At 70.8% G+C, this 56,467-nt stretch carries 50 protein-coding genes and 4 pseudogenes (1 of these 54 cut by a window edge); 17 read left to right on the forward strand and 37 right to left on the reverse strand.

Annotation, left to right across the window (positions count from 1 at the left end):
- The first annotated feature begins 130 nt into the window (after positions 1–130).
- The 3 genes from ACIPEK_RS10775 to ACIPEK_RS10785 all read left to right on the forward strand — a co-directional run bounded on the left by ACIPEK_RS10775 (position 131) and on the right by ACIPEK_RS10785 (position 2,806).
- Positions 131–1,405: a hypothetical protein gene (locus ACIPEK_RS10775; RefSeq protein WP_401993490.1), complete on the forward strand. Its 1,275-nt coding sequence runs from the start codon at positions 131–133 to the stop codon at positions 1,403–1,405.
- Positions 1,406–1,448: 43 nt separating this feature from the next.
- Positions 1,449–2,042 carry a pyridoxamine 5'-phosphate oxidase family protein gene (locus tag ACIPEK_RS10780; protein ID WP_401993493.1) on the forward strand — a complete coding sequence of 198 codons (594 nt, stop codon included), beginning with the start codon at positions 1,449–1,451 and terminating at the stop codon, positions 2,040–2,042.
- A 62-nt stretch (positions 2,043–2,104) separates the two neighbouring features.
- Positions 2,105–2,806 carry a L,D-transpeptidase family protein gene (locus tag ACIPEK_RS10785; RefSeq protein WP_401993496.1) on the forward strand — a complete coding sequence of 234 codons (702 nt, stop codon included), beginning with the start codon at positions 2,105–2,107 and terminating at the stop codon, positions 2,804–2,806.
- Positions 2,807–2,829: 23 nt separating this feature from the next.
- Here ACIPEK_RS10785 and ACIPEK_RS10790 read toward each other — a convergent pair whose 3' ends face one another.
- The 7 genes from ACIPEK_RS10790 to ACIPEK_RS10820 all read right to left on the reverse strand — a co-directional run bounded on the left by ACIPEK_RS10790 (position 2,830) and on the right by ACIPEK_RS10820 (position 10,270).
- Positions 2,830–3,366 carry an arginine repressor gene (locus tag ACIPEK_RS10790; protein WP_327276208.1) on the reverse strand — a complete coding sequence of 179 codons (537 nt, stop codon included), beginning with the start codon at positions 3,364–3,366 and terminating at the stop codon, positions 2,830–2,832.
- Between the two features lie 10 nt (positions 3,367–3,376).
- Entirely contained in the window at positions 3,377–4,573 is a 1,197-nt protein-coding gene (locus tag ACIPEK_RS10795; RefSeq protein ID WP_401993499.1) for an acetylornithine transaminase, read from the reverse strand.
- Positions 4,570–5,472: an acetylglutamate kinase gene (gene argB / locus ACIPEK_RS10800; protein ID WP_401993502.1), complete on the reverse strand. Its 903-nt coding sequence runs from the start codon at positions 5,470–5,472 to the stop codon at positions 4,570–4,572. The genes ACIPEK_RS10795 and argB overlap by 4 nt, the downstream gene beginning before the upstream one ends.
- Positions 5,469–6,623: a bifunctional glutamate N-acetyltransferase/amino-acid acetyltransferase ArgJ gene (gene argJ, locus ACIPEK_RS10805; RefSeq protein ID WP_401993505.1), complete on the reverse strand. Its 1,155-nt coding sequence runs from the start codon at positions 6,621–6,623 to the stop codon at positions 5,469–5,471. The genes argB and argJ overlap by 4 nt, the downstream gene beginning before the upstream one ends.
- Positions 6,620–7,648, reverse strand: coding sequence for an N-acetyl-gamma-glutamyl-phosphate reductase (gene argC, locus ACIPEK_RS10810; RefSeq protein WP_401993508.1), 1,029 nt, complete (start codon positions 7,646–7,648; stop codon positions 6,620–6,622). Before argC ends, argJ begins: the two co-directional genes overlap by 4 nt.
- Before the next feature lie 172 nt (positions 7,649–7,820).
- The gene (locus ACIPEK_RS10815; RefSeq protein WP_401993511.1) at positions 7,821–8,342 is read right to left on the reverse strand and encodes an ATP-binding protein; all 522 of its coding nucleotides are present in this window, start codon (positions 8,340–8,342) and stop codon (positions 7,821–7,823) included.
- Positions 8,343–8,452: 110 nt separating this feature from the next.
- Entirely contained in the window at positions 8,453–10,270 is a 1,818-nt protein-coding gene (locus ACIPEK_RS10820) for a glycoside hydrolase family 15 protein (protein WP_383073864.1), read from the reverse strand.
- A 211-nt stretch (positions 10,271–10,481) separates the two neighbouring features.
- On the opposite strand from ACIPEK_RS10820, the gene ACIPEK_RS10825 reads away from it, so the two are divergent.
- The 3 genes from ACIPEK_RS10825 (at position 10,482) to ACIPEK_RS10835 (ending at position 12,441) form a co-directional block, all read left to right on the forward strand.
- Positions 10,482–10,979, forward strand: a complete 498-nt coding sequence (locus ACIPEK_RS10825) for a peptidylprolyl isomerase (protein WP_383073744.1) — start codon at positions 10,482–10,484, stop codon at positions 10,977–10,979.
- A 134-nt stretch (positions 10,980–11,113) separates the two neighbouring features.
- Positions 11,114–11,614: a hypothetical protein gene (locus tag ACIPEK_RS10830; RefSeq protein ID WP_401993514.1), complete on the forward strand. Its 501-nt coding sequence runs from the start codon at positions 11,114–11,116 to the stop codon at positions 11,612–11,614.
- Between the two features lie 83 nt (positions 11,615–11,697).
- Positions 11,698–12,441, forward strand: a complete 744-nt coding sequence (locus ACIPEK_RS10835) for a Clp protease N-terminal domain-containing protein (protein WP_401993517.1) — start codon at positions 11,698–11,700, stop codon at positions 12,439–12,441.
- Positions 12,442–12,486: 45 nt separating this feature from the next.
- Here the strand turns inward: ACIPEK_RS10835 and ACIPEK_RS10840 are convergent.
- The 4 genes and pseudogenes from ACIPEK_RS10840 to ACIPEK_RS10855 form a co-directional block, all read right to left on the reverse strand.
- Positions 12,487–13,181, reverse strand: a pseudogene (locus tag ACIPEK_RS10840) (serine hydrolase domain-containing protein).
- Between the two features lie 104 nt (positions 13,182–13,285).
- On the reverse strand, positions 13,286–13,861 hold the full coding sequence (locus tag ACIPEK_RS10845; protein WP_401993520.1) for a histidine phosphatase family protein: 576 nt from the start codon (positions 13,859–13,861) through the stop codon (positions 13,286–13,288).
- 59 nt (positions 13,862–13,920) lie between these two features.
- Positions 13,921–14,354: pseudogene (locus ACIPEK_RS10850) on the reverse strand (GNAT family N-acetyltransferase).
- A complete protein-coding gene (locus tag ACIPEK_RS10855; protein WP_401993523.1) occupies positions 14,351–15,820 on the reverse strand; it encodes a PLP-dependent aminotransferase family protein in 1,470 nt (489 codons plus the stop codon). The pseudogene ACIPEK_RS10850 and the gene ACIPEK_RS10855 overlap by 4 nt, the downstream one beginning before the upstream one ends.
- Here ACIPEK_RS10855 and ACIPEK_RS10860 point away from each other — a divergent pair.
- Both ACIPEK_RS10860 and ACIPEK_RS10865 read left to right on the forward strand, forming a co-directional pair.
- Positions 15,819–16,757: a DMT family transporter gene (locus ACIPEK_RS10860; protein WP_401993526.1), complete on the forward strand. Its 939-nt coding sequence runs from the start codon at positions 15,819–15,821 to the stop codon at positions 16,755–16,757. The two genes, ACIPEK_RS10855 and ACIPEK_RS10860, sit on opposite strands and share 2 nt — an antisense overlap.
- An 85-nt stretch (positions 16,758–16,842) precedes the next feature.
- Entirely contained in the window at positions 16,843–17,052 is a 210-nt protein-coding gene (locus tag ACIPEK_RS10865; RefSeq protein WP_401994046.1) for a DUF1918 domain-containing protein, read from the forward strand.
- A 107-nt stretch (positions 17,053–17,159) separates the two neighbouring features.
- Here ACIPEK_RS10865 and ACIPEK_RS10870 read toward each other — a convergent pair whose 3' ends face one another.
- Positions 17,160–18,452: a glycoside hydrolase family 10 protein gene (locus ACIPEK_RS10870; protein WP_401993529.1), complete on the reverse strand. Its 1,293-nt coding sequence runs from the start codon at positions 18,450–18,452 to the stop codon at positions 17,160–17,162.
- A 189-nt stretch (positions 18,453–18,641) separates the two neighbouring features.
- On the opposite strand from ACIPEK_RS10870, the gene ACIPEK_RS10875 reads away from it, so the two are divergent.
- Positions 18,642–19,502, forward strand: coding sequence for a 3-hydroxybutyryl-CoA dehydrogenase (locus ACIPEK_RS10875; protein ID WP_383073731.1), 861 nt, complete (start codon positions 18,642–18,644; stop codon positions 19,500–19,502).
- A gap of 95 nt (positions 19,503–19,597) precedes the next feature.
- On the opposite strand, the gene ACIPEK_RS10880 is transcribed toward ACIPEK_RS10875, so the two are convergent.
- The 9 genes from ACIPEK_RS10880 to ureA form a co-directional block, all read right to left on the reverse strand.
- The gene (locus ACIPEK_RS10880) at positions 19,598–20,128 is read right to left on the reverse strand and encodes an NUDIX domain-containing protein (RefSeq protein WP_383073729.1); all 531 of its coding nucleotides are present in this window, start codon (positions 20,126–20,128) and stop codon (positions 19,598–19,600) included.
- Between the two features lie 87 nt (positions 20,129–20,215).
- Positions 20,216–21,565, reverse strand: coding sequence for a transcriptional regulator (locus tag ACIPEK_RS10885; RefSeq protein WP_401993532.1), 1,350 nt, complete (start codon positions 21,563–21,565; stop codon positions 20,216–20,218).
- 349 nt (positions 21,566–21,914) lie between these two features.
- The gene (pheT, locus tag ACIPEK_RS10890) at positions 21,915–24,428 is read right to left on the reverse strand and encodes a phenylalanine--tRNA ligase subunit beta (protein ID WP_401993535.1); all 2,514 of its coding nucleotides are present in this window, start codon (positions 24,426–24,428) and stop codon (positions 21,915–21,917) included.
- Entirely contained in the window at positions 24,428–25,555 is a 1,128-nt protein-coding gene (gene pheS, locus ACIPEK_RS10895; RefSeq protein WP_401993538.1) for a phenylalanine--tRNA ligase subunit alpha, read from the reverse strand. The genes pheT and pheS overlap by 1 nt, the downstream gene beginning before the upstream one ends.
- Positions 25,556–25,701: 146 nt before the next feature.
- Positions 25,702–26,865: an ATP-binding protein gene (locus ACIPEK_RS10900; RefSeq protein ID WP_401993541.1), complete on the reverse strand. Its 1,164-nt coding sequence runs from the start codon at positions 26,863–26,865 to the stop codon at positions 25,702–25,704.
- Between the two features lie 138 nt (positions 26,866–27,003).
- A complete protein-coding gene (locus tag ACIPEK_RS10905) occupies positions 27,004–28,326 on the reverse strand; it encodes an MFS transporter (protein WP_401993544.1) in 1,323 nt (440 codons plus the stop codon).
- 270 nt (positions 28,327–28,596) lie between these two features.
- Positions 28,597–30,258, reverse strand: coding sequence for an amidohydrolase (locus tag ACIPEK_RS10910; protein WP_401993547.1), 1,662 nt, complete (start codon positions 30,256–30,258; stop codon positions 28,597–28,599).
- Positions 30,259–30,277: 19 nt separating this feature from the next.
- Positions 30,278–31,963 carry an urease subunit alpha gene (locus ACIPEK_RS10915; RefSeq protein WP_401993550.1) on the reverse strand — a complete coding sequence of 562 codons (1,686 nt, stop codon included), beginning with the start codon at positions 31,961–31,963 and terminating at the stop codon, positions 30,278–30,280.
- Positions 31,960–32,571 carry an urease subunit gamma gene (gene ureA, locus ACIPEK_RS10920; protein ID WP_401993553.1) on the reverse strand — a complete coding sequence of 204 codons (612 nt, stop codon included), beginning with the start codon at positions 32,569–32,571 and terminating at the stop codon, positions 31,960–31,962. The genes ACIPEK_RS10915 and ureA overlap by 4 nt, the downstream gene beginning before the upstream one ends.
- A gap of 121 nt (positions 32,572–32,692) precedes the next feature.
- Here ureA and ACIPEK_RS10925 point away from each other — a divergent pair, with 121 nt between their 5' ends.
- Positions 32,693–33,880 (forward strand): PucR family transcriptional regulator, encoded by a 1,188-nt coding sequence (locus ACIPEK_RS10925; protein WP_401993556.1) that lies wholly within the window; start codon positions 32,693–32,695, stop codon positions 33,878–33,880.
- Here ACIPEK_RS10925 and ACIPEK_RS10930 read toward each other — a convergent pair.
- The 4 genes from ACIPEK_RS10930 to infC all read right to left on the reverse strand — a co-directional run bounded on the left by ACIPEK_RS10930 (position 33,877) and on the right by infC (position 36,343).
- Positions 33,877–34,710, reverse strand: coding sequence for a TrmH family RNA methyltransferase (locus tag ACIPEK_RS10930; RefSeq protein WP_383073711.1), 834 nt, complete (start codon positions 34,708–34,710; stop codon positions 33,877–33,879). The two genes, ACIPEK_RS10925 and ACIPEK_RS10930, sit on opposite strands and share 4 nt — an antisense overlap.
- 125 nt (positions 34,711–34,835) lie before the next feature.
- A complete protein-coding gene (gene rplT / locus ACIPEK_RS10935) occupies positions 34,836–35,219 on the reverse strand; it encodes a 50S ribosomal protein L20 (RefSeq protein ID WP_072484442.1) in 384 nt (127 codons plus the stop codon).
- Positions 35,220–35,328: 109 nt separating this feature from the next.
- On the reverse strand, positions 35,329–35,523 hold the full coding sequence (gene rpmI / locus ACIPEK_RS10940; RefSeq protein ID WP_072484441.1) for a 50S ribosomal protein L35: 195 nt from the start codon (positions 35,521–35,523) through the stop codon (positions 35,329–35,331).
- Positions 35,524–35,644: 121 nt separating this feature from the next.
- Positions 35,645–36,343 carry a translation initiation factor IF-3 gene (gene infC / locus ACIPEK_RS10945; protein ID WP_383073710.1) on the reverse strand — a complete coding sequence of 233 codons (699 nt, stop codon included), beginning with the start codon at positions 36,341–36,343 and terminating at the stop codon, positions 35,645–35,647.
- Positions 36,344–36,685: 342 nt separating this feature from the next.
- Between infC and ACIPEK_RS10950 the strand changes: the two genes are divergently transcribed.
- Complete coding sequence (locus ACIPEK_RS10950) at positions 36,686–37,048, forward strand: DUF1844 domain-containing protein (protein WP_093896122.1); 363 nt, start codon at positions 36,686–36,688, stop codon at positions 37,046–37,048.
- A 175-nt stretch (positions 37,049–37,223) separates the two neighbouring features.
- On the opposite strand, the gene ACIPEK_RS10955 is transcribed toward ACIPEK_RS10950, so the two are convergent.
- Positions 37,224–37,952 (reverse strand): SseB family protein, encoded by a 729-nt coding sequence (locus tag ACIPEK_RS10955; protein WP_401993561.1) that lies wholly within the window; start codon positions 37,950–37,952, stop codon positions 37,224–37,226.
- Positions 37,953–38,158: 206 nt separating this feature from the next.
- On the opposite strand from ACIPEK_RS10955, the pseudogene ACIPEK_RS10960 reads away from it, so the two are divergent.
- Positions 38,159–38,359: pseudogene (locus ACIPEK_RS10960) on the forward strand (hypothetical protein); the annotation flags it as partial.
- 29 nt (positions 38,360–38,388) lie between these two features.
- Here ACIPEK_RS10960 and mycP read toward each other — a convergent pair.
- A complete protein-coding gene (gene mycP, locus ACIPEK_RS10965; protein ID WP_401993564.1) occupies positions 38,389–39,588 on the reverse strand; it encodes a type VII secretion-associated serine protease mycosin in 1,200 nt (399 codons plus the stop codon).
- Entirely contained in the window at positions 39,585–40,487 is a 903-nt protein-coding gene (locus ACIPEK_RS10970) for a hypothetical protein (RefSeq protein ID WP_383078517.1), read from the reverse strand. The genes mycP and ACIPEK_RS10970 overlap by 4 nt, the downstream gene beginning before the upstream one ends.
- A gap of 576 nt (positions 40,488–41,063) precedes the next feature.
- On the opposite strand from ACIPEK_RS10970, the gene ACIPEK_RS10975 reads away from it, so the two are divergent.
- Positions 41,064–42,266, forward strand: a complete 1,203-nt coding sequence (locus ACIPEK_RS10975) for an amino acid deaminase/aldolase (RefSeq protein WP_401993566.1) — start codon at positions 41,064–41,066, stop codon at positions 42,264–42,266.
- 352 nt (positions 42,267–42,618) lie between these two features.
- Here ACIPEK_RS10975 and ACIPEK_RS10980 read toward each other — a convergent pair.
- From ACIPEK_RS10980 to ACIPEK_RS10995, 4 genes and pseudogenes are all read right to left on the reverse strand, one after another.
- Positions 42,619–42,687, reverse strand: a pseudogene (locus ACIPEK_RS10980) (DUF2510 domain-containing protein); the annotation flags it as partial.
- 62 nt (positions 42,688–42,749) lie between these two features.
- A complete protein-coding gene (locus ACIPEK_RS10985; protein ID WP_401993569.1) occupies positions 42,750–43,541 on the reverse strand; it encodes a 3-oxoacyl-ACP reductase in 792 nt (263 codons plus the stop codon).
- A gap of 6 nt (positions 43,542–43,547) precedes the next feature.
- Positions 43,548–44,927, reverse strand: a complete 1,380-nt coding sequence (locus tag ACIPEK_RS10990) for an aldehyde dehydrogenase family protein (protein WP_401993572.1) — start codon at positions 44,925–44,927, stop codon at positions 43,548–43,550.
- A gap of 8 nt (positions 44,928–44,935) precedes the next feature.
- Positions 44,936–46,303 (reverse strand): glutamine synthetase family protein, encoded by a 1,368-nt coding sequence (locus tag ACIPEK_RS10995; RefSeq protein ID WP_401993574.1) that lies wholly within the window; start codon positions 46,301–46,303, stop codon positions 44,936–44,938.
- A gap of 108 nt (positions 46,304–46,411) precedes the next feature.
- Here ACIPEK_RS10995 and ACIPEK_RS11000 point away from each other — a divergent pair, with 108 nt between their 5' ends.
- Together ACIPEK_RS11000 and ACIPEK_RS11005 are read left to right on the forward strand one after the other, a co-directional pair.
- Positions 46,412–47,107 carry a FadR/GntR family transcriptional regulator gene (locus tag ACIPEK_RS11000; RefSeq protein WP_401994049.1) on the forward strand — a complete coding sequence of 232 codons (696 nt, stop codon included), beginning with the start codon at positions 46,412–46,414 and terminating at the stop codon, positions 47,105–47,107.
- Between the two features lie 120 nt (positions 47,108–47,227).
- Positions 47,228–48,004: a gamma-glutamyl-gamma-aminobutyrate hydrolase family protein gene (locus ACIPEK_RS11005; RefSeq protein WP_401993577.1), complete on the forward strand. Its 777-nt coding sequence runs from the start codon at positions 47,228–47,230 to the stop codon at positions 48,002–48,004.
- An 86-nt stretch (positions 48,005–48,090) separates the two neighbouring features.
- On the opposite strand, the gene ACIPEK_RS11010 is transcribed toward ACIPEK_RS11005, so the two are convergent.
- Complete coding sequence (locus ACIPEK_RS11010; RefSeq protein WP_401993580.1) at positions 48,091–49,014, reverse strand: LysR family transcriptional regulator; 924 nt, start codon at positions 49,012–49,014, stop codon at positions 48,091–48,093.
- Between the two features lie 70 nt (positions 49,015–49,084).
- Between ACIPEK_RS11010 and ACIPEK_RS11015 the strand changes: the two genes are divergently transcribed.
- Complete coding sequence (locus tag ACIPEK_RS11015) at positions 49,085–50,236, forward strand: TDT family transporter (protein WP_401993583.1); 1,152 nt, start codon at positions 49,085–49,087, stop codon at positions 50,234–50,236.
- Here ACIPEK_RS11015 and ACIPEK_RS11020 read toward each other — a convergent pair.
- From ACIPEK_RS11020 to ACIPEK_RS11035, 4 genes are all read right to left on the reverse strand, one after another.
- Positions 50,175–50,882: a helical backbone metal receptor gene (locus ACIPEK_RS11020; RefSeq protein WP_401993586.1), complete on the reverse strand. Its 708-nt coding sequence runs from the start codon at positions 50,880–50,882 to the stop codon at positions 50,175–50,177. The two genes, ACIPEK_RS11015 and ACIPEK_RS11020, sit on opposite strands and share 62 nt — an antisense overlap.
- A 15-nt stretch (positions 50,883–50,897) precedes the next feature.
- Positions 50,898–51,443, reverse strand: coding sequence for a helix-turn-helix domain-containing protein (locus tag ACIPEK_RS11025; protein WP_383078463.1), 546 nt, complete (start codon positions 51,441–51,443; stop codon positions 50,898–50,900).
- Positions 51,444–51,605: 162 nt separating this feature from the next.
- Positions 51,606–54,239 carry an ABC transporter permease/substrate binding protein gene (locus ACIPEK_RS11030; RefSeq protein WP_401993589.1) on the reverse strand — a complete coding sequence of 878 codons (2,634 nt, stop codon included), beginning with the start codon at positions 54,237–54,239 and terminating at the stop codon, positions 51,606–51,608.
- The gene (locus ACIPEK_RS11035) at positions 54,232–55,296 is read right to left on the reverse strand and encodes a glycine betaine/L-proline ABC transporter ATP-binding protein (protein ID WP_401993592.1); all 1,065 of its coding nucleotides are present in this window, start codon (positions 55,294–55,296) and stop codon (positions 54,232–54,234) included. The genes ACIPEK_RS11030 and ACIPEK_RS11035 overlap by 8 nt, the downstream gene beginning before the upstream one ends.
- 334 nt (positions 55,297–55,630) lie before the next feature.
- Here ACIPEK_RS11035 and ACIPEK_RS11040 point away from each other — a divergent pair, with 334 nt between their 5' ends.
- Positions 55,631–56,467, forward strand: the 5' portion of a protein-coding gene (locus ACIPEK_RS11040) for a 5'-3' exonuclease H3TH domain-containing protein (RefSeq protein ID WP_383078519.1). 72 nt of this gene lie beyond the right edge of the window; 837 of the gene's 909 nt are visible here — the first part of the coding sequence; it begins with the start codon at positions 55,631–55,633; the stop codon falls past the right edge of the window.

Genomic DNA, 56,467 nt, shown 5'->3' on the forward strand with positions numbered 1-56,467 from the left:
ATCCGCCGCTACATCATCTGGCGAAACCGCAATGCCGACAACCGGCACCTACGCGCCGTCGTGGACAGGGCAAACGTTGCCTGATCCGGCACTAGGCTCGGCCTCCGACCACATACCGGAGGCAAGGACGATGACCAGCGACTACGAAGCCGCGGAACGGCCGGCCCGGGGCATACCGCTCGGAGCGGCGCTGGGCACCTCATCGGCCGCGGCCTGGGTGGCGCTCGATCTCGATGTACGGCACCTCTCCCGCAGGGCGCCGGGACTGCCGCCCTGGCGCGGCGGGGCGGACGGCCGCCGGCTCCGCCGGGACCGGGACTGCCCGCTGCCGGCTGCCCGCCGGTCCCCCACCCTGTCGCACGAGTCCCGGCTCGCCTTCGCCCTGTGCCATCCCGACGGGCGCATCCGCGAAGCCGCACTGGAGCAGGTGCCGGGCATGTCCGCCCTGTTGCCCCTGCTGATCGTCCGGTGCGCGGACTGGGTCCGGCCGGTACGGGACCGGGCGCGCACCTTGCTGTCGGCCGTGCCGGGCCGTGAACTGATACCCCTGGCCGAGCTGGTGCTCCTGGTGGCCCGGCGCACCCAGGGCGCGTTCGCCCTCGAGGTGCTGGACCGGGCGGTACGGGAGGCTCCCCCCGCAGACATCGAGACGCTGCTCGCCTGCAAGGACCGCGCCACACGCCGCTTCGCTCATCGCATCGCCGTCGACCGCGGCCTTCTCTCCCCCGCGAGGCTGGCCCGTGTCGCGGCGGCCTCCGACGACCCGGCACTCCAGAACCTGTGTGCGGAGGCGGCGATCGCCGGGATGCGGGAGGAAGCCCGGGACGAGGTGCTGGGCCCGCTGCTCACGGCACGCGCGCCACGGGTGCGGTCCGCCGGGGTCACCGCGCTGCGCCGAGCCGGGCTGCACGGGGAGGCGCGGGCCTTCCTCGCCGACCGTTCCGGCGTCGTGCGGGCCTGTGCGCGCTACGTGCTCCGGCAGGACGGAGTCGATCCGCTTCCGCTCTACCGGTCGATGTGCGCGGATCTCCGCCGGTCGATGGACGACGGCCCCGGTCCGTTGATCGCTCCTGCTGCGCCCGCCGGGCTCGGCGAGTGCGGTTCACGTACGGACGCCGAGACGCTGTGGTCCTTGCTGGCCCACCCGCTGCCCGCCGTGCGGGTCCACTCCGTCGTCGGCCTGCGGGCCCTCGACGCCGTGGACCGCAAGCGGCTGACACCCCTCCTCGACGATCCGTCGTCCGCCGTGGTCCGTGCGGCCACCCGGGCGCTACTGCCGGACGCGGCCGGATTTCCCGAGGAGTGGCTGCGCATCCGCACGGCACAGGACCGGCCACGCGCGGTGCGTGTGGCGGCTCGGCGACTGCTGCGCGCGGCAGGCCTGCACCGGCGTTCCACCTGCTGAAATGGCCACGCCGTCCGCGAAGTCGGCGACGACAATGGCCGCCATGGGTAAATCGTACGAGCGTATCGACGGACGAATCAGGACCTTCATCGAAGAGCAGCACATCTTCTTCACGGCGACTGCGCCGCTGAACGGAGAGGGCATGGTCAACCTCTCCCCCAAGGGGGTCAGCGGCTCCTTCGCCGTCATCGACGAACTGACCGTGGCCTATCTGGACTTCGCGGGCAGCAATGCGGAGACCGTCGCCCACCTCCGCGAGAACGGGCGCATCACGCTGATGTGGTGCGCCTTCCAGGGGCCGCCGAACATCGTGCGGGTGCACGGTCGCGGTGAGCCGGTCTTCCGTGACGATCCGCGGTTCGGCGCGCTGCTCGCCCGTTTCCCCGCTGTGGACCCCGGCCCGCACGGGCTGCGCGCCATCATCGTGGTGAGGGCCGAGCTGATCCGGGACACCTGTGGATTTGCCGTGCCCTTCATGTCGTACGACGAGGACCGGCCACTGCACGCCCAGCGCTTCGCCCGCGAGGACGACGCGTCACTCAGTGTCTACTTCGAGAAGAAGGAGCACGTCGCGACGAGTATCGACGGGCTGCCGGGGCTGCCGCTCCCGCTGCCGGCCATGCCGCGCATGGAGTGAGAATGAGCCGTACGGAGCAGGTCCGGGAGTGACACGCCGCGGGACGGTCTAGCGTCCGGGACATGCGCAGATCTCTGGTGACCGGTTCGGTACTGCTCGCGCTGGCGGGCTCGGTCGCGGCCCGGCCCGCCGTGGAGCCGGCTCTCCCTGGGCGGATGGCGGACACCGGCGGTGGTACCCAGTTGATCACGGCCGAGGCCCCGGCCAAGGGTTCCACGACGGGCACCGTCACCTGGTGGAATCTGCGCCGGGGTACCTGGGTGAAGGGCGGGTCCGCACCGGCCCGGTTCGGTGCGAAGGGCCTGGCCGAGGGGACGTCGCGCAAGCAGGGCACCGACACCACACCCACCGGCCTGTACGACCTGCCGTACGCCTTCGGAATCAAGGCGGCACCGGCCGGTGCCGTATACCCGTACCGCCGGGTCTACAGCCGGTCGTGGTGGTGCGAGGACACCGAGGCGCGGGCCTACAACCGCTGGGTGGAACCGCGGCCCGCGGACTGCCGGGCGGGTGAGTCGGAGCACCTGGCCGCGTATCCGACGCAGTACGCCCGCGCGCTCGTCATCGGCTTCAACTACGAACGGCCGGTACGGGGACGTGGCGCCGGCATCTTCCTCCACGTCAACGGGCGTGGTGCGACCGCCGGTTGTATCTCCGTACCGGCGGCCGCGATGGACCGGATTCTCGACTGGGTGAACCCGGTCCGCAGTCCGCACATCGCGATCGGGACCCGTTCGGGCCCGACCGCGATCACGCGCTACTGACGGACGCGGGGTACCCCAGCCGTTCAGCGTTCGTTCTGGGCCAGTCGCAGCAGGTGGTCGGCGAGCGCCTGACCGCCCGCCGGGTCACGGCTGATCAGCATCAGTGTGTCGTCACCCGCGATGGTCCCGAGGATGTCCTGGAGTTCGGCCTGGTCGATGGCCGAGGCGAGGAACTGGGCCGCGCCCGGAGGCGTACGCAGCACCACGAGGTTGGCCGAGGCCTCTGCCGAGATGAGCAGTTCGGCGGACAGGCGCCGCATCCGCTCCTCCTTCGCGGACTCGCCCAGCGGTGCCTGCGGGGTGCGGAAACCGCCTTCGCTCGGCACCGCGTAGATCAGCTCGCCGCCGGTGTTGCGGATCTTCACCGCACCCAGCTCGTCCAGGTCGCGGGAGAGCGTCGCCTGGGTGACGCTCAGCCCGTCGTCGGCGAGGAGCTTGGCCAGCTGACTCTGCGAACGCACCGGCTGCCGGTTCAGGATGTCCACGATCCGGCGGTGGCGTGCGGTGCGGGTCTGCGGCACGGACGGCCCGCCGTGCTCGGTTTCCTGCGCCTCGGTCATCGTCGTCGCCTCATTCTCCGGATCGTCCGTCCCCTTTTGCCGCGTCGAGAGCGCCGGGCAGCGCCTGGAGGAACGCGTCCACCTCCGTGTCACCGATGATCAGCGGCGGCATGAGCCGCAGGACATCGGGGGCGGGTGCGTTCACCAGGATTCCGGCTCCCTGAGCCGCCTGTTGCACCTGTGGTGCGAGGGGCTCGGTGAGCACGATACCCAGCAGCAGCCCGGAGCCGCGGACATGGGAGACCAATGGGTGCCCGAGACCCTCCACACCGTCCCGGATCTTCTCGCCGAGCCGCTTCACCTGGTCCAGGGCACCATCGGCCGCCAGGGTGTCCAGAACGGCGAGACCCGCGGCGCAGGCGATCGGGTTGCCGCCGAATGTCGTGCCGTGCTGGCCCGGCTTCAGCAGATCGGCCGCCGGACCGAACGCGACGGTCGCGCCGATCGGCAGTCCGCCGCCCAGGCCCTTGGCGAGGGTGACGATGTCCGGCTCGACGCCCTGGTGGGCCTGGTGCTCGAACCAGTGGCCGCACCGGCCGATACCGGTCTGCACCTCGTCGAGGACGAGCAGGGTGCCGGTCGCCCGGGTGATCTCCCGGGCGGCCTCCAAGTAGCCCCTGGGCGGCACGACCACACCGTTCTCGCCCTGGATGGGCTCGATGATCACCAGCGCGGTGTCGGTGGTCACGACGGCCCGCAGCGCCTCGGCATCCCCGTACGGAACATGTGTGACATCGCCGGGCAACGGCTCGAAGGGCTCGCGCTTCTTGGGCTGACCGGTCAGCGCGAGTGCACCCATGGTCCGGCCGTGAAAGCCGCCGTCGGTGGCGACCATGTGGGGCCGTCCGGTCAGCCGGCCGATCTTGAAGGCGGCCTCGTTGGCCTCGGCACCCGAGTTGGCGAAGTAGACCCTGCCGCCCTGGCCGAAGAGCTGCAGCAGCCGTTCGGCCAGGGCGATGGGCGGCGGTGCGATGAAGAGGTTGGAGACATGGCCGAGGGAGGCGATCTGCGTGGAGACGGCCTCGACGACGGCGGGGTGGGCGTGGCCCAGGGCGTTCACGGCGATACCGCCGACGAAGTCGAGGTACTCGGTGCCGTCGGCGTCCCACACATGGGCGCCTTCGCCTCGGACGAGGGACAGCTGGGGGGTGCCGTAGTTGTCCATCAGCGCGTGGCTCCAGCGCTGCGAGAGCTCCTGGTTGCTCATGACTCCCCCTGTGCGTCGGGCACGACCATCGTGCCGATTCCCTCGTCGGTGAAGATCTCCAGCAGGATCGAGTGCTGGACCCGGCCGTCGATGACACGGGCGGTCTCGACACCGTTGCGTACGGCGTGCAGGCAGCCCTGCATCTTGGGGACCATGCCGCTGGACAGCTCGGGAAGCAGCTTCTCCAGCTCGGTGGCGGTGAGGCGGCTGATCACGTCGTCGCTGCCCGGCCAGTCCTCGTAGAGGCCCTCGACATCGGTGAGGACCATCAGCGTCTCGGCGTTCAGCGCGGCGGCGAGTGCGGCGGCCGCGGTGTCGGCGTTGACGTTGTAGACGTGGTTGTCGTCTGCGGAGCGTGCGATGGAGGAGACGACCGGGATCCGGCCGTCGTCCAGCAGCGCCTGGATCGCCCCGGTGTCGATCGCGGTGATCTCCCCGACCCGGCCGATGTCGACGAGCCGGCCGTCGATGGTGGGGCGGTGCTGGGTGGCGGTGATGGTGTGGGCGTCCTCGCCGGTCATGCCGACGGCGAGCGGGCCGTGCTGGTTGAGCAGGCCGACGAGCTCGCGCTGGACCTGTCCGGCCAGCACCATCCGTACGACGTCCATCGCTTCGGGCGTGGTGACGCGCAGACCGGCCTTGAACTCGCTGACCAGGCCCTGCTTGTCGAGCTGGGCGCTGATCTGCGGGCCGCCGCCGTGCACGACGACGGGCTTGAGGCCGGCCTGGCGCAGGAAGACGACGTCCTGGGCGAAGGCCGCCTTCAGCTCCTCGTCGATCATGGCGTTGCCGCCGAACTTGATGACGACGGTCTTGCCGCTGTGCCGGGTCAGCCAGGGCAGCGCCTCGATGAGAATCTGTGCCTTCGGGAGTGCGGTGTGCTTCCGCGCCGTGGTCATGAGCTGTACGCGCTGTTCTCGTGGACGTAGTCGGCAGTGAGGTCGTTGGCCCAGATGACGGCCGACTCGGTGCCGGTGGCCAGGTCGGCGGTGATCTTCACTTCCCGGTAGCGCATGTCGACCAGGTCGCGGTCCTCGCCGACGCCGCCGTTCTTGCAGACCCATACGCCGTTGATGGCGACATTCAGCTGGTCCGGTTCGAAGGCGGCCTTCGTCGTGCCGATCGCGGAGAGGACCCGGCCCCAGTTGGGGTCCTCGCCGTGGATGGCGCACTTGAGGAGGTTGTTACGGGCGATGGACCGGCCCACCTCGACGGCGTCGTCCTCGGTCGCGGCGTTGATGACCTCGATCCGGATGTCCTTGGAGGCGCCCTCGGCGTCACCGATGAGCTGCCGGGCGAGGTCGGCGCAGACGATCCGTACGGCCTCGGCGAACTCGTCCTGCTCCGGAGTGATCCCACTCGCGCCGGAGGCCAGCAGCAGCACGCTGTCGTTGGTCGACATGCAGCCGTCGGAGTCGACCCGGTCGAAGGTGGTGCGGGTGGCGGCGCGCAGCGCGGTGTCCAGCGCCGGCGCTTCCACGTCGGCGTCGGTGGTGAGGACGACCAGCATGGTGGCGAGACCCGGGGCGAGCATGCCCGCGCCCTTGGCCATACCGCCGACGGTCCATCCCTCGCCGCCCGCGACGGCGGTCTTGTGGACGGTGTCGGTGGTCTTGATCGCGATGGCGGCCTTCTCGCCGCCATGCTCGCTGAGGGCGGCTGCTGCCTTCTCGATGCCAGGCAGCAGCTTGTCCATCGGAAGCAGCGTGCCGATCAGCCCGGTCGATGCGACCGCGATCTCGCCCGCGCTGTGACCGGTGAGGACCTCGGCAGCCTTCTCTGCGGTGGCGTGGGTGTCCTGGAAGCCCTGCGGGCCCGTACAGGCGTTGGCACCACCGGAGTTGAGAACGACGGCACTGACCTCGCCGCCCTTGAGTACCTGCTCCGACCAGAGGACGGGGGCGGCCTTGACGCGGTTGGAGGTGAAGACGCCCGCGGCGGAGCGACGCGGACCGTTGTTGACCACGAGGGCCAGGTCCGGGTTACCGCTCTCCTTGATTCCCGCGGCGATGCCCGCCGCCGAGAAACCCTGTGCTGCCGTGACACTCACGGTGCGACTCCGATCGTGGAAAGACCTGTGTCCTCGGGAAGTCCGAGGGCGATGTTCATGCTCTGCAGGGCGCCGCCGGCGGTGCCCTTGGCAAGGTTGTCGATGGCGCTGATGACGACGATCCGGCCTGCCGCCTCGTCGTGAGCGACCTGGATCTGTACGGCGTTGGAACCGTGGACGGACGCTGTGGCGGGCCACTGCCCCTCGGGGAGCAGGTCGACGAACGGCTCCTCGGCGAACGCCTTCTCGTACACGTCACGTACGGTCTGGGCGCTCACGCCCGGCTTCGCCTTCGCGCTGCACGTCGCGAGGATGCCGCGGGGCATCGGCGCCAGGGTCGGCGTGAAGGAGACCGTGACCGGTTCACCGGCCGCGGCGCTGAGGTTCTGGATCATCTCGGGGGTGTGCCGGTGGACCCCGCCGACGCCGTACGGGGACATGTTGCCCATGACCTCGGAGCCGAGCAGATGCGGCTTGGCCGCCTTGCCCGCCCCGGATGTACCGGACGCGGCGACGATCACGGCCTCGGGCTCGGCCAGCTGGGCGGCGTACGCCGGGAAGAGCGCGAGAGAGACGGCGGTCGGATAGCAGCCGGGCACCGCGATGCGCTTGGACCCCGCCAACGCCGGGCGTCCTCCCGGCAGTTCGGGCAGACCGTAGGGCCAGGTCCCGGCGTGCGGCGAGCCGTAGAACTTCTCCCAGTCCGCCGCGTCCCTGAGCCGGAAGTCGGCACCCATGTCGACCACGAGCACCTCGTCGCCGAGCTGCTCGGCGACGGCGGCGGACTGCCCGTGCGGAAGGGCGAGGAAGACGACATCGTGCCCGGCGAGGACCTCGGGCGTGGTCGGCTGAAGCACGCGGTCGGCAAGCGGCCGCAGATGAGGCTGCAGCGCACCGAGCTTCTGCCCCGCGTTGGAATTGGCGGTGAGAGCCCCGATCTCGACCTCGGGGTGGACCAGCAGGAGACGGAGCAGCTCCCCACCGGCGTATCCGCTGGCCCCTGCCACTGCTGCACGTACCACCATCGAAATCCTCCTCGTCGATGGCATGACTATACGCAGCTATGCACTTTTATGCAAAGACCTACCGCTGTCCACGCGGCGAACGGTGCGACCGAGACTTTCAGGTCGCGCTGCTCGACACCGCAAGGTCTTTCCCTGTTGCCACCTCCGCCTGTTTTCGCGAGGCAGGCGGACCTCAGCTCTTGACGGCCTCTGCGATCTGCAGGGCGGCCTGGGCGGGCGTGAGGTGCGTGGTGTCGACGACCTCGGCCTCACCGTGCAGCCACGTGCGGGCCGCCTCGGCGTAGGGCTCGAGGTATTCGAGACGGAATGAGGAGGGGCCAAGAACGGTGTCCCCCTCGATGCGCCCGCGGAGGGTGTCCTGGTCGGCGTGGAGGACGAAGTGTCGTACCGGAATGGCATGTTGGGCGAGGCCCGTGCTGATCTCGCGCCAGTACTGCTCGACCAGGACAGTCATGGGGATCACCAGGGTGCCGCCGGTGTAGTCGAGTACGTGGCGGGCGGTCTCGACGACGAGCGGCCGCCACGGCGGCCAGTGCTGGAAGTTGCCCGTCCAGGGCAGTCCCGGCGTGATGTCCATGAGTGTCTCGCCGACCTTCTCGGCGTCGAACACCCGTGAATCAGGGATCAGCTGCTGCACGAGTGCACTGGTCGTCGTCTTGCCTGCGCCGTGGGTGCCGTTGAGCCATACGATCATGGGACCAACGCTAGCGCTTCGCGGGCCCCGCGTATGCCGCCTCGGACGCGGACGTCGTGAAGGCGACGGCAGCGACGATCGGGTTCTGCACGGGTGCCTGAACTCACGCCCTAGCCGAGCGCGCGGTCGAGACCGAAGGCCGCGCTGATCAGCGCCAGGTGGGTGAAGGCCTGAGGGAAGTTCCCGGTCTGCTCCCCGGTGTGGCCGATCTCCTCCGCGTACAGACCGAGGTGGTTGGCGTACGTGAGCATCTTCTCGAACGCGAGTCGGGCCTCGTCCAGGCGGCCGGCGCGGGCCAGCGCCTCGACGTACCAGAACGAGCAGATCGAGAACGTGCCCTCATCGCCCCGCAGTCCGTCCGGGCTGGCCTGCGGGTCGTAGCGGTAGACCAGCGAGTCGGACACCAGGTCCTCGCCCAGCGCGTCCAGCGTGGCGAGCCACTTCGGGTCGGTCGGGGAGACGAACTTCGCCAGCGGCATCATCAGCAGGGACGCGTCGAGGACGTGGCCGTCCTCGTACTGGACGAAGGCGTGCCGCTCGTCGGACCAGCCATGGCGCATGATCCGGCGATAGATCGCATCCCGGGCCCGCCCCCACCGCACGATGTCGACGGGCAGGCCGCGATGCTGGGCCAGCCGCATGGCGCGCTCGATGGCCACCCAGCACATCAAGCGCGAGTAGAGGAAGTTCTTGCGCCCGCTGCGCGCCTCCCAGATCCCCTGGTCGGGCTGGTCCCAGTGGTCGCACACCCAGTCGACCACCTCGCTGATGCTGTCCCAGTGCGCACTGGAGATGGGCTGCCCCCACTTGTTGTAGAGGTAGAGGGCGTCGATGAGCGCCCCGTAGATGTCCAACTGCAACTGGCCGACGGCATCATTGCCGACGCGCACGGGGGCCGAGCCCCGGTACCCCTCGAGATGGGTCAGCTCGCGCTCGGGCAGCTCACGGCGCCCGTCGATGCCGTACATGATCTGCAGCGGACCGGTCGTCCCGGTCACTTCGAGGGGGACATGCTCGGAAAGGAAACCCATGAAGGCCTCGGCCTCCTCGGTGAAGCCGAGCCTCAGCAGCGCATACACACAGAACGCTGCGTCACGGATCCAGACGTAGCGGTAGTCCCAGTTGCGCTCGCCCCCGATGCGTTCGGGCAGGCTGGTGGTCGGCGCGGCGATGATGGCACCGGTCGGGGCGTACGTGAGCAGCTTCAGGGTGAGGGCGGAGCGCTGCACCATCTCCCGCCAGCGACCGCGGTACCGCGACCGGGACAGCCACCGCCTCCAGTACCCGACGGTGGCGTTGAACTGCTGCTCCGCCTCGGACAGCGGGCAGAAGCGGGGGGCGACATCGCCGCCGACCCGGTCGAGGGCGAAGACCGCGGACTCGCCCTCGTGCAGCTTGAACAGCGACCATACGTCCTGGCCGGCGACCTCGAGCGGCACGCTCGAGGTCAGCGCGAGAGTGAGTGAGGGTGATTCGAAGACCGCCTGGCCATGCTGTACGCGCACGGTGTGCGGCTGCGCCCCGTACTCGAAACGGGGGGCCACACGGGCGCGGAACGGCAGCGATCCGCGTACGCACACCACGCGGCGGATCAGACGGTGCCGGTCGGCCTCGCGCGAATCGTCGAGTACCGGCATGAAGTCCTGGACCTCGCCGACCCCGTCCTCCGCGAAGAAGCGGGTGATCAGCACATTGGTGTCGGGGAAGTAGAACTGCTTGGTTCGCGTCGGGGCATCCGCCGCGAGCTCGAAATACCCGCCACGGTCGGCGTCGAGGATCGAGGCGAAGACACTGGGTGCGTCGAAGCGCGGGCAGCAGTACCAGTCGATGGTGCCGTTGGTGCCCACCAGCGCCGCGCTGCGCAGATCGCCGATCAGGCCGTGCTCGGCAACCGGCAGATAGCGGGGCGCGCCGACACCCGGGGACACGTCGAAACCGCTGAACGTCCCGGCGCTCGCGTTGGCCTCCACAGTCACAACGGACCTCCCTGAGCCTGCGCACCCCCTCTTCAGGCTAACCAGTCGTCGACGTACAGGACAGCGGGAGTAAGCACCGCGGTGCCACTCCCACTGCCACGTCGGCGGGCCCGGCACCGTGCCCGCCCGTCGGCGCCGAGCGCATCGATGTCAGGATGGTTCCATGACGAGCAAGGTTTACTTCGACATCACCATCAATGACGAGCCCGCTGGGCGGATCACGTTCAAACTGTTCGACGACGTCGTTCCCAAGACCGCGGAGAACTTCCGCGCGCTGGCGACCGGCGAGAAGGGCTTCGGCTACAAGGGATCGTCCTTCCACCGGATCATCCCCGACTTCATGCTGCAGGGCGGCGACTTCACCCAGGGCAACGGCACGGGTGGCAAGAGCATCTACGGGGCGAAGTTCCCGGACGAGAACTTCAAGCTCGCGCACACCAAGCCGGGCCTGCTCTCCATGGCCAACAGCGGCCCCGACTCCAACGGCTCCCAGTTCTTCATCACGACCATCGTGACGTCGTGGCTGGACGGCAAGCACGTGGTGTTCGGCGAGGTCGACAACCAGGAGAGCATGGACCTGGTCAAGAAGATCGAGGCCCTCGGCTCGCAGAGCGGCCGGCCCCAGGGGAAGGTCACCATCGCGGACAGCGGCGTCCTCTGACCCGCATACGGAACCTCTGAACGAGCGCGCCGTCCGACGGACTCCGTCGGACGGCGCGCTCCGTCGTATCCGGCCGGAGAGGACGGCCACGGCCGACCGGCCGGCCGCGCGATTCCGCTCGGTACGGTGTTCGGATGGGGAACGTCTTTCATGGCGGGGGCCGCAGTCTGTCCATGTCCAACGGGGGCACGGACGTCTTCGTCGATGTGCTCGTGCTGGCCGTGTCCGACCTCGCCGACAGCACCTGGGAGCACCGCTTCGCCACCCTGCTGACCTTGCAGGACCAGAGCGTCATGGGGCGCGGGGCGGTCGGGTTCGACCTGGAGGACGTCGACTGGGGCCACTCCCCGCGCGAGCGGGCCGCGGCGAAGGACTTCGTCCTGCGGGTGCTCGATCTCGCCCTGCGCAGGCACCGGTGGGACGAACTGGACTACGAGCCGCCCTTCGCCGAGGACTGCCTGCGGCAGTACCGGGAGATGGTCGAGGCATTCGATCCGGCCGACGTGGAGCGGCCGAGCGGCGGCTTCCCCTTTCCCGGCCCGGAGGAAGCCGCCATGGCCTCGTGCGTACGGCACCGCGTCCTGTGCGCGCCGGCCCATGGGGAGGCGTGCGTCTTCTGTACGGCGCTCCGGTGATCCCGCATCGGTGGCACGGGTTCCACAGCCTTCACTGTCAACCGACGGTTGACAGTGAAGGCGCGTCAACCTACAGTTGACACATGGTGAAACCTGTACGCCCAACCAACCCCGTACGCCTCGACGACCTGATCGAGGCCATCAAGAAGGTCCACACCGACGCCCTCGACCAGCTCTCCGACGCGGTCATCGCCGCGGACCACCTCGGCGATGTGGCCGACCATCTGATCGGGCACTTCGTGGACCAGGCCCGGCGCTCGGGCGCTTCCTGGACGGAGATCGGGAAGAGCATGGGGGTGACCAGGCAGGCGGCCCAGAAGCGGTTCGTCTCCAAGAAACCCGGCGAGCCCTCGGACCTGGACCCCAGCCAAGGGTTCGGCCGCTTCACCGAGCGGGCCAGGAACGTCGTGATGACCGCACAGAACGAGGCCCGCGCCGCCGGCAACAACGAGGTGCGCACCGAGCACCTGGTGCTGGGACTGCTCGCCGAGCCGGAGGCACTGGGCCCCGCGTTCATCAAGTCCCAGGGCGTGGCGCCGGAGGCCGTCCGTCAGGCCGCGACCGAGGCCCTGCCGGCCGCGGTCGACGAGCTGCCGGACCTCATCCCGTTCGACCCCGGGGCCCGCAAGGCACTGGAGCTGACGTTCCGGGAGGCCTTGCGGATGGGCCACAACTACGTCGGCACCGAGCACATCCTGCTCGCCCTGCTGGAGCAGGAGGACGGCGCGGGCGTGCTGACGGACCTCGGCATCGACAAGGCGACCGCCGAGACGGGCATCGCCGAGGCCCTCACGCTCATCGCCACCGCCTCGGACAAGAAGGCCTGACCGAAGCAGCCCGTCCGGGGGATGCGCGGCGGAGGCCGGTGCCGGTCATCCGGTGCCGGCCTTCGCGCGTCGGCCGGTCACAGTGCCCCGTACATTGCCTCGATCAGGGCCGTCCCGCGCGGATCGTCGGAGATCCGGGGGCCCATCCGGTTCGGAGAGAATCCGCCGGTCGCCCGACCTGGTCACCTCCTGCTGGAGGAACTCACCCGACAGCAGCCCGGTGATCCGCCGGACCATCTCGCCGACCAGGAGGCCGTACGTGAGGGCGTGACAGCCGGACCGTGTGCCGGGCTCCCACCAGGGCTCGGTCGCCGCAAGCCGGGCGGTGGTCACGTCCCAGTCGTAGAGCTCGGCCAGGGTGTGCGGCTCGCGCAGCCCGGCCGGCCCCGCGCGGTGCGGGAGCAGATGGCGTACGAGCACGGCCTCCTTGCCCGCCGCGGCGAATTCCGGCCAGTACGCGGCGACCGGGGCGTCGAGGTCGAGCAGGCCCCGGTCGGCGAGGATGTGGGCGCAGAGGGGCGGTCGGGCCCTTGGCCGTGGACCAGACGTTGACCAGGGTGTTCCGCTCCCAGGGGCGGGTGCGGGCGGCGTCGGCCCAGCCGCCCCAGGCCGGCCACCGGCTCTCCTCCGATCAGCACGGTCACGGCCGCGCCCAGTTCGTCGCGCTCCTGCAAGTTCGCTTCGAACGCGGTGCGTACCGCGGAGAACCGGTCGTCGCAGTGGCCGTGGATCTGCGGCACAGTGGCCTCCCTCGCCCGGGATGCCTGTGGGACTCGATGGATACGCAACGTACCGACCGGTCGGACCGGCGGGACGACGTGATGCGCCCACGAGAGGCGGCCGTTCAGCGGGCTCCCGCTTCGAGCCTGAGGCTCCAGCGGCCCGGCATACCGGTGAGCGTGACCGTGGACAGCGGTCGGACGTCGACGTTCCAGTACGCCGACGGCGGGGCCTTGAGCGCGTAGACGAGGGCGGCCCGGACGACTGCCGGTTCGGCGACGGCGACGATGGCGCCGTCGCACGCGGGGCGGGTGTCCAGCCAGCCCCCTATCCGTGAGATGAAGGCGAGCAGCGGTTCACCGCCGTGCGGGGCAAAGCGCGGGTCCGCGAGCCAGGCGTCGACGGCCGCGGGTTCACATGCCGTGACATCGGCGAGGGTGCAGCCGCGCCAGCGGCCCATGTCGCAGTCGCGCAGGGCGGGCTGGACGAGCGGGGCGTAACCGAGCGCCTCGCCGGTGGCGCGGCTGCGTGGGGTCGGTGAGCAGTAGCGCAGTTCGGCGGCGCCCAGGGGAACCAGGGCGTGTGCGGCGAGCTGCACCTCGTGCCAGCCGGCGTGGTCGAGCGGCCGGTCGTCGTCGAAGCGCTCGGCAAGCAGTGCGGAGCCGCGCGCCGCGGCGACGAGCGAGACTCGAACATTCATGGCGGAGATCGTGGATCCCAACGCCACGCGGGTCAAGGGCCTTCGCAAACGCTTCCGGCTCAGCCGAGCAGGATGTACATCCACTTGCGCGGGTCCTTCAGTGGCTTGAAGCCGACCTTCTCGTAGACCCCGTGGGCGTCCTCGGTGGCGAGAGTGAACCTGCGGATACCGGTGGGGGTCAGATGGTCGCGCGCGGCGGTGACCATCTGTGTGGCGACGCCATGACCGCGGGCCGAGCGGTCGACGTACATATCGCAGAGCCAGGCGAAGATGGCGAGGTCGGTCACCACCGGGCGAAGCCGGCCTGATCACCCGAGTTGACGTCGTAGGCGCCGAAGTCGAGCGATCCGGCGATGGCACGGTCCTGGTGCTCGCGGGTACACCCGAGGGCCCAGTGGGCGTCGGTGCAGAGCCAGTGGTGGATACGGGCCGCGTCCGGACGGGACGGGTCGGACGAGATCTCGTAACGCTGCTGGGGCATGTCGCCGTTCATGGCCGGAGGTCATCCTCCAAGCCGGTCAGGACTTCTCCGCAGGCGGTGCGCAGGCGTCGGACCCCCTCGGCGATCTCGGCCGCCCCGGCGACCGCGGCGAAGCTCAACCGGATCTGCGGGAAAGGGGGTTCGGCGCAGAAGTACGGGCGGCCGGGTGCGATGGCCACGCCCGCGCGCAGGGCCGCCGAGACCACCGCGGACTCGTCCGTACCGGCTTCCACGTCGGGCAGGCGCAGCCACAGGCTGCCTCCGCCCGCGGGGATGTGCGGGAGCGCGAGGGCGGGCAGCGCCTGCCGCAGGGCCGTCGTCATGGCGGTGCGCCGCTTTCTCAGCTCGGTCGATACGGAACGCAGATGGTGACCCCATGCCGGGGAGCCGACCAGTTCGAGCGCGGCCTCCTGGAGCGGTCGGGGTACGAAGAAGCTGTCGACGATCTGGATGGCGCGCAGCCGTCCCAGCACCGGACCGCGGGCGGCGAGCGCGCCCACCCGCAGGCTGGGCGAGGTGACCTTGGTCAGGGAGCAGACGTGGACGACCACACCGTCGGGGTCGTCGGCGGCCAGGGGTGCGGGCAGTGGCCCGGCGTCGTCGTGGACCAGGCGGCGGGCGAAGTCGTCCTCGATGACGAAGGCTCCCGCCGCACGGGCGATCCGCACGACCTCGCCGCGCCGCTCGGGGGCGAGGACCGCGCCGGTCGGGTTCTGGAAGAGCGGCTGGCAGACGAAGACGCGGGCGCCGGTGGCCCGGAAGGCGGCGGCGAGCAGCTCCGGCCGCACACCGTCGGCGTCGACGGGTACCGGTACGGGCCGCAGTCCGGTGGCGCGGGCGGCGGCCAGCATTCCCGGGTAGGTGGGCGATTCGACCAGGACCGGGGCGCCGGGCGGGGCGAGGGCTCGCAGTGCGGTGGCCAGGGCGCTCTGGCCGCCCGCGGTGATCAGTACGTCGGCGGCGGTGAGTGCGGGCCCGACCTCCCGGGCGAACCAGGCACGCAGTTCGGTCAGACCGTCGGTGGGCGGGCGGTCCCAGGCACCGGGGCGGCGGCCGGCCCTGGCGAGGGCGGCGGCGAGCGCCCGCTCCGGCTGGAGCGAGGAGTGGAGATAGCCGCCGTTGAGCTCGATGACGCCGGGCGGCGGTGCGGTGAGCGTGACCAGGACGCCGGAGGCGTCGACGGTACGCGGCACCGCTTCGGGGCCGCCGTCGCCGCTGAGGGAGATCTCCTGCCAGGAGGTGTCGCCCGGCGGGGGCACATCGGTACGGGGCTGCGCCCGGAAGGCGCCGGAGCCGGGGCGGGTGACGACGAGCCCCTCGGCGGCGAGCTGGGCAATGGCCCGGGAGACGGTGACGGGGCTGACCCGGAAGCGCTCCACGAGGGCCCGACTGGACGGCAGCTTTCCACCGGGTGAGTAGCGATTCAGTTCACCGCGGAGAGAATCCACCAGTTCAGCGACGCTGCTACGCTCTTGCATGAACATTGAGGATAGCGCTACTCCCGAAACCACGATAGCGGTTGGCTCATCGACGGCCGGTACGGCGAACCGCGGTGGCGTGGTCCTCGCCGGGCTCGGTGTCGTCGCCTTCTCGCTGACCTTCCCGTCCACGGCCTGGGGCCTGGAGAGCTTCGGCCCCTGGTCGCTGGTGGCGCTGCGCACCCTGCTCGCCGCCGCGATCGCGGGTGGTGTGCTGCTGGCGGGCCGTGTACCGGTGCCGGACCGCCGGCACCGGGCCGGGCTCGTCGTCGTCGCCGCCGGTGTGGTGGTCGGCTTCCCACTGCTGACGACGCTGGCGCTGCAGACGTCGACGACCTCGCACGCAGCCGTCGTGGTGGGGCTGCTGCCGCTGACCACTGCGGTGTTCTCCTCGCTGCGTACCGGGGCGCGGCCGCCGCGTGCCTTCTGGATCGCGGCGCTCGCCGGGGCGGCCGTGGTGATCGCTTTCACCGTGCAGGAGAGCGGTGGTGCGCTGTCCGGCGGTGATGTGTATCTGTTCGGTGCGCTGCTGGTGTGCGCGGCGGGATACACCGAGGGCGGCAGGCTGGCCGGGATCATGCCGGGCTGGCAGGTGGTCGGCTGGGCTCTGATTCTCTCCCTGCCGCTCGCGGTGGCGGGGGCGGCCGTCGCGTTGCCGTTGGAGCCGGTGCGGCTGACCGCGCACGGAGTGATCGGACTGGTCTGGGTGGCAGCCGGGTCCACCTTCATCGGCCTGTACGTCTGGTACCGCGGGATGGCGGAGATCGGGGTTCCGCGGGCCAGCCAGCTTCAACTCGCGCAACCGTTGCTGACACTGGTGTGGTCGTTCCTCCTGCTCGGCGAGGAGGTCTCGACGGCGGCGCCGGTGGCGGCAATCGCGGTGCTCGTCTGCATCGCGGCCACCCAGCGGACGGGGCGCGCCCGGCGTCCGGAGTGAGAACCACGCACCTCCCACCGGGCGAAGTCGCTTTTCGGTCATAGACTTGTCGACAAGGACCGCACCCGTGAGGAGGTCACTCCAGATGGAGGCACACGCGGGCGACCGGCTGCTGACGCACGGCAGGACCGTGGGACAGCACGACCAGGTCGCAGAGATCCTCGAAGTGCTCGGGGCCGGGGGCACTCCCCCGTACCGCGTCCGCTCCGAGGACGGACACGAACACCTGATTTCGCCCGGTCCCGACAGCGTCGTACAGCACAAAGTCCGTAAGCAGGCGCCGGAGACTCCGTAGCGGCCTCCGGCGGACGGCACTGCTCTTCACCCCCCGGGCCCCGGGCGGGCCGACCAGTACCTGGCGGCCCGCCCACAACACCCACTGCGTCCACTCCGCTTCTTCTGTCAGCGGGGTGGACGCACCCTGTTGCGATAGTGGTCGGTCACCACCCGGTCCATGGCTGCGATCCGGTCCGTGACCACGTCCTGGCCGGAGAAGTAGACATGGCCGCGCACCTGGTCGTAGGCGGCGGCGAAGTCGAGGTGGCGGGAGAGTTCGGCCGGGTCCTGCCAGGCGGCGGGCTGGGCCGGGTCACCGGCCTTGTAGAGCGCCTCGCCCACGAACAGATCGACGCCCGTGCCCCGTACAACCGCGTCCCACCAGGGCAGCAACTTGGCGTAGTCGGCGGCGGCGAAGCCGATGTTCCAGTAGATCTGCGGGCAGATGTAGTCGATCCAGCCCTTCTCGACCCAGCCGCGGGTGTCGGCGTGCAGATCGTCGTAGGTCTGCACGCCCGCCTTCGTGTCGGAGCCGAGCGGGTCGGTCGCGGCGTTGCGCCACACGCCGAACGGGCTGATCCCGAACTGGACGTTCTTCTTGATCTTCTTGATCCGCTCCGCCGTCTCGCGCACCAGCTTGTCGGTGTTGTCGCGCCGCCAGGCGGCCTTGTCCGGGAAGCCCGCACCGTATTTCGCGTACGTGGCGTCGTCGTCGAAGACCTGCCCGGCCACCGGGTACGGGTAGAAGTAGTCGTCCCAGTGCACGGCGTCGATGTCGTAGCGGCGGACCGCGTCGAGCATCGCGTCCTGGACGAAGCGGCGGACCTCGGGGATTCCGGGGTTGTAGTAGAGCTTCCCGCCGTACGGCAGGACCCAGTCGGGGTGCAGCCTGGCGGGGTGGGTGGCGACCAGGCGGGACGGATCGGTGTGGTTGGCGACCCGGTACGGGTTGAACCAGGCATGCAGTTCGAGCCCGCGGCGGTGCGCCTCGCGGACGGCCGTGCCCAGCGGATCCCAGCCGGGGTCCTTGCCCTGCACCCCGGTGAGGTACTGGGCCCACGGTTCGTAGGGCGAGGGCCACAGCGCGTCGGCCGTCGGCCGGACCTGGAGGATCACGGCGTTCAGCCGCCGGTCGACGGCCTCGTCGAGGTACGCGATCAGCTCGGCCTTCTGCGCGGCCGCTGTCAGACCGGGCGCGGAGGGCCAGTCGATGTTGGCGACGGTGGCGACCCACATACCGCGCAGTTCGCGCCGTGCCACATGGTGACCACGCTTGCGCGGCGCTGTCTCCGCCGGTTCGGCGCCGGTCTGCCGGGACGGCACCGCGACGGCATCACCGGCCGTGGTGATCGTGCTCACCACCGCTGCCACCACCCCGGCCGCACCCGCCACAAAGCCTCTTCTGGCCATTTGCCGCATTTCGTTGCACCTGCCGTCTCTCTGTGCTCGTCCGTCGCCCCGGTATCCGGGCGTAACGCAGAGCATGCCCGCCCCGGCCCGCAATGACCCGTAGGTCGCGGAGTAACGTCGGGGGGTCGGGGCGGGCACCGGAATCAGACGGGAACCTGCGACACGCAGAACAGCGAAAGGCACGAGGTGACGGACTCTATGGCCGACATTGCACGCGTCGGAGTGGTGGGCTGTGGCCAGATGGGCGCGGGCATCGCGGAGGTGTGCGCCCGCAGCGGTCTTGAGGTCAAGGTGGCCGAGACCACCGGCGAGGCGCTGGAGATCGGCCGCACCCGGCTGCACAACTCCCTCTCGAAGGCCGCCGAACGCGGCAAGATCACTCCGGAGGAGCGCGACGAGACACTGGCTCGTCTGAGCTTCACCACCGACCTCGGAGAGTTCGCCGACCGCGATCTCGTCATCGAGGCCGTCGTGGAGAACGAGCAGGTCAAGACCGAGATCTTCCAGGTGCTCGACCAGGTGGTGACCCGGCAGGACGCGATCCTCGCCTCGAACACCTCCTCCATTCCGCTGGTGAAGCTGGCCGTGGCGACCTCTCGCCCGGACCAGGTCATCGGCATCCACTTCTTCAACCCGGCCCCGGTGCAGAAGCTCGTCGAGCTGATTCCCGCACTGACGACGTCCGACGAGACGGTGCAGCGCGCCGAGGCCCTGGTGCAGGACGTGCTCGGCAAGCACCCGATCCGCGCCCAGGACCGCTCCGGCTTCGTCGTCAACGCGCTGCTGATTCCGTATCTCCTCTCCGCGATCCGGATGTTCGAGTCGGGGATCGCCAGCCGTGAGGACATCGACAACGGCATGGAGCTCGGCTGCGCCCACCCGATGGGACCGCTCAAGCTCTCGGACCTGATCGGTCTGGACACCGTGGCCTCGGTCGCCGACTCGATGTACGCGGAGTTCAAGGAGCCGCTGTACGCCGCTCCCCCGCTGCTCCAGCGGATGGTGGACGCGGGCCGGCTCGGCCGCAAGACGGGCTCGGGCTTCTACCCGTACTCCTGATCCGTCTCTCGTGCCCGCACGGGGCCGGCCGGGAAACCCCCGGCCGGCCCCGTTCATGGTTCCGGGGCTTCATCCCGGCCTCGGTTCCGCGGGTTTCATCCCAGCCGTAAGTGATGGAGCATCATCAGCCCGGCCACCATGCCCGCGGCCGGGACCTCGCCGCGGGCGATCATGTCGGGCACCAGCTTGAGCGGTATCCACTCGCGGCGCGAGGACTCGAAGTCGTCGCTGGGGTGGCCGGTCCAGGTGGCCTCCTCGGACCAGTAGAGGTGGTGCCGGGCGTCGGTGAGGCCGTTCGACGGCTCCACCGTCAGCAGCGGACGCAGCGGTCCGGGGCGCCAGCCGGTCTCCTCCTCCATCTCCCGGGCGGCGGCCGCTGTGATGTCCTCGCCGTCCTCGACGACGCCGGCGGCGAGTTCCCAGCCCCAGCTGTCGGTGATGAACCGGTGCCGCCAGAGCAGCAGTACCTCGTTGGCCTCATTGACGACGGTGGCCGCCGCGACGGGGCGGAGCCGGATGAGGTAATGGTCGAGACGGCGGCCGTCGGGGATGAGCACATCCGCCAGATTGACCCGGAACCAGCGGTTCTCATACACGGTTTGCTCGTTCAGATTCGTCCACCGCACAGTTTTGCCACCTTCCGACAAGTAGGTGACAACATCGCAGCAGGAACGGGACCGGAGGGGAACGTACCGGTACCCGCGGATGCGAACTCACAGCGGTACGCGCAACGCCCCGTCGATCAGTTCGGCGGCCCGCCCCGCGTCGGCGCAGCCGCTCGCGATCAGATCCTCGCGCACCGCACGCAGCCGGTCGCGCAGCCGTTGCGACTCCATGCCCCTGGCCCGCTCGGCCATCTCCACAGCCGTTGCCGCCGCCCGGTCCGCCTCGCCCTGACGCAGCTCGATATGGGTCAGCATGGCCAGCCGGTGCACCCGGCCCCGGTCGTGCGCCGGGGTACGCACGGCCGTCACCGCGTGTTCCCTGGCCCCCGGCAGATCGCCGAGGCCGAGCAGGGCCTCGGCCACCTGCACGTCGACCAGGCCCGGCTGGACGTACCCCGTCTCGTCCGGTTCATGGCCCGGCCGGATGCGTCCGGCCTCCGACTCGGCGCGCCGGATGCACTCCAGGGCGCTGGTGGCGTCACCGATGTGGGCGTACGCCTTGGCCTGCATCGCGTACAGATCGGCGGCCAGCGCGGGAGTGATGTGCCGGCCGGCGGCCCGTAGCGCCGCCTGCGCGAAGGCCACCGACTGCCGGTAGTCGGCGAGGAACAGCGACTGGTTGACCAGCAGGGCGATCACATAGCCGCCGAGCCCACGGTCGCCGCTCGCCTTGGCCAGCCGCAGTGCCTGGTGGAAGTAGCGCTGGGCGAGCCCGTGCGCGTCGGAGTCGTAGGCGCAGATACCCGCGACCGCCACCAGCCCGCCCGTCGCCCGGTGCAGTTGGCGCCCCATCGCGTCGCTGTAGCTGCCGCGCAGGAGCGGGGCGGTCTCGGTGTTGAGGAAGCCGACGATGCGGGAACGGGTCGCGATTCCGCCTGCCCTGCGGTACATCAGTTCGTAGTGGGCACGGGCCGCTCGCAGGGTCACTATGTCGGCCATGCAGACCCGGGTCGTGCCGCTGCGGGAGACGTCGACGTCCTCCGGCGGGTTCTCCCACTCCCAGACAGGCATCACCGCAGTGGTGCCCGTGACGGCGTCCGAGGCGAGTATGTGCGGGCGCTGCTGGTCGTCGGAGCGCCACAGCGCGGTGGCCCGCTCGACGAATCCGGTCAGTGTGGATCGGGGCACGGCCGTGCCGGCGCCCGGGGTCGCCATGCCGATGTCGTCCAGCGAAAGAGACCTGTTCAGCCGGTTCCCGAGCACTTCACAGATCAGGTCCGGCACCTGGCCGCGCGGGCGCTGCCCCTTCAACCAGCGTGCCACCGCGGTGTGTTCGTACCGCAGGCACAGCCCGCGGGAACGGCCGGCCCGGTTGATGTGAGCGGCGAGGCCCGCCCGGGAGACGCCCGCCTCCCCGATCAGGGCCTCCAGCAGAATGTTGGGCTCCGTTGCCCCCATTTGCCCCTCCGGTGGTTCGGCACGCCGAGGCGTGCCGAACCAGTGGAGCACGATTCACACGGGGTGTGAACGCAATGCCCGAACCGTCCCGCTGCGCACTCTGTTGCGCCGGTGCGCGGATCGGTTGAATCAGTCGTCTCGCAAGAGGCGGCCGGGTCGTCTGCTCCCCCTCGTACAGTCGACGACCCGCACCCGCCCGTCCGATTCCGCCGACCTGCCCGGCACTCCGTGGCGGCGCGGACGGTGCGGGCAACGCCCGCGAGCGGTTCTGTGCCGCTCGGCGAGCACAGGAGGGGCGTATCCGGTCAGCGGATACGCCCCTCTTTCATGATGTGTGCCGGATGAGGCGTTACGCGCCCCGCAGCACCGCGCCCGTCCGCTCGGCGGCCAGGGCCACCGCCGCGTCGCGGGCGGCCGTGGCCTCGTCCACGGTCAGCGTGCGGTCCGCTGCGCGGAAGCGCAGCGCGTACGCCAGGGACTTACGGCCCGCACCGATCTGGTCGCCGGTGAAGACGTCGAACAGCCGCAGCGATTCGAGGAGTTCACCCGCGCCCGCACGCAGCGCCTGCTCCACCTCGGCGGCGGGGACGCTCTCGGCGACGATCAGCGCGACGTCCTGGGTCGCCACCGGGAAGGCGGAGATCCGGGGTGCCCGGAGCGCGCCGTCGACGGCCTGCTCCAGGACGTCGAGCTCGACCTCCATGGCGCAGCTGCGCTCCGGCAGGTGGAGCTCCTTGATGACGCGCGGGTGCAGCTCACCGGCGTGCCCGAAGAGGGTCTCCTCGCCGTTCACCGTGACGTACAGCGCGGCGCAGCGGCCCGGGTGCCACGGCGCGTGCTGGTCGCTCCGGACGGTCACCTCGACGCCCGCCTCGCGGGCGATCGTACGAGCGGCCTCGATGGAGTCCGCCCAGTCGGCCGGGCGGCCCTTGCCCCACCAGCCGGCCTGCTCGCGGGCGCCCGCGAGGACGACCGCGGCGCGGCGCGGCTGACGCGGCAGCGTGGCGTTGAGCCCCGCGATCTCCTCGTCGGTGGGACGACGGTCGACGGGCAGCCGTACGGCCTTCGTCTCGCTGCCGGTGGGCCTGAAGACCAGGCCGGTCTCGAAGAGCGCGAGGTCGTGGCTGCCACGGCCGTCGTTGCGCCGCAGTGCGCCGAGCAGGCCCGGCAGCAGCGTGGTGCGCAGCGCCGGCTCCTCGTCGGAGAGCGGGTTGACGAGCCCGACCGTACGGCGGCGGGCGTCATCGGCGTCGATCCCGAGCTGGTCGAGCACGGCGTCGCCGATGAACGGGTAGTTCAGCGCCTCGACGTAGCCGGCTCCGGCGAGCGCCCGGCCGATCCTGCGGTGCAGCCGCTGGCGGTCGGTGAGCCCGCGGCCGGACGGCGGCGTCGGGAGGGTGGACGGGAGGTTCTCGTAGCCCTCGAGACGGATGACCTCTTCGGCGAGGTCGTTCGGCTCGCTCAGGTCGGGCCGCCAGGACGGCACGGTGACGAGGAGCTCGTCCTGCCCGTAGACGTCGCAGCCGACCTGCTGGAGGCGGCGTACGACGGTCTCGCGGCCGTAGGCGACACCGGCCACCCGGTCGGGGTGGTCCGCGGGCATCGCGATGGTGCGGGGCGCGGACGGGGCACTGACCTCGGTGACCCCGGCCTCGGCGGTGCCGCCGGCGAGCAGCACCAGCAGGTCGACGGTGCGTTGTGCGGCGGCGGCCGCGGCCTGCGGGTCGGCGCCGCGCTCGAAGCGCTTGGACGCCTCGGAGGACAGCTTGTGGCGGCGCGCGGTCCGGGCGATCGAGATCGCGTCGAAGTGCGCGGCCTCGATGACGACCTCGGTGGTGCTGTGCGTGTCTTCCTGGACGTCCGCGATCTCGGTGTTGGCTCCGCCCATGACGCCCGCGAGGCCGATCGGCCCGCGGTTGTCGGTGATGACCAGATCCTCGGCGTCCAGGACGCGGACCGTGCCGTCGAGGGTGGTGAGCTTCTCGCCCTGCTGGGCGCGGCGCACGCCGATCGGCCCGTCGACGCGGGTGCGGTCGTAGGCGTGCAGCGGCTGGCCGAGCTCCAGCATCACGTAGTTGGTGATGTCGACGGCGAGCGAGATCGGGCGCATCCCGGCCTTCTGCAGCCTGCGCTGCAGCCAGATCGGGGAGCGTGCCTCGGGCTGCAGGCCGACGACGGTGCGCGCGGTGAACCTGTCGCAGCCGATCGGGTCGGCGACCTTGACCGGGTAACCGAACGCGTTCGGCGCGGGCACGTCGAGAAGGGCCGGGTCGCGCAGCGGCAGCCCGTACGCGATGGCGGTCTCGCGGGCGACGCCACGCATGGACAGGCAGTAGCCGCGGTCCGGCGTGACGGCGATGTCGAGGACCTCGTCGACGAGCTGGAGCAGCTCGATCGCGTCGGTGCCGACCTCGTGCTCGGGCGGCAGCACGATGATGCCGTGCGTGCCGTCGTCGCCCATGCCGAGCTCGTCGGTGGAGCAGATCATGCCGTGCGAGGTCTTGCCGTACGTCTTGCGTGCGGCGATCGCGAAGTCGCCGGGCAGGACGGCGCCCGGGAGGACCACGACCACCTTGTCGCCGACGGAGAAGTTGCGGGCTCCGCAGACGATCTCCTGCGGCTCGCCGGTGCCGTTGGCGTTGCCGACGTCGACCGTGCAGAAGCGGATGGGCTTCTTGAAGCCGTCCAGCTCCTCGATGGTCAGTACCTGTCCGACGACCAGCGGGCCCTTGAGGCCGGCACCGATCTGCTCGACGGTCTCGACCTCCAGACCCACGGCGACGAGCTTGGCCTGTACATCACGGCCGGTCTCCGTCGCCGGCAGGTCGACGTACTCCCGCAGCCAGGAAAGCGGGACGCGCATCAGATCTCCATCCCGAACGGCCGGGTGAACCGGACGTCACCCTCGACCATGTCTCGCATGTCTTCGACGTTGTGGCGGAACATCAGCATCCGTTCGATGCCGAACCCGAAGGCGAATCCGCTGTACTTCTTGGGGTCGACACCGCAGGCGATGAGCACCTTGGGGTTGACCATGCCGCAGCCGCCGAGCTCGATCCAGCCCTCGCTGCCGCAGGTGCGGCAGGGGCGGTCCGGGTTGCCGACGGAGGTGCCGCGGCAGACGTAGCAGACCATGTCCATCTCGGCGGACGGCTCGGTGAACGGGAAGAAGTTCGGCCGGAGCCGGGTCTTCATGTCCGGGCCGAAGAGCGCCTGGACCATGTGGTCGAGGGTGCCCTTGAGGTCGGCCATGGTGAGGCCCTCGTCGACGGCGAGCAGCTCGATCTGGTGGAAGACCGGGGTGTGCGTCGCGTCGAGCTCGTCGGTGCGGTAGACGCGGCCGGGGCAGACGACGTAGACGGGGGGCTCACGGTCGAGCAGGGTGCGGGCCTGTACCGGCGAGGTGTGCGTACGCAGCACGACACCGGACTCGTCGTTCTTGGCACCGTCGGCGCCCTGGACGAAGAAGGTGTCCTGCATCTGCCGGGCCGGGTGGTCGGGCACGAAGTTCAGGGCGTCGAAGTTGAACCACTCCGCCTCGGCCTCGGGACCCTCCGCGACCTCGTAGCCCATGGCCACGAAGACGTCCGCGACGCGCTCCATGAAGGTCGTCAGCGGGTGGCGGGCGCCGGCCGGGGTGCGGTCGTAGGGCAGCGTGACATCCACCGCCTCCTCGACCAGCACGCGGGCGTCCCGCTCGGCCTCCAGCTCCGCCTGACGGGCGGCGAGGGCCTTGCTCACGGCGCCGCGGGCCTGGCCCACGCGCTTGCCCGCCTCGGCCTTGGCCTGCGGCGGCAGGGCGCCGATCTCCCGGTTGGCGAGCGACAGGGGCGAGGTACCACCGGTGTGCGCGGTCTTCGCCTGGGCGAGCGCGTCGAGGTCACCGGCGGCGGCGAAGGCGGCGAACGCCTCGTCCCGCATGCGCTCGATCTCTTCCGGTTTCAGTGCCTCGACCTCGACTGGGTCGTACGACTTGTTCGGTGCCGACATCTCTTCCCGTGCTTCCGATTGGCTGGTACTGCGCTTACCGGGGGACAGCCCCGGACCCCCATGGCCCCGCTCGACGACTGGAGGACGCAAAGGTGCCAAAGGTCGAGTCTAAGGGTCACAGGATGTGTGGGAGGCCCGTGGGCCGCTCAGACCAGGTAGGCCGGCGTGCTCACGGGCAGGATAAATCGGAATTCCGCGCCGCCGCCGGGGCCGCGGCCGACCGTGATCGTGCCGCCGTGCGCCTCGACGATGCCCTTGACGATGTAGAGGCCCAGGCCCGTACCGCCGCGCTTGCTCCCCCGCCAGAAGCGGGTGAAGACACGGCCCATCGACTCCTCGGGGATGCCGGGGCCTTCGTCGCTCACGGTGACGGACGTTCCCTTCTCGTCGCTCTTCGCGGGTGCGGGTGCGACTTCAATGGTGACGGTTCCCTCGCCGTGGCGCACCGCGTTTTCCAGCAGGTTGCCGAGCACCTGGTCGACCTTGTCCGGGTCGGCCCAGACCGCGGGCAGCGGCTGGCAGGTACGGACGAGGAAGCGGTCGGGGGTCTGGCCGTTCGCGGTGAGGGCCTGGATGTGGCGTTCGACGGCGGCGGAGAGGTCCACGGGCTGCCGTCGCAGCTCCAGCCGGCCGGAGTCGATCCGGGAGATGTCGAGCAGTTCGGCGATGAGCCGGGTGACGCGGCCCGCGTCGGCGTCGACGGTCTCCAGCATCAGGCGCTTCTGGTCGTCGGTGAACCGTTCCCATTTGGCGAGGAGGGTCGCGGTGAAGCCCTTGACCGAGGTCAGCGGGGAGCGCAGCTCGTGGGCGACGATCGCGATCAGCTCGGCGTGGCTGCGTTCGGTGCGGCGGCGGGCCTCGGTGCCGCGCAGCGAGATCACCAGACGGCGTACGGGACCGGTCGGGTGCTCTCGTACGTACCGTGCGGAGACCAGGACCTCGCGGCCGCCGGGCAGCAGCAGATTGCGCTCGGGCTGACCGACCCGGGTGGCGAGGCCGCCGTACGGATCGGTCAGCGCCCACCAGCGGCGGCCCTTGAGGTCCTCCAGCGGCAGCGCGTGCTCCAGGGGGCGGCCGAGAGCGGCGGCCCGCGGCACGGCGGTGATCCGGGCGGCCGCGGAGTTGAAGCAGATGACCCGGCCGGTCTCGTCGGCGATGACCAGGCCGTCGGGGAGGTCGTCGGGATCGACGGTCGCATCGACGGGTCCGAGGTCCGGTCCTTCGGCCGGTTCGCCCGCTGTGCCGGGGCCTTCACCGGCGCGCACGACGGCCGCGTGTGTCTCGCGCGGCCTGCTCATGCCGACAGCCATATCCCGTACCCCACCTCTCGAACCGGTGCAGTGGGCCCCCGAGTTCGTCACCCTACTAGTCGTCGGTGACGGAGCGACACCCTGCGGGGGCGCACTGCTGCGGTCCGCCGTTCGGCGGGGTACGGGGCATGGCGTCGGTCAGACGGCGACCTCGACGCGGTCCCCGGTCGGCCGGGCCGCCCGTTCACGCCTCATGAGCGATCCGGAGGCGAACGATCCGGCGGCCGTGCAGGCCGCGATCACCATCAGGAGCAGGGCCGCACCCCACGAGGCACCGTTCGCCGCGCCGGTCAGCGAGGTGGCGAGCAGCGGTACGAATCCGGCCACGACACCCGCGAGGTTGTAGGACATCGCGACCGCGCTGTAGCGGAACGCCTCGGGGAACATTCCGGAGACCACGGCGCCGATGGGGGCGTACGGAATGGAGAGTGCGCCGATCCCGAGCCCCACCCCGAGGTAGACCAGTGCGGGCTTGCCGGTGTCGACGAGCCAGAAGGCCGGGAAGGCGACGGCCATCGTGACGAGGCCGCCGATGGCGCAGACCGTCCAGGCGCCGATCCGGTCGGCGATCCGCCCCGCCACGACGAGCACGACGATCTCGACGACCGAGCCGATGACGGTGGCGTTCAGCATCACGGACTTGTCGATGCCCAGCTCGTCGGTGCCGTACGAAATGATGAACGTGGTCATCAGGAAGAAGCCGCCGACGCCGAGCAGGGCCGCGCCGATGCCGATGATCATGCGGCCCCAGGTGCGGCGGAACGCCTCGATGAGCGGTGCGGGCTTCGGACCGTTCTTCTCGGCGTCGGCGAGCATCGCATGGAAGACCGGCGACTCCTCGATCCGCAGCCGCATGTAGAGCGCGAAGCCGAGCAGCGGGAACGCGGCGAGGAACGGCAGGCGCCAGCCCCAGGAGTAGAAGGAGTCGTCGGGCAGCATCCCGACGAGGGCGAACGCGCCGGACGAGATCAGGGTGCCGACGGGCGAGCCGAGCTGCGGGATCGAGGAGTAGCTGCCGTGCTTCTCCTTGGGCGTGTGCTCCAGCGTGAGCAGCATGGCGCCGCTCCACTCACCGCCGACCGAGATCCCCTGCAGGAAGCGGAGGAGTGCGAGGAGGACGGGGGCCCAGATGCCGATGGTGGCGTAGCTGGGCAGCAGGCCGATACAGCCGGTGGTGACGCCCATCATCACGACGGTGATGATCAGGGCGACCTTGCGGCCGTAGCGGTCGCCGATGTGGCCGAAAACGGCCGCACCGATGGGGCGGGCGACAAAGCCCACGGCGAAGGTGACGAAGGACGCGATGGTGCCCACGGCCGGGTCCAGCTCGGGGAAGAAGAGCCGGTTGAAGACCAGGGCGGCGGCGGTGCCGTAGAGGAAGTAGTCGTACCACTCCAGGGCGGTGCCGGTGAAGGCGGCGATCAGCAGTCGCCGGATGTCCTTGATGTCGGGCGAGCTCACACGTTCTCCTGGGGACGGAGGGCCTGGTGGCCTTGAGGGGACGGGGGAACGGGCTGTACGGGTGTGCGGGTGGCGGCCTGAGACCGACCGGCACATGGGGGGTGGGAGAAGGAACGGGGCTGGGTGCGTGCAGCTGCAAGGCGAAGGAGGGAAGCAACGCGAAGGGGGTCCCCCCATGTCTTCAGCTATGGGGGAGTCGGTGACTGACGACAACGCGGGAAGCGTGCGTGCCAGGGCGTGGCCGCCCGGTCGGAGGTCACCCGACAGGCTCTAAGCTGCGAGGCCGTGCGGGTCGTGGACGGGATCGCCGTCGACGACGGTCGCGAGGACCTGGAGCGAGCCGATCCGGTCCGGATCGGTGCGGAGCGGGTCGGCGTCGAGGATCGTGAGGTCGGCGAGCTGCCCGGGGACGAGGCGTCCCTTGCGGCCGCCGAAGCCGGTGGCACGGGCGGAGCCCTCGGTCCAGGCGCGCAGGGCGTCGAGGACCGGGACGCGCTCGTCGGGCCCGTACACGGCGCCCGAGCCGGTGCGCCGCTGGACCATGGCCTGGATGGCGGGCAGCGGGGCGCCGGGGGCGACGGGCCGGTCGGAGCTGCCGGGTACGGGCAGGCCGAGGTCGAGCAGCGAGCGCAGCCGGTAGGACCAGGCGGTGCGCTGCGCGCCGAGCGACTCGGCCATGGCGTCGCCGAACGGCGGCAGGAAGTTGTGCTGCGGTACGGGGATCACGCCGAGTTCGGCGAACCGGCCGAGCTGGTCGGGGCGGACCACTCCGGCATGCTCGATGCGGTGGTGCACGCCGGGGCGCGGGAGCTCGCGCTGAGCGCGGGCGAATGCGTCGAGCGCGAGGTCGACGGCCCGGTCGCCGATGGCGTGGGCGGCGACGGTCCAGCCGGAGCGGTGGGCGGCGACGACGGTCTCGGTCATGGCGTCGGCGTCGTTCTGGAGGTATCCGGTGGGGTTGGCCGCCTCCGCCTCGTTGTGCGGGCAGCCGCAGAAGGGTTCGGTGACGGCGGCGGTCCGGCCGAGCAGGGAGCCGTCCAGAAAGATCTTGACGGGTCCGAGGGAGAGCCGGTCGTCGCCGAAGCCGGTGCGCATCCCGAGGTCGAGCCCGAGGCCGATGCCGTCGTCGGCGTGCGAGACCAGCGGGTGCAGGACGTCGGAGGCGGCCATCAGCTGGGCGCGGGTGTGGAGTCTGCCGGTGTCGCGGGCGAGCTGGTAGGCGGCGAGTTCGACCGGGGTGTGGCCGATCCAGCCGCCGCCGATGCCGGCCTCGGTGAAGCTGGTGATGCCTTCGGTGAGGTAGTGCCGGGTGGCGGCTCCGACGGCGTCGGCGACGCTCTCCACGGGGTACGGGAGTACGTGCCGCTGCACAAGGCGCTGGGCGGTCTCCTCCAGGAGTCCGTCGGGCCGGCCGTCCTCGTCGCGGGAGACGACCCCGCCGTCCGGGTCGGTGAAGCCGTCGGCCAGGATGCCCGCGAGGCGCAGCACCGGGGTGTTGACGACGCAGGCGTGCCCGGAGATGTGCTTCAGCCATACCCGCCGGCCGCCCGCGGCCCGGTCGAGGGCGTCGCGGTGCGGGTAGCGCCCGCCGGTCCGGTTGTGGTCGAGTCCGGCGCCGATCACCCAGGCGTCCTCGGGCAGTGTGGCGGCGTACGCGGCCACGGCGTCGTACACCTCGTCGACGGTCCGTGCGCCGGAGACGTCGAGCTGGGTGAGGGTGAGGCCGAACCACGCGGTGTGGCAGTGGGCGTCGTTGAAGCCGGGCACGACCGTGGCGCCGCCCGCGTCGATGACCCGTGCGGCGGGGAGGTGCTCGACCTCCTCGTCGAGTCCGACGATGCGGCCGTGCAGGGCGCCGAGGGTGCGGGCGGTGGGCCGGGCGTCGTCGAGGGTCAGGATGTTCGCGTTGCGGACCAGCAGATCGAGTTTCACGGGCGAAGGTCTTTCGGGCTCAGGCGAGGTGGTGCAGCTGGGCGAGCGGCACGGCGTCGGCGGCGGGGGCTGCGGTGGGGACGCCGTCGACCAGGACGGGTGCCGGTTCGCGGGGTACCAGGACGTGCGGGGTCGCGGTGTTGTGGAGCATGTCGGCGCGGGTGAGGCCGCGGGAGCCGCGGATCGGCGCGTAGGTGAGTCCCTTGGGCAGCGCCGCCCGGGCGGCCCGGTCCGCCAGCGCGGCCTCGGCGACGAAGATCCGGGAGAGCCGCGCGGGCGCCTGGCCGAGGGCGCCGAAGTAGGGCTTGTACGTACGGGGCTGGGTCAGCCGGGTCGATCCCGAACCGGACCCCGTGTTGCCCCACGCCACGAACCCGGCCTTGATGACCAGTTCGGGCTTCGAACCGAAGTAGGCGGGGTGCCAGAGCACCAGGTCGGCGAGGCGCCCCACCTGGGCGGTGCCGACCTCGTGCGCGAGGCCGTGGGCGATCGCCGGGTTGAGGGTGATCTTGGCGAGGTAGCGCAGGGCCCGCTGGTTGGCACGGTGCTCGACGCCGCCCTCCCCGGCCGCCAGTGCCTGGAGGTGGGCGAGCTGCCAGGTGCGGCGGACGGTCTCGGCGATGCGGCCCATGCCCATGGAGTCGGAGTTGACGATGGAGATCGCGCCGAGGTCGTGCAGGGCGTTCTCGGCGGCGATGGCATGGGCGCGGATACGGCCCCTGGAGATCTCCACATCGCTGGCGGAGTGGTGGTTCTGCCGGTGCACGGTCATCGTCATCGGGAAGAGTTCCCCGACGGTGTTCGGGGTGTACGGGATGGTCGGCGTGGTCGACGACGGCAGGATGTTCGGCTCGCAGAGGATCTCCAGCAGATCGGGGTGCCCTCCGCCGCCCTCCACGTGGTACGCGTGCACGGTCCGGCCCCGGGTGGAGCCGATGGTGTCGCGCAGATAGCCGGACTCGTTCATCGAGTCGGTGTGCAGGGCGACCGGCAGATCGGCGGCCTCGGCGGTATCGAGGCAGTTGTCGATGATGCGGGGGGTGGCCCCGAAGTCCTCATGGATCTTGAAGCCGCCGGCCCCGGCGAGCACGGACTCGTCGAGCAGGGTGCGGGAGCTGGACGAACCGCGGGCCAGGAACGCGATGTTGAGCGGGGTGCCCTGCCAGGAGCTCATCAGGGTGTGCAGGTTGTGGGCCGGATTGCAGCCGATCTCCCAGACCCCGCCGAGCCCCATGCCGACGAGCGTGGTGACTCCGGCCGCGAGCGCTGCGGGCGCCACCTCGGGCGAGGAGAGATGGACGTGGCTGTCCACGATGCCGGGGGTGGCGATCAGCCCTTCGCCGGGGACGACCGAGGTGTGTGAGTCGATGGCGTACTCGACCGGCATCACGTCCGGGTTGCCGACGCCGCCGACGGAGACGATCCGGCCGTCCTTGATGCCGATGTCGGTCTTGCGGACGCCGAGAACCGGGTCCATGAGGACGACTCCGGCGACCACCATGTCGAGGGCGGAGTCCCGGTCGGAGCGGGGCGAGGCCAGCAGCCCGTCACGTACGGTCTTGCCGCAGCCGCCGAGCAGTTCGTCGCCGGGGGTGCCGTCGTCGGCCTCCACCTCGACCCACAGGGCGGTGTCGCCGAGCCGGATGCGGTCACCGGTGGTCGGACCGTACAGAGCGTTGTACGTACGGCGGTCGATGCTGGTCATGCGCGCTGCTCCTCGGACTGGGCGTGCTGCGGGTGGCGGGAGAGGGGGATCAGCGAGACCTCCCGGGACTCCCCCGGCTCGAAGGCCAGCGCGGTGCCGGCCGCGATGTCCAGCCGCAGCCCCCGCGCCGCTTCCCGGTCCAGCTCCAGGGCCGCGTTCACCTCGTGCAGCGGATAGTGCGAGGAGACGAACACCGTACGGTCACCGGTGTTGCGGAGGGTGAGGGTGGTGCGCGGACGCCCCTCGTTGATCCGTACCGGAGCGGGGGCGGTCCGTACGGCACCGGGTGCGGTGTCGGGTGTCCCCGGGCCGATCGGCCAGTCGACGGCAACGAGGGCGGTGCCGCTCGGGAAGAGCGCCTCGACCTGCACGGTGGTGACGATGTCGGCCACGCCGTCCATCACGTCGGCCTCGGTGAGCACGGAGCGGCCCACCTCGATCACTTCGTCCAGACCGAGCCCGTCCCAGGCGGCTTCCAGCACCTCGTCGCAGATCAGCGCGATGGCCTCCGGTGTGTTCAGCCGCCTGCCGCGCGCCCTGCGGCGGCGGGCCAGTTCGGCGACGGTGAACAGCTGGAGACGCTCCTGCTCGCGAGGCGTCAGATGCACTGCCAGGACCTCCCTGAATGCGGTGGGCCCGGAGGGGGATTCCGGATTGCCTCAGCTTCAAGGGCAACGAGCACAGATCCAACGTCGAAACATCACCTGTACAGCCCCTTACATTGGTCATATGCACACTCCGGTTTCCGGTTTCCCTCCCCCGTCCCGTCGGATCGCCGAGCTCGCGGGCCAGTGCCTGGACAACATCGACGGTCTGATCGGACAGTGGATGGAGATGATCAATCCGGTCCGGAGCGCCTATGCCGACCGAGTGCCGGACGCCGATTTCCGCAGCTCCGCCTGGCAGGCGTTCGAGCTGCTGCTGCGTACGGTGGCGCAGCTCCCGGTGCCCGTGCACATCGCCGGGGTGTCGCAGCGCGTGGGTGAGCAGCGGGCCCGCCAGGGCGTCCCGCTGGACTCGCTGCTGGAAGCGGCCCGGCTGGACTTCCGGGTGGTGTGGGCGGCGCTGGTCCAGCGCGCGGACGAGGAGGACATGGCGGAGCTGGTGACGTCCGCGTACCACGTGTGGGAGGCCGTCGAGTCCCATGTCACGGGCATCATGACCGCGTATCAGCGCACGGTTCTGGAGATGGGCCGGCGTCAGGAGGACGAGCGGCGGATGTGGTTCTCCCGGCTGCTGGAGAGCGAGGGCCACAACCCGACGGTGGTACGGAACGCGGCGCTGGCCCTGGGCTTCGACGGCACGGGCACGTTTCTGTGCGCGGCGGCCCCGGCGGCGGAGGGTTCGGGGCTGCACCGGGCGGCGACGGCGCTGCGCGCGGCGGGTGCTCCGGTGCAGTACCAGGCGGTCGGCGGGGACGCTGTGCTGGTGGTGGAGCTGGGCCGGCGCACCACGTGGCAGTCGGTGCTGGTCCGGCTCGCGTCCACCCCGTGCGGTGTATCGCCGCAGGTGAACGGGCTCGCAGCGGTGCCCAGGGCGGCTGTGCTGGCCATCGCGACGGCGCAGATGCTGCCGCCGGACGCCCGTTCACCGAGGCTGCTGGAGGACAGCTGGCTGGATGTGCTGGTGCGGCGGGCCGGGAACTTCGGCACGGATCTGGCCGCCGATGTGCTGGGCGGTCTCGACGGCCCCGGAGTGTCGGCCACGGAGGCGGCACGTCTGCTGGAGACCGTCACCGAGCATCTGCGCGGCAGCGGCTCCATCGCGGACACCGCGGCCGCGCTGTACTGCCACCGCAACACGGTCCAGCACCGCTTCGCCCGCTTCCACGAGCTGACCGGCCGCGACGTCCGGCGCCCCGACGACGCGGCACTGGTCGCGGTGGCCCTGCGGGCCAGGACCGCGGCCGCGGATTAACGGCGCGGGCGCTGGGCCCGTGCGGAGGCGTACAGGCAGACGGCCGCCGCCGTCGCCAGATTGAGGCTCTCCGCCTTGCCGTGGATCGGCACCCTCACGACGGCGTCGGCCAGCGCCCGGGTCTCCTCCGGCAGGCCCCAGGCCTCGTTGCCGAAGACCCAGGCGGTCGGCCCGCCCATGGTCCCCGCGTCGAGCTCGTCGTCGAGGTCGTCGTCGCCCGCTCCGTCGGCGGCGAGAATCCGTACGCCTGCGTCCCTCAGCCCCTGCACGGCCCGCTCCACCGGAACACCGACGGCGACCGGCAGATGGAAGAGCGAGCCGACCGAGGCCCTGACGGACTTGGGGTTGTAGAGGTCCACCGAGGCATCGGTGAGCACGACGGCGTCGGCACCAGCGGCGTCGGCGCAGCGCAGCACCGTACCGGCGTTCCCCGGGTCGCGTACGTGGGCGAGGACGGCGACCAGCTTCGGCTTCGCGGCGAGGATCGCGTCGAACGGCGAGTCGAGGAAGCGGCAGACACCGATGAGACCCTGCGGGGTGACGGTCTGCGACACATCGGCGAGCACATCGCCGTCCGCGAGGTGCACCCGGGCACCGGCGGCGTGGGCGGCGTCGACGATGTCGGCGTACCGCTCGGCCGCCTCGACGGTGGCGAACAGCTCGATCAGCGTCGCCTCGCCGTCGCTGCCGCGGTGCCCGGCGGCCTCGCGCACGGCCTGCGGCCCCTCGGCGATGAACCTGCGCTCCTTGCCGCGGAAGTTGCGCTTGGCCAGCCGCCGGGCGGCGGTGACGCGCGGCGATCGCGGGGAGATCAGTTCGGGGGTGCCCATGGTCGGCGGCGAGCCTCTCTGCGTACGGAGGTGACGGACGTACGGAACATGTCGTGCAACGCACCGGACCCGCAGACGACGAGCGCCTGCGGGTCCGGCTCAGAAGACAGGAAGTGCGACCTGGATCAGGCGGCCTTCGGGGCGTTGACATCGCTCGGGAGGGCCTTCTGGGCAACCTCGACGAGGGCGGCGAACGCGTTGGAGTCGTTGACCGCGAGCTCGGCCAGGATCTTGCGGTCCACCTCGATGTTGGCGGCCTTCAGACCCTGGATGAGGCGGTTGTACGTCATGCCGTTCTGGCGGGCAGCGGCGTTGATGCGCTGGATCCACAGCTGACGGAAGTCGCCCTTGCGCTTCTTGCGGTCGTTGTAGTTGTAGACGAGGGAGTGGGTGACCTGCTCCTTCGCCTTGCGGTACAGGCGGGAGCGCTGGCCGCGGTAACCGCTGGCCTGCTCGAGGATTGCCCGGCGCTTCTTGTGAGCGTTTACTGCCCGCTTGACGCGTGCCACTTTTTAACTCCTTGTAGCGGGGCCGTGGTTGGACTCACACGGCCCGGAAACGAATTGGTCCCGGTCTGAGTCGAGCTCGCCGCCCACGGGTTCACCGAGGGCCGCGGACTCACTTGCCGAGAAGCTTCTTGATCTTCTTGGCGTCGGACGGAGCCACTACGACCGTGCCGGTCAGCGAGCGGGTCTTCTTGGACGACTTGTGCTCAAGAAGGTGGCGCTTGCCGGCGCGCTCACGGAGCACCTTGCCGGAGCCGGTGATCTTGAAGCGCTTGCTGGCACCGCTGTGCGTCTTGTTCTTCGGCATCGCGCCGTTCTCTCCTCGTCAGTGGCGCCCCTCGCGGTGCGGGCACCGGACAGCAGGGGCGTCAGATCTTGGTGGGAATTCCGGGGGGACCCGGGGCCGCCTGGATGGCGGCCCCCTGAGGTCACGCCTCGGAAGGTGTCTCGGCCGGAGCCTCGGACTGCGCTTCGGCAGCCTCGCCCGCAGCTTCGGCGTCGGGGGTGGAACCCTGACGCCCCGCCTTGCGGGCGGCCTGGGCCTCGCGGGCCTCGGCCATGGCTTCGGTCTTCTTCTTGTGCGGGCCCAGAACCATGATCATGTTCCGGCCGTCCTGCTTCGGGTTGGACTCGATGAAGCCGAGTTCCTCCACGTCCGAAGCGAGACGCTGGAGCAGTCGGAAGCCCAGCTCAGGGCGGGACTGCTCACGACCACGGAACATGATCGTGATCTTGACCTTGTCGCCCTGCTTGAGGAACCGGACGACGTGACCCTTCTTGGTGTCATAGTCGTGCGGGTCGATCTTCGGCCGGAGCTTCATCTCCTTGATGACCGTGTGCGCCTGGTTCTTGCGCGCCTCACGGGCCTTCATGGCCGACTCGTACTTGAACTTCCCGTAGTCCATGAGCTTGCACACGGGCGGACGGGCGGTCGCCGCCACCTCGACCAGGTCGAGGTCGTACTCCTGTGCGAGTTCCAGGGCCTTGGCAAGCGGAACAATCCCGACCTGCTCGCCGCTGGGACCGACAAGTCGCACCTCGGGAACGCGAATCCGGTCGTTGATGCGGGGCTCGGCGCTGATGGATCCTCCTCGGTAGCACCACGCGGCCGTCTGGCGGACAGCCACGTAACGTCTGTTTCGTGAGACCAACCGCACCAGCACATCAAAAATGCCCCGGACGGGACACAGGCGGGGCTCCTGGAAAACCGGAACACCGTCGCGTTCAACCGCGGGGCGTATCGGGCGGCTCCATCGTCCGTACGGAACGATGGGCGCCACCTGACCGGTGACCTGCCGTCCCGGAGGATGGTCAGGTGGGAGATCGGAGCCTCCACTTGTGGGCCGAGCACATAGGTACCCAGCCGGTCGTTACACAAGGTTAGCAGCTCCCCCGGGCGTGCGCGAACCGGCTCTCGCCCACCGCTCCCGCAGACAGGGCGGCACCGGAGTGGGCCTATCGTATGGCGCATGAGTGACGCGACCCCCACCACCGATTCCCCCGGCTTCGACGACATGGCCCGCGACATCGCGGAGGTGCCCGCGGTCGAGGTGATCGTGACGGTCGCGGTCAATCTGATGAGCGCCGCCGCCGTGAAGCTCGGGCTGACCGAGGACGGCGACGAGCACAAGGACCTCGACGAGGCCCGCAAGCTGGTGCATGCGCTGGCCGGCCTGCTGGACGCCAGCACCACCGAGATCAGCTCCTTCCACGCGGCTCCGCTGCGTGACGGCCTGAAGTCCCTGCAGCTGGCGTTCCGCGAGGCATCGCTCGTACCGGACGAGCCCGGCCAGGGCCCCGGCGAGAAGTACACCGGCCCCGTCTTCGGCTGAGCCCGCCCGCCTTCCCTTTCTTACGACTGACGACTTCTTACGACCGTGAGCCCCCCGTCCCGAGGATTCGGGCGGGGGGCTCACGTCGTCGCACCGAAGCCGGACGGGGCCCGGCAGGTGGGCCACCCGGCACGGGACGCCCGTCCGTACTTCGAGCCGGCAGCCGGCTCGGGGATCAGCGCGTGAACAGGGCCTCACCGGGCGTGGGCGCATCGGCCGGAAGCAGCGCCAGGTCCAGGCCGCGCACCAGGCGGGCGCGCAGAACGTCGTCGGCCGCCAGCAGTTCCGCGACCCGGCGGGCCGCGTCGGCGGGGTCGGCATCGGGTGCGAGGACGAGGGCCAGGGTGCCGTCGGCCCGGCCGGGGCCGAGGTGCGCACGGAGCACCGCGGGCTCGGCGGCGACCGCGTCCCGGACCGCCGAGGTGACCGCGGGGTCGTCCAGCGGATCGGCGCTGGTGCGGCCCTCGGCGAGGGCGAGCAGTGCGGAGCCGGTCAGCTCGAATGCGACCGGGCCGGCGAGATCCAGGACGACCGTGTCCGCCTTCTCGTGCGCGGCCGCCTGAAGCGCCTGATGCAGGGGGACGGCGACGGGGCGGGCCTGCGGATCCCAGCGGGCCAGTGAGGCGGTCGAGGTGAAGGCGGGCAGGGCGCGACGGTCCCCCGCCTGAAGGGTGGGGACTGCCATGTCACTGGTCTTCTCGCGACGCAGCCCCTTCTCGTCCTCCTCCACCTCCCCCAGGACGGCGACGACAGGGACCAGGAGACGGGCACCCTTGAGAGCTTCGAGTACCGGGCCGATGGCCTTCCTGTCCTCGGCCCAGGCGGCGAGTGCCGCGGTCAGGGCCGGGGAGGCCGTGCCGTCGTCGTCGGAGTAACCGGGGTCCGGAATGTTCTTCAGCGCCACAGGGCGAGCGTAGTGCCTGGGGTTTCCTGCCCTGGCGACAGGTCGGGCTCAGCCGGTTCCCGGGTGCCGTTCCTGGCGTCCGGGGCATGTCCCGGAACAGATTCCGCGGCTCCGCGCTCTCCGCGTCCGTGACGGCCGTGATCCTGCCGGCGGGTTCGGCCGCGGGTGGCATCTGCCTGGCCGGCCGGCTGTCGGATCACGCCCCCGGCTGGGCGCTGAAGAACGGCTGGATGCCCCGGGCGACGACCGGGCTGTGGGACGTCAACAGCATCGGACGGGTGAGTGCGGACGGCCGCACCCATCTGGTGGCGGTGCTCTCGGGCGGGCAGCGGACGAAGGAGACGGGGATCGCGCTCGTGAAGTCGGTGGCGAAGGCGGCGGTGGGCGTGCTCGACGCCGCCCGGTGAGCGCGGCCCGAGCGTTGCTGGAGCCGCGTTCAGCGCCGTACGGTGGCAGGCCTGTTGCCCCTGCCGCGCCACAGCACCACGGCCAGAGCCAGCAGGACCGCCCCGAGACCGCCCGCGGCGGGGGCGAGCCAGCCTGCGGGGCTGCTGTCATCGTGTTCGGGGGTGGGGCCGGGGCCGAAGTACCGCTTTCGGTATCCGGCCTCGGCGGAGTCGGCACGCACGCCGGCGGGACGGAGCTCGGCTCCGGCCTTGATCGCCGCGGCGGGGTCGACGATGCCGTACCCGCGGGCGTCGTCACGGCCGGACGCCGGGGCACTGCGGGCCGTGTCCGCAAGCAGTTGCTTGATCTGGGCGGGCGTCAGTCCCGGATGTGCGGCACGGACCAGCGCGACCGCGCCCGAGACGAACGCGGCGGCGGCGGAGGTGCCCCACTCCACGTAGTACTGATGGTCGGGGGCGGCGACGACTATGTCGACTCCGGGGGCACTGACGGTGGCGTACCAGCGGCGGGTGGAGAACGCGGCATGTGTGCCGTACCGGTCGACGGCGGCGACCGCGATCACGCCGGGGTACGCGGCGGGGTACGAGATGTGGTCGCCCTTCTCGCCTCCGTTGCCCGACGAGGCGACGACGACGGCCCCCTTCTTCAGCGCGTACTGGATGGCGGCGTCCTCGCCCGAGTCGGGGTGCGCCGACTCGCTGTCGTCGCCGAGCGAGAGGTTGATGACGTCGGCGCCGTGGTCGGCGGCCCAGCGGATGCCGTCGGCGAGCGCCGTGCCGCGGGACTCCCGGGCCTTGGCACGGGCCGGATCGGAGGCTTCGAGGATCACCCGGACCGGGAGGATCTCCGCCTCGGGCGCGATGCCCAGCACTCCTTCGCCGCGGCCTGCACCATGGCCGTGACCTGCGATGATCCCAGCCATCGCGGTGCCGTGCCGGGCCCAGGACCGATCTCCGCGGCCGGCACCGAAGCCGATCATGTCCTTGCCGGGCAGCACCTGGCCGGCCAGGTCGGGGAGGCCGCCGTCGACCCCGGTGTCGACGACGGCGACGGTGATCCCCCTGCCCTTGGTGGTCCGCCACGCCTGATCGGTGTGGAGCGCCTCAAGGCCCCACTGCTGGTCCCGGATGGCATCGGCCCTGGCCGGCGCCGCGGGCAGGAGCGCGAACGCGGTGGCGGCGCAGACCGCACCCAGGGCGCGGCGGTGGCGGCGGGTGCGGCGGCTCATTCCGGCTTCTCCGTGAGGTCGGTGACGGTCCGGCGCAGGCCGCGCTCGATCCGGTCGGCGATTCCCTTGGCCTCGTGGCCGAGCCCGGCCTGGGCGGCGGCCGTGGTGGCGTTCGCGGCCATCGCCTTGTCGACGGGTTGCGGATCGGTGACCGTACGCCCGTCGGCGAACCCGGAGACCGCGAACACGACGACGGGTACCTCGGTCAGTACATGGACGGTCCAGCTGGCGCGCTGCCGGTCGCCGAACCCGGCAGCGACCGTGCCCTTGACGGGGTACGTACGGGGCATCAGGTCGGTGCGCCGGTCGAGGTGCTGGTCGGTGAAGCGGGTGCTCAGCGCTCTCATGGCCTCGGTGTCGCCCTCGGTGAAGATCAACCCGACCGTGGTGACACTGCTGCTGGTGGCGTCGGTGTAGGTGGCGCGGAGCATGCGCTCGCATCCGACCGGGCCCAGTGTCCTGGCCAGCAGCGGGTCCAGGGCCGGCGTACAGCCGCTGTCCGGGGCGACGCCGACCCGGGTCCAGACCCGGTCGGCACCGCCGGGCCCCGCTCCGTCGCCGGTGAGCGTGCGCGGGAAGAGGGTGTCCACCGGGACGCTGTGCCAGGCCGAGCGGCCCACGGTGTAGGCGCTGTGGGCGGCGGGGTCGGCCGAGGAGTCGCTGGTGAGCCAGGCGCCGGTGGCCGCGCCGCCGATCAGTCCGAGCCCGAGGACGACGCAGGCGGCGGCGGTCGCGGTCCTCACGGGGTGGCGGGTACGGATGGGGCGCAGCCGGGTGGTGGTCTCCACGGGTGTCTCGGGGAGCGGATGGCGGTACGCGTGCGGCTGCGGGTACGCGTGCGGGACGTGCACCTGCCCGGGCGGTGGCGGGGCCGCCCCTGGACGCGGGGTGAGGTCCACGGCGCCGACGGGCCGCCGGCGGGTCGCGGCGGGCGGCTGCCCGGGGCGGGGCGGGGCGGTGGCGGGCACGGGAGCCGAGGGCACGGGCCGGAGCCGCGCTGTGGTCTCCACGGGCGGGACTGCCGAGGGGTGCGTCGGCTGAGGGGGCGCGACCGGCTTCGGGTCCGGCTCCTGCCGCTGAGGTGCGGGCATCGGTACCGGGGCGGATGGTCCCACCGGCGCCGCCGGGCCGGGCATCGGCGCCGGCGCTGCTGGCGGTGCTGTCTTCGGGCGCGGCGGAACGGGCACGCTCGCGGAGGTCGCGGAAGGGGCCTGCGCAGGGTGCGCGGGCGCCGGTGGTGGGGTCGTGGGGCGGGGCGGGACTGGAGCACGCTGCGCCTCGGTACTCATCCGCCCCCCTGGTCCCCTTTTCCGTACCGCGCGCGGATCGACGTCACAGGCAGGCCCGTTGGTTGCCGCGTGCCCGTCACTCTACGGGGTGCAACGGCCCCGGTGGGAGCGGGACGCCCTGCCCCTGGACGATCTGCGCAGATCATCCCCCTACCCAGCGGTACGGCCGTCTGGCAAGCTGCGGCCATGACTGCCCGCGCTGCTGACCGGACCCGTTACGAACGGGCCACCGCTCATCTGGACGCCCCGATCGCCATCGTCGATCTCGATGCGTTCGATGCCAACGCCGACGGCCTCGTCCGCCGGGCCGCAGGGAAGCCGATCCGGGTGGCGAGCAAGTCTGTGCGCTGCCGGGCCCTGCTGGAGCGGGTGCTCGCGCGGCCCGGGTTCGCCGGGATCATGTCGTTCACACTGGCCGAGTCGCTGTGGCTGGCGCGGGCCGGTTTCGACGACGTACTGCTGGCATATCCGTCGGCCGACCGGTCCGCCTTCGCGGAGCTGGCCGCCGATCCGAAGCTGGCCGCCGCCGTGACGGTGATGGTGGACGATCACGCGCAGCTGGAGCTGATCGACGCGGCACGGGCCGGTGGCCGCGAGGAGATCCGGGTCTGTCTGGAGCTGGACACCTCGCTGCAACTGCTCGGCGGACGGATCAGGATCGGCGCCCTGCGTTCACCGCTGCGCTCCCCCGCCCAACTGGCCGAACTGGCACGCTCGGTGGCGCGCAGGCCCGGCTTCCGGCTGGTGGGGCTGATGGCGTACGAGGGCCATATCGCCGGGGTCGGGGATTCGGTCGCGGGACGGCCGCTGCGCTCCAGGGCGATCCGGCTGATGCAGGCCGCGGGCCGCAAGGAGCTGGCCGCCCGGCGGGCCGAGGTCGTGCGGGCGGTACGGGCGGTGGCGCCGGACCTGGAGTTCGTGAACGGCGGCGGCACCGGCAGTGTGCAGCACACCGCGGCGGAGCGCGCGGTGACCGAGATCGCGGCCGGATCGGGTCTCTACGTACCGCGGCTGTTCGACAACTACACGTCGTTCACGGCGCGTCCGGCGGCGCTGTTCGCCCAGCCGGTGGTGCGCCGGCCGGGTGTGGGTGTGGTGACGGTCCTCGGTGGCGGCTATCCGGCGTCCGGGCCGGCGGGTGCGGACCGGCTGCCCGTCCCGTATCTGCCGGAGGGACTGCGCTACGACCCGCAGGAGGGGCCGGGCGAGGTGCAGACTCCCCTGCTCGGTGCCCCGGCCGACGATCTGCTGATCGGCGACAAGGTGTGGTTCCGGCACGCGAAGGCCGGTGAACTGTGCGAACGCTTCGATGAGTTGCAGCTGATCGAGGGTGACCGGGTGACGGCGACCGTGCCGACGTACCGCGGCGAGGGCCGTACGTTTCTGTGAGATCAGGCAGCCACGGAGCTGCCCACGCCGCCGCTCGTCCCGCTGTCGTCGACCGGCCGGATCGCCTCGGCGACGGGGAGTCCCGGTCCGCGGTGGGGAGCGGCGCGGAACTGCTCGGCCGGACCTTCGGCTGCGTGCCGCCGTCGCCCCTGCCCAGCAGTACGGCTCCGGTGACGACCGCGCCGGCGACGACCAGCCCGGCCACGGCGAGCGCGACGATCCGGGTGCCGCCACCGGTCGCCGCACTGCCGCTGCCGCCGCCGTTCCCGTACGCGTTCGCGACCGGCTCGGGCAGCCCGAACTGCTGGGGTACGGAGGCGATCGGGCGGGTAGGCGCGGTCCGTGCCGTACCGTCCCACCACCGCTCGGTGCCCGGTGTCGCGGCGTCCGGATACCAGCCGGGCGGTGTCGCGTTGCTCATCCCACCGCTCCGGAGTTCCGCCGCCGGCGGGATCCCGATGAGCCCCTGTCGGCGGTGGAACTCTAGAGCGGTGTGACGTACGCCCCGGAGATACCGCCGTCGACGAGGAAGTCGGTGGCGTTCACGAACGAGGAGTCGTCGCTCGCGAGGAAGGCGACGGCTGCCGCGATCTCCGTGGCTTCGGCGAACCGCCCGACCGGGATGTGCACGAGCCTGCGGGCCGCGCGTTCCGGGTCCTTGGCGAACAGCTCCTGGAGCAGCGGGGTGTTGACCGGTCCCGGGCACAGCGCGTTGACCCGGATGCCCTCACGGGCGAACTGCACACCGAGTTCGCGGGACATGGCGAGGACGCCGCCCTTGGACGCGGTGTAGGAGATCTGGCTGGTGGCCGCTCCCAGGATCGCGACGAAGGACGCGGTGTTGATGATCGAGCCGCGGCGCTGACGGCGCATATAGGGCAGGGCGGCCTTGCAGCAGAGGTAGACGGAGGTGAGGTTGACGTCCTGGACGCGCTTCCATGCCTCCAGACCCGTGGTGAGGATGGAGTCGTCGTCGGGCGGGGAGATGCCCGCGTTGTTGAAGGCGATGTCGACGGAGCCGTAGGTGTCGAACGCGGTCTTGAAGAGCGCCTCGACCTGTTCGGGGTCGGTGACGTCGACGCGCACGAACGTGCCGCCGACCTCCTCGGCCGCGGCCTTGCCCGCGTTCTCGTCGATGTCGCCGCAGACGACATGGGCGCCCTCCGACGCCAGGCGGCGTGCGGTGGCCAGGCCGATGCCGCCGGCGGCTCCGGTGATGACGGCGGTGCGGCCGACCAGGCGGCGGCAGATGTTCTCGCTGTCGGTGGTGGTCATGCTGGCTCAGGCCTCCGTGCTGATGAAGACGTTCTTGGTTTCGGTGAATGCGGCAAGCGCGTCGGGGCCGAGTTCGCGGCCGAGTCCGGACTGTCTGTAGCCGCCGAACGGGGTCCAGTAGCGGACGCTGGAGTGGGAGTTGACGGAGAGGTTCCCGGCCCGGACCGACTGCGAGACGCGCAGTGCGCGGCCCACGTCGCGGGTCCAGATCGACCCGGCGAGGCCGTACTCCGTCGCATTGGCGAGCCGGACGGCGTCGGCCTCGTCCTCGAAGGGAAGAACGACGGCGACCGGCCCGAATACCTCTTCGGTGGCGACGGGTGAGTCCGGGCGGGCGTCGGTGAGGACGGTCGGCGGGAACCAGAAGCCGGGCCCTTCGGGTGCTTTGCCGCTGAGGGCGGTCGCGTCCTCGGGGACGTAACTCCGCACCCGTTCCAGTTGCGCCCGGGAGATCAGCGGGCCCATCCGGGTGTTCTCGTCGGACGGGTCGCCCACCACGACCGATTCGATTGCGGGGGCGAGCAGCTCCAGGAAACGGTCGTACGCGGATCGCTGGACCAGGATGCGGGTGCGGGCGCAGCAGTCCTGGCCGGCGTTGTCCAGGAACGCCATGGGTGCGGCGGCTGCGGCGGCCTCGATGTCGGCGTCGGCGAAGACGATGTTGGGGCTCTTGCCGCCGAGTTCGAGGGTGAGCCGCTTCACGCGGTCGGCACACTTGGCCATGATCTGCTTGCCGACCCGGGTGGAGCCGGTGAAGACGATCTTGGCGACGCCGGGGTGCTCGACCAGGGCGTTTCCGGTCACATCGCCGGCGCCCGGCAGCACCTGGAGCAGGTGGTCGGGAAGCCCTGCGTCCAGGGCGAGCCGGGCCAGCCGCAGGGCGGTGAGCGGGGTCGTCTCGGCGGGCTTGAGGAGTACGGCGTTGCCGGCGGCCAGGGCGGGAGCGAGGCCCCAGGCGGCGATCGGCATGGGGAAGTTCCACGGTGCGATCACACCGATGACGCCGAGGGGTTCGAGGAGTGTGATGTCGAGTCCGCCGGGGACCGGGATCTGCCGGCCTGCGAGCCGTTCCACTCCCCCGGCGGCGTAGTCGAGCAGATCGCGGACGTTGGCCGCTTCCCAGCGGGCGTTGCCGAGGGTGTGGCCGGCCTCCTGGACCTCCAGTCGGGCCAGCTGTTCGGCTTCGCCGTCGACGGCGGTGGCGAAGCGGCGCAGCAGCCTGGCGCGGTCGGCGGGGGCGAGGGCGGCCCAGGTGCGCTGGGCGGCCGCGGCCCGGACGACTGCCGCGTCGACCTCGGCGGCGGTGGTGGACGGGACGGTGGCGAGGAGTTCTTCGGTCGCGGGGTTGAGTACGTGGTGTTCCACCGGGTGGTCGGGCGTGGTCACGGGGTGCCTCACAGGCGTTCGAAGGAGCGGCGGAGCTCCCAGTCGGTCACTGCGGCGTCGAAGGCTTCGAGTTCGACGCGGGCCATGTTGCGGTAGTGCGCGACGACGTCGTCGCCGAAGGCCGCCCTGGCGATCTCGCTCCTGTCCCAGAGTTCGGCGGCCTCGCGCAGCGTGGTGGGGACGTGGTCGTAGTCGGCGGTGTAGGCGTTGCTCCCGCACGGCTCGGGGAGTTCGAGACCTTTCTCGATGCCGTGGATGCCCGCTGCGATCAGTCCGGCGACGGCGAGGTACGGGTTGACGTCACCGCCGGGCAGCCGGTTCTCGAAGCGCATCGAGCGGCCGTGGCCGACGACGCGGAGCGAGCAGGTGCGGTTGTCGTGGCCCCAGGCGACGGCGGTCGGGGCGAAGGAGCCCGGCTGGAAGCGTTTGTAGGAGTTGATGTTCGGTGCGTAGAGGAGGGAGAAATCGCGCAGGGCGGCCAGTTGTCCGGCGAGGAAGTGGCGCATCACCGGTGACATGCCGCCGTCCTCGCCCGCCATGACGCTGTGCCCGGCCTCGTCGGTGGACCGGAGTGAGAGATGGATGTGGCAGGAGTTGCCCTCGCGCTCGTTGAACTTGGCCATGAAGGTGAGTGCGACGCCCTCCTGGGCTGCGATCTCCTTGGCGCCGGTCTTGTAGACGGCGTGCTGGTCACAGGTGACCAGGGCCTCGTCGTAACGGAACACGATCTCGTGCTGGCCGGGGTTGCACTCGCCCTTCGCGGACTCGACGGTGAGCCCCGCGGCGGCCATTTCGTTGCGGATACGGCGCAGCAGCGGCTCCACGCGGCCGGTGCCGAGGACGGAGTAGTCGACGTTGTACTGGTTGGCCGGGGTCAGATCGCGGTAGTTGCGGTCCCAGGCCTGTTCGTAGGTGTCCTTGAAGACGATGAATTCGAGCTCGGTGCCGACATGGGCCGTGTAGCCGTGCTCGGCCAGGCGCTCCAGCTGGCGGCTCAGGATCCGGCGGGGCGCGGCGGCCACGGGCGAGCCGTCCTCCTGGGTGAGGTCGGCCATGACCATGGCCGTGCCCTCGTTCCAGGGCACCGGGCGCAGGGTGGAAAGGTCGGCGTGCATGGCGAAGTCGCCGTAGCCGCGCTCCCAGGAGGACATCTCGAATCCGTCGACGGTGTTCATGTCGGTGTCGACGGCGAGCAGGTAGTTGCATCCCTCGGTGCCGTGCTCCACGACCTCGTCGAGGAAGAAGCGGGCAGCGAACCGTTTGCCCTGCAGCCGTCCCTGCATGTCGGGGAAGGCGAGGACGACGGTGTCGATCTCACCGCTTCTGACGAGGACGCGCAGCTCCTCGATCCCCAGCGGTGGTGTTCGGTCTGCCACGGGATACTCCTCCTTCGGTCAGCCGGAAGGCTTAAGGTATGCGAGAGAACCATTAATTGTGAAGGGGAACGGGACGTGGCCGAGGAAAGCGGGTTCACCAACCGCCTGATGCCCGTACTGCGGCCCGTCCGGGCGGGGAACGGCTTCGAGGAGGCGCTGGAGCAGATCCTCCAGGTGGTCAGGCTCGGGCTGGTGCCCGGCGGCGGGCGGCTGCCGGCCGAGCGCGAGCTGGCCGAGCTGCTGGGGATCAGCCGGGTCACGCTGCGCGAGGTGCTGAAGGTCCTGCAGGACCAGGGCCTGGTGGAGAGCAGGCGCGGGCGGTACGGCGGCACGTTCGTGCTGCCCCGCACCGGCAGCCCCGGCGAGGACGAGCTGCGCCGGAAGGTGGAGTCGGTCGACATCGAGGACGTGCTGCGCTTCCGCGAGGTGCTGGAGGCCGGGGCGGCCGGACTGTGCGCCGCGCAGGGGCTGACGGACGAGGGTGCGGACCGGCTGCGTACGGCTCTGGCGGCGACTCACGAAGCACCTCTGCCCGACTACCGCAGGCGCGACACCCTGTTCCATCTGACCCTGGCGGAACTCTCCGGCTCCGCATCCCTGACAGTGCAGTACGCGGCTGTCCGGGCCACCGTGAACGACCTGCTGGACTGCATACCGCTGCTCGTGCGGAACCTGGAGCATTCGCAGCATCAGCACGCGAGTCTCGTCGAGGCGGTTCTCGACGGGGACGCGGAGGCTGCGCGCGCGGTGATGCGCGAGCACTGTGCGGGTACGGCCGCACTGTTGCGCGGATTCCTGGCCTGAGCGACGTGCCACCGATTCCGCCTCGGCGACAGCATCGGAAACGTAAAGGTATCCTCTGCCACCATTGAGACCATGGAACCGAGCCCGCCCGCGCAGGCGGCCGACCGGAGGGACCGCCCCGTGTCCGAACCTCTCATCGGCGTCTCCACCTATCTGGAGCCCGTGACCCGCTGGGGTGTCTGGGAGCTGCCCGCCACCCTCCTCCCGGCCGCCTACCCGCGGATGGTCCAGCAGTCCGGCGGCCTGGCCGCCCTGCTCCCGCCGGACGACCCCGCCCGGGCCGGGGCCGCGGTGGCCCGGCTGGACGGCCTCGTCGTCGCGGGCGGCGCCGATGTGGAACCCGGGCTGTACGGCGCGGAGCGCGACTTCAGGACCGGTCCCCCCGCACAGGAGCGCGACGCCTGGGAGCTGGCCCTGATCAGGGCCGCGCTGGAGTCCGGTACGCCGCTGCTCGGCATCTGCCGCGGTATGCAGCTGCTCAATGTGGCGCTCGGCGGCACCCTGACCCAGCACCTCGACGGGCACACCGGCCCGCTGGGCGCGACCGGAGTCCTCGGCGCGCACCCGGTGAAAACCGTACCGGGGACGCTCTGCGCATCGATCGTGCCCGGAGAATCGGCCGTCCCCACCTACCACCACCAGTGCGTACAACGGCTCGCACCGGGACTCGTGGCTTCGGCGCACGCGGCGGACGGCACGATCGAGGCGATCGAACTGCCGGGACCTCAGTGGGTGCTCGGGGTGCAGTGGCATCCGGAGATGGGCGACGACCCACGGCTGATGCAGGCGCTGGTGGCGGCCTCGACGGCGCGGCTGATCCCGGCCCGTACGCCGCCCGAGGGCCTCGCGACGCCGCGGACCACGAGGGCGGGGGCCCGCGAGTACTTGCGGCCTTGACGGGCGCCGGCGGCCTCGGAGGCCGCGGCCTCGAAAGAGGCGTCAGAGGGACGAACCGGCGCGCGGGCCGGACACGACATTCCCCGCTACGTGTCCCGCCCCGTCAGCGACAGCAGATCGCGCGCCGGACCCGTCGGACGGTGACCCGAGGGCCATACCGCGCGCAGCTGGCGCCTCAGCCGCACCCCGGCGACCGGAATCTTGACCAGGCGCCTGGAGGACAGCTCCTCGCCCAGCGCCAGTTCGCTCAGCACGCACGGTCCCGCCCCGCTCTCCGCCGCTCCCTTCACCGCGGTCGTCGAGGAGAGTTCGAGCAGTGGCTGGGCGAGGCCGCCGTGCACGGCGAGGGCCGCGTCCAGGACCTGGCGGGTGCCGGAGCCGTACTCGCGCAGGATCAGCGGGGTCACGGCCAGTTCCTGCGGGGTCAGGGGGGTACGGCGGCGGGCCCACGCATGGGACGGGGCGACCACGACAACCAGACGGTCATGGGCGATGACCGTACCGTCGAGCCCTTCCGGCACGGACAGGCCCTCCACGAATCCGAGGTCGGCCTCGCCGACGAGCAGCCGCCCCGCGACCGCCGCCGAGTTTCCGGCGAGCAGCGAGACCGCGGTGTCCGGCCGTTCGGCACGCAGCGCTATCAGCCAGCCCGGCAGCAGGTATTCGGCGATGGTCATGGAAGCGGCCACCCGCAGCCGGGAGTCCCGCCGGTCGCGCAGCGCCTGCGCGCCCGCGTCGAATGCCTCGGCCGCCTCGACGATCCTGCGCGCCCAGTCGGTGACCAGCGCGCCCGCGTCGGTGAGCCGGGAGCCGCGCGGTGAGCGGTCCAGCAGGGCCAGGCCGAGCTGCCGTTCCATCGACCGGATGCGGCTGCTGGCCGCGGGCTGGCTGACGCCGACGTCCCGTGCCGCACGCCCCAGACTGCCGTGCCGGGCGACGGCGAGCAGCAGCTCCAGCGCACCGAGGTCGGGGACCCGGTGGGAGAGGGGAATATGTTCTTCACCGGTCATAAAGCCACCTTATGACCTCATAGACATGAAGTCCCTGGTGGGGCCCGGCCCGCGCCACGAAAATCGTGGCATGGCCATCTTTCCGCAGACGCAGCAGTCCCCAGCCCCGTATTCGGCCGCCCTGCGGCTGCCCCATCTGCGATACGTCGGCCCCAACTGGTACGCGACCGTCATGGGCACCGCGATCGTCGCGAGCGCGGGTGTCGCGCTGCCCGTGCACGTCCCGGGACTGCGAGGCGCCTGCACGGTGGTGTGGGCTCTCGCGACGGTCATGCTCGCCGCGGTTCTCACGGCCCGTACCGGGCACTGGATCGCCCATCGCGACCAGGCCCGTACCCATCTGCTCGACCCCGCCGTCGCCCCGTTCTACGGCTGTCTCTCGATGGCGCTGCTGGCGGTCGGCGGCTCGTCGATGGTGGTCGGCCGGGACGTCATCGGGCACCAGGCGGCCCTGGCCGTGGACGTGGTGCTGTACACGGCGGGCACGGTGCTCGGTCTGGCCTCCGCAGTCGCGATTCCGTATCTGATGGTCGTGCGCCACCGGGTGGAGCCCGGTACCGCGTCACCGGTGTGGCTGCTGCCGGTGGTGGCCCCGATGGTCTCCGCGGCGCTCGGTCCGCTGCTGGTGCCGGAGCTGCCCGCGGGTCAGTGGCAGGAGGCGATGCTGCTGGCCTGCTACGCGATGTTCGGTCTGAGTCTGCTGGCCACGCTGGTGATGCTGCCGCTGATCTTCGCCCGGCTCGTCCACCAGGGCCCGCTGCCGCTCGCGCTGACGCCCACGCTGTTCCTGGTCCTCGGCCCGCTGGGCCAGTCGACGACCGCGGTCAATCAGCTCGCCGATGTGGCACCGGGCGCGATCGGGGAGCCGTATGCCTCGGGGTTCGAAGCCTTCGCCGTGCTGTACGGGGTGCCGGTGATGGGCTTCGCGCTGATGTGGCTGGCGCTGGCCCTCGCGCTGGTGGTGCGCGCCGTACGGAACGGAATGTCCTTCAGCATGACGTGGTGGGGCTTCACCTTCCCGGTCGGTACGTGTGTCACGGGCGCCGCGGGTCTGGCCCGGCACACCGGTCTCACGGCGTACACCTGGCTGGCCGTGGCGCTGTACATGCTGCTGGTGACGGCATGGGCGGTGGCCGGGGTACGGACGCTGCGCGGGCTGCTCAGCGGAGCGCTGCTCGCAGCACCGCAGGCGCCTGCGCCAGTGACGGCCCGTACCACGTGAGGAACCGCCCGTCGACGAGTGCGGCGGGCAGTGCGGGGAACGCTTCGGGCCCGTCGTCCGCGGTGAAGCGGTACGGCTCGTCGGGCAGGACGACCAGATCGGCGCCCGCCGTGTTGAGTTCGTCGAGCGGGATACGGGGATAGCGCTCGGCGTGGTCCGCGTAGACGTTCTCGACGCCCAGCCTGGCCAGCAGATCTCCGGCGAAGGTGTCGCGGCCCAGCACCATCCAGGGCCTGCGCCAGACGGGCACGACCGCACGGCGCGGGGCGCGGGGCGGCGGGAGCGCGGCCCAGGCGGCCTCGGCCTCGTCCAGCCAGCGCGGCCTGGCCTGTCCGCAGGCGGTGACCAGGACCCGTTCCAGTTCCTCGAAGGCCTGGTCGAGGGTCCGGATACCGGTGACGAGCACCTCGATCCCGGCGGCCCTGAGGGCCGCGAGGTCGGGTTCGCGGTTCTCCTCCTCGTTGGCGACGACGAGATCGGGCCGGAGCGCGACGGCCGCGGCCACGTCGGGATTCTTGGTGCCGCCGATACGGGCGGCGGTCAGACCGGCCGGGTGGGTGCACCAGTCGGTGACGCCGACCAGCAGGCCGGGGGCGGTGACGGCGACGGCCTCGGTGAGCGAGGGGACCAGGGAGACGACTCGCACGGCGGGAAACCCCTCTCAGCGACGTGGGTCGAAGGTGGCGTCGATGTGCTCGGCGACCGCGACGACCAGCAGCCGCGTACCGGGCATCGTGGCCCGCCAGCGGTGCCGCACTCCGCCGGACAGAAAAAGTGTGTCGCCCTGCTCCAACCGGTGCGCCTGCCCCTCGGCCTCCACCTCCGCGGCGCCCCGCACCACGTACATCACTTCGTCGTTGCGGTGCTGGAACTCGCGCCCGAGGTCGAGTTCACCGGTGAACTCCAGGGCGCTGAGCTGATGGCGTCCGCGCACCACCCTGCGTACCCCGTCGCCCTCGCCCGCCCGTACGACATCGACGGCGCGCGCCGAGTCCGCGGCGGCGCGCAGCCGCGCCGTGGTGGTCTCCAGGGCTCCGGCGACCCGGTCCAGGGACCGGGCGCTGGGCCGGGCCCGCTCGTTCTCGATCTGGCTGAGGAACGGCACGGACAGACCACTGCGGGTCGCGACCGCGGCCAGTGTGAGCCCCAGGGATCTGCGCCGTCGGCGGACCGCGGCGCCCACGCGGAGTGCTTCCTTGTCGTCCATGTCCGGCTCCCTCCCGACTCGTCATCCTTCCGGCTGCCAGCACATTACGCATGCGGTTACGCAAGGTCGCCCGGTCGATGAACGTCTTCCGGACAGCCGGAAGGGGCGGGCCCGCCGACGGCGGCGCCCACCCCTTCCCCTGCACAGGCCCTGCGGAGAGCCCTACTGCGGAGCCATCTTGTCCGCGATGCCCGGGTTCTTCTCCATCCAGGCCTTCACGGCCTCTTCCTCATGGCCGGTACCGTGCTTCTGGATCTGGTTCTCCAGGCCGGCGAGCTGGTCCTCGCTCAGCTTGAAGTTCTTGAACCACTTCGTCAGCTGCGGGTACTGCTTCGGAAAGTCCTTGCTGGCGATGGTGTGCAGCCGGTCGCCGTCACCGAAGGCCTTCTCGGGGTCCTTCAGCTTGGTCATGCTGAACTCGTTGTACGCCCAGTGCGGCGTCCAGAGCAGCACCGCGATGGGTTCCTTCTTGGCGTACGCGCGCTTCAGCTCGGCGAGCATGCCGGGCGTCGAGGAGTCGACGACCTTGTACTCCTTGTCCAGGCCGTACGCCGGCAGCACGTTCTTCTTGAGGTTCTCCATCGTGGCGGTGCCCGGCTCGATGCCGACGATCCGGCCCTTGAACTGCGAGGACTTGCCCTTGAGGTCGGCGAGGGACTTGACGTCCTTCACGTACGAGGGCACCGCGACCTCGATCGATGTCGGGCCGTACCACGAACCGATGTCGGTCAGCCGGGAGCCGTACTTGTTCCAGTAGTTCTTCTGGGTGTACGGCAGCCAGCCGTCGAACTGCACATCGATCTGGCCGCGCGACATCGCGGTGTACATCGGACCGACCTCGAACTGCTTGAGGTTGATCTTGTAGCCGCGCTCCTCCAGGACCGCCTTCCACAGGTACGTGGCGGCGATGTCCTCCTCCCAGGGGAACCAGGCCATCTCGACGGCGCGGTCGCGCTCGTCCTTGCCGCCCGCGTCCTTCGACGTTCCGTCCTTGGCGACGGGGGTCCACTTGTCGGCGACGCCCGGGTTGGCCTTCAGCCAGGTGCGGACGGCCTCCTGCTCGTTGCCGGAGCCGGCCTTCTGGATCTCTGCCTCGAGGCTGGTGAGCTGGTCCTCGCTCATCCTGAAGTTCTTGAGCCAGGTGCCGACCTCGGGGTTGTCGGCGGAGAAGCCCTTGCGGGCCAGGGTGTGAATGCCGTCGCCCTTGCCCCAGAGGTTCTTGGGGTCCTTGAGCTTGGTCAGTTCGAACTGGTTGTACGCCCAGTGCGGCGACCAGAGCGGGACGACGATCGGTTCCTTCTTGGCGTACGCGCGCTTCAGCTCGGCCAGCATCGACGGCGTGGAGCCGTCGACGACCTTGTACTCCTTGTCCAGGCCGTAGCCCGGCAGGATCTTGTCCTTGAGCAGGCCCATCTCACCGGCGCTCGGCTCGATGCCGACGATCCGGCCCTTGAACTGCGAGGACTTGCCCTTGAGGTCGTCCAGCGACCGGACGTCCTTCATGTACGACGGGACGGCCAGCTCCAGCGAGGTGGGGCCGTACCAGGAGCCCACGTCCTCCAGGCGGTCCTGGTACTTCTTCCAGTAGCTGGCGTGGGTGACCGGAAGCCAGGAGTCGGTCTCGAAGTCGATCTGACCGTTGGCCATACCGGTGTAGAGCGCACCGGCCTCGTACTGCTTGACGTCGACCTGGAAGCCTTGCCGCTCCAGCAACTCCTTCCACAGGAAGGTGGAGGCGATGCCCTCGTCCCACGGGATGTAACCCATGTTGATCTTCTTGCCCGCACCGATTTTCGAGCCGCCTGCGGCGGTGGCCTTGTCCGAGCCGGACGAGCCGAAGAGGCCCATGCCGCCCGCGACGAGTGCGAGGACAACAATGCCGACGACCGCGACGACGGGCTGCGGGCGGTGGTTCCAGACCTTCAGTCCACCGGCCATCGACTGCGCCCTGGCGAGGGCACGGCGGGCGAGCGGGGAGACCTCGCGGCCGAGCGCGCCGGTCATCCGGTCCAGGTACATCGCCACGATGACGATGGAGATGCCGGCCTCGAAGCCGAGGCCCACGTCGACGTTGCCGATGGCGCGGTAGACGGCGCCGCCGAGGCCGCCGCCGCCGACCATGCCGGCGATGACCACCATGGACAGGCCCAGCATGATGACCTGGTTGATGCCCGCCATGATCGTGGGCAGGGCGAGCGGCAACTGCACCCGCAGCAGGGTGTTGCGCCGGGTGGTGCCGAATGCCTCGGCCGCCTCGACGAGCTCGCCGTCGACCTGGCGGATGCCGAGCTCGGTCATCCGGACGCCCGGGGGCAGCGAGAAGATGATGGTGGCGATGATGCCGGGGACCACGCCGACGCCGAAGAAGATGACGCCGGGGATCAGATAGACCATGGCGGGCATGGTCTGCATGAAGTCCAGGACGGGCCGGGTCACCGCGCTGACGGTCTTGGAGCGGGACGCCCAGATGCCCAGCGGTACGGCCAGTACCAGCGCGATGATGGTGGCGACGAGCACCAGGGTGAGGGTGTCCATCGCTTCGTCCCACAGCTCGACGGAGTCGATGACGGCGAAGCCGACGAAGGCGAGCACACCCGCGAGCAGACCGCGCAGCCACCAGGCGACGACGGCGACGATGCCCGCGAAGAGCAGCGGTGCGGGGGCGGAGAGCACGGCGGCTATGCCGTCGAACATGCCGCTGACGATCGAGCTGATCGCGTCGAACAGCCAGGACAGGTGGGTCTGCAGCCAGTCGACGGCGGAGTCGACCCAGTCACCGAGAGGAAGCCTAAACACTGGCCACCTTCTTCGCGGTGGCCGTGACGTCCTGCGGGGCCTCGGCGGGGCTCATCGGCTCACCGAGGACGGCGAGCAGCCGGGCGCGCGGTACGACACCGACGAGCTTGCCCTCGGCGTCGGTCACGGCGACCGCGACTCCGCTCTGCGAGCAGGGCGTGAAGAGCTCGATGATCGGCGTGGACTCGGTGACGGTGGCCGGGGCGGCCCTGAGGACGTCGTCGTCGGTACGCAGTTCCTCGCCGTCGTCCGTGCTGGTGCCCATGACGGTGTGCGGTTCGGCCATGATGGCGCCCGCGGTCAGCACCCGGGTGCGGTCGACGTCCTGGGTGAAGGAGGCGACGTAGTCGTTGGCCGGGGTGACGAGGATGTCCTCGGCGGTGCCGAGCTGGACGATCTTCCCGTCACGCATCACGGCGATACGGTCGCCGAGGCGCATGGCCTCGTTGAGGTCGTGGGTGATGAAGACGATGGTCTTCTTCAGGCGCTTCTGCAGTTCGAGCAGCTGGTCCTGCATGTCGCGGCGGATCAGCGGGTCGAGCGCGCTGAAGGACTCGTCCATCAGCAGCAGGTCGGCGTCGGTGGCCAGGGCGCGGGCCAGGCCGACACGCTGCTGCATACCGCCGGACAGCTCGTCGGGCCAGGACTTCTCCCAGCCGGCGAGCCCGGTCATCTCCAGCGCCTCGGCGGCGCGCTTCTCGCGCTCGGCGCGCGGCACGCCCTGCACTTCGAGGCCGTACGCGGCGTTCTCCAGCACGCTCCGGTGAGGGAAGAGCGCGAAGTGCTGGAACACCATGCTGATCTTGGAGGACCGGACATGGCGCAGTTCTGCGGGGCTCAGGGCGGTCAGGTCCTGGCCGTCGAACAGCACGCGTCCGGCTGTGGGCTCCAGAAGTCCGTTGAGCATGCGCAGCAACGTGGACTTTCCGGACCCGGACAGACCCATCACGACGAAGATCTGTCCCGGTTCGACGGTGAACGAGGCGTCGATCACCGCTGCGGTCGTTCCGTCGGCGCGCAGCTCGTCGCGGTCGGCGCCGCTTTCGAGCTTCTGCACGGCTTGATCGGGTCGTCTGCCGAACACTTTGTACAAGTGCTCAGCTTGCAGCCTTGACACATACACCTCGCGGGTTGAACCGAAAAACGGTCTGCCACCCCCTCCGGCAGACCGTGGAGCAGCGCGGATTCGGTCCGCATGGCACGTGCACTGGTTGAAACTGCTACGTGATCCGCTCCGGCTGCGCGCCTGCCCTCACTTACACGAGCCAAACGCAAGAGTGACCCAGGTCACCCGCGAGCGGCCGCCACCGGAGGCTCGCCCTCTCGCCCCGGTGTCCGCGACGGCCGGTGTCAGTGGGGTGCGGCATCATCGGGGTGTGACGCGACGCCTGATGCTCCTCGACACCGCTTCCCTCTACTACCGCGCCTACTTCGGGGTCCCCGATTCGGTGCGCGCCCCGGACGGGACCCCGGTCAACGCCGTGCGCGGGCTGCTCGACTTCATCGGACGCCTGGTGCAGGACCACCGGCCGGACGACCTGGTCGCCTGCATGGACGCGGACTGGCGGCCGCACTGGCGGGTGGAGCTGATCCCTACGTACAAGGCGCACCGCGTCGCGGTGGAGACCGCCGAGGGGCTGCCCGACGAGGAGGAGACCCCCGACACACTGGCCCCGCAGGTGCCGGTCATCGAGGACGTCCTCGATGCGCTCGGCATCGCCCGGGTCGGCGTCGCGGACTACGAGGCGGACGATGTGATCGGCACGCTCACCGGTCTGGCCACCGGCCCCGTGGACATCGTCACCGGCGACCGGGATCTCTATCAGCTGGTCGACGACGCCCGCGGGGTGCGGGTGCTCTATCCCCTGAAGGGGGTCGGCTCGCTCCAGTTGACGGACGAGGCGTGGCTGCGGGAGAAGTACGGGGTGGACGGCTCCGGCTATGTCGATCTGGCCCTGCTGCGCGGCGACCCGAGCGACGGGCTGCCCGGCGTTCCCGGCATCGGCGAGAAGACGGCGGCGAAACTGCTGGACGCCTTCGGCGATCTTGCCGGGATCATGGCCGCGGTGGACGATCCGGCCGCCAAGCTGACGCCCTCGCAGCGCAAGCGCCTCGACGAGGCCCGGGACTATGTGGCCGTCGCACCGAAGGTGGTCCGCGTCGCCGGTGACGTACCCCTGCCCGAGTTCGACCCCGCGCTTCCCACCGAGCCACGCGATCCCGTCGCC

It is taken from the genome of Streptomyces sp. NPDC088246 (genome assembly GCF_044741025.1).
Taxonomy (GTDB): Bacteria; Actinomycetota; Actinomycetes; order Streptomycetales; family Streptomycetaceae; genus Streptomyces.

Bases quoted from the DNA above. Each gene is read 5' to 3' on its own strand.
- ACIPEK_RS11000 (WP_401994049.1), top strand. From the start codon at position 46,412: ATGCCCGTACTGCGGCCCGTCCGGGCGGGGAACGGCTTCGAGGAGGCG.
- ACIPEK_RS10925 (WP_401993556.1), top strand. From the start codon at position 32,693: ATGCACACTCCGGTTTCCGGTTTCCCTCCCCCGTCCCGTCGGATCGCC.
- ACIPEK_RS10795 (WP_401993499.1), bottom strand. From the start codon at position 4,573: ATGAGCAACCAGGAGCTCTCGCAGCGCTGGAGCCACGCGCTGATGGAC.
- argB (WP_401993502.1), bottom strand. From the start codon at position 5,472: ATGACCACGGCGCGGAAGCACACCGCACTCCCGAAGGCACAGATTCTC.
- argC (WP_401993508.1), bottom strand. From the start codon at position 7,648: ATGGTGGTACGTGCAGCAGTGGCAGGGGCCAGCGGATACGCCGGTGGG.
- ACIPEK_RS10900 (WP_401993541.1), bottom strand. From the start codon at position 26,865: ATGGCTGTCGGCATGAGCAGGCCGCGCGAGACACACGCGGCCGTCGTG.
- pheT (WP_401993535.1), bottom strand. From the start codon at position 24,428: ATGCGCGTCCCGCTTTCCTGGCTGCGGGAGTACGTCGACCTGCCGGCG.
- ACIPEK_RS10780 (WP_401993493.1), top strand. From the start codon at position 1,449: ATGGGTAAATCGTACGAGCGTATCGACGGACGAATCAGGACCTTCATC.
- ACIPEK_RS11015 (WP_401993583.1), top strand. From the start codon at position 49,085: ATGGCCATCTTTCCGCAGACGCAGCAGTCCCCAGCCCCGTATTCGGCC.
- ACIPEK_RS10870 (WP_401993529.1), bottom strand. From the start codon at position 18,452: ATGCGGCAAATGGCCAGAAGAGGCTTTGTGGCGGGTGCGGCCGGGGTG.
- ACIPEK_RS10930 (WP_383073711.1), bottom strand. From the start codon at position 34,710: ATGGGCACCCCCGAACTGATCTCCCCGCGATCGCCGCGCGTCACCGCC.
- ACIPEK_RS10815 (WP_401993511.1), bottom strand. From the start codon at position 8,342: ATGATCGTATGGCTCAACGGCACCCACGGCGCAGGCAAGACGACGACC.
- ACIPEK_RS10825 (WP_383073744.1), top strand. From the start codon at position 10,482: ATGACGAGCAAGGTTTACTTCGACATCACCATCAATGACGAGCCCGCT.
- ACIPEK_RS10830 (WP_401993514.1), top strand. From the start codon at position 11,114: ATGGGGAACGTCTTTCATGGCGGGGGCCGCAGTCTGTCCATGTCCAAC.
- ACIPEK_RS11025 (WP_383078463.1), bottom strand. From the start codon at position 51,443: ATGGACGACAAGGAAGCACTCCGCGTGGGCGCCGCGGTCCGCCGACGG.
- ACIPEK_RS10855 (WP_401993523.1), bottom strand. From the start codon at position 15,820: ATGCAAGAGCGTAGCAGCGTCGCTGAACTGGTGGATTCTCTCCGCGGT.
- ACIPEK_RS10885 (WP_401993532.1), bottom strand. From the start codon at position 21,565: ATGGGGGCAACGGAGCCCAACATTCTGCTGGAGGCCCTGATCGGGGAG.
- ACIPEK_RS10790 (WP_327276208.1), bottom strand. From the start codon at position 3,366: ATGACCGAGGCGCAGGAAACCGAGCACGGCGGGCCGTCCGTGCCGCAG.
- mycP (WP_401993564.1), bottom strand. From the start codon at position 39,588: ATGAGCCGCCGCACCCGCCGCCACCGCCGCGCCCTGGGTGCGGTCTGC.
- ACIPEK_RS10845 (WP_401993520.1), bottom strand. From the start codon at position 13,861: ATGAATGTTCGAGTCTCGCTCGTCGCCGCGGCGCGCGGCTCCGCACTG.
- pheS (WP_401993538.1), bottom strand. From the start codon at position 25,555: ATGTCGGCACCGAACAAGTCGTACGACCCAGTCGAGGTCGAGGCACTG.
- ACIPEK_RS10875 (WP_383073731.1), top strand. From the start codon at position 18,642: ATGGCCGACATTGCACGCGTCGGAGTGGTGGGCTGTGGCCAGATGGGC.
- ACIPEK_RS10865 (WP_401994046.1), top strand. From the start codon at position 16,843: ATGGAGGCACACGCGGGCGACCGGCTGCTGACGCACGGCAGGACCGTG.
- ACIPEK_RS10985 (WP_401993569.1), bottom strand. From the start codon at position 43,541: ATGACCACCACCGACAGCGAGAACATCTGCCGCCGCCTGGTCGGCCGC.
- ACIPEK_RS10860 (WP_401993526.1), top strand. From the start codon at position 15,819: ATGAACATTGAGGATAGCGCTACTCCCGAAACCACGATAGCGGTTGGC.
- ACIPEK_RS10835 (WP_401993517.1), top strand. From the start codon at position 11,698: ATGGTGAAACCTGTACGCCCAACCAACCCCGTACGCCTCGACGACCTG.
- rpmI (WP_072484441.1), bottom strand. From the start codon at position 35,523: ATGCCGAAGAACAAGACGCACAGCGGTGCCAGCAAGCGCTTCAAGATC.
- ACIPEK_RS10785 (WP_401993496.1), top strand. From the start codon at position 2,105: ATGCGCAGATCTCTGGTGACCGGTTCGGTACTGCTCGCGCTGGCGGGC.
- ACIPEK_RS10950 (WP_093896122.1), top strand. From the start codon at position 36,686: ATGAGTGACGCGACCCCCACCACCGATTCCCCCGGCTTCGACGACATG.
- ACIPEK_RS10915 (WP_401993550.1), bottom strand. From the start codon at position 31,963: ATGACCAGCATCGACCGCCGTACGTACAACGCTCTGTACGGTCCGACC.
- ACIPEK_RS10775 (WP_401993490.1), top strand. From the start codon at position 131: ATGACCAGCGACTACGAAGCCGCGGAACGGCCGGCCCGGGGCATACCG.
- ACIPEK_RS11010 (WP_401993580.1), bottom strand. From the start codon at position 49,014: ATGACCGGTGAAGAACATATTCCCCTCTCCCACCGGGTCCCCGACCTC.
- ACIPEK_RS10975 (WP_401993566.1), top strand. From the start codon at position 41,064: ATGACTGCCCGCGCTGCTGACCGGACCCGTTACGAACGGGCCACCGCT.